Raw genomic sequence first — 57,671 nt, forward strand, 5'->3', positions numbered from 1 at the left:
CCACGGATGGCGACGCTCTTAGCCGGGCAACCACATCAAAAAGTTTTCCTAGCTCCCTACACGATTCAGTTTTCAAAGAACGACTTGGCCCTTCAGGGCCTTAGCGTTACACAGCGCGACCTGGCGGCTTCGCCGCCTTGGCGCGACTTGTGCCCTCTGGGTACTTGTGCCCATTGGGTGCAAAGAACGACTTGGATCACATGTTCGCCCTGGGCACTTGCCCTTGTGAGCCCAAATTACGAATCTGGTTGCTGCCGCTCAACAGCGGCAAATATTAATTTACCACATCCTCATCGGAATTGCAACTAATAATTTCTAACTTCTGATCGGATGCTCTTGTTTTCGCCGTTCGAGATTCGCGTTTTTCCGCGTCTCTCGCAGCGACAAGTGAAATAATATCACCTTCAGGGATGATTCTCAATCTCTGTTTGCAAACAAACCGAAACAAAAACCAAAAATTACAGCCAACAACTCTGTTTATGATAAAAATCCCCCATCTTTCCTGCAGAAAGCTTGCCGTTTTGACGGCTTCATCATGCTCTTTGGCGGATCCTCATTTCGAAAAAGACAAACGTCTCTTGATAATAAAAACGGCGCATGCACCCTCATCGTAATGAGAGTGATACGCCGTACCGAATTCCCAACAAGCTTTACAAAAATCGAACCGGAGCCGATGCGCTGGCAGCCGACTTTGCACCAACCGTGATTACCGCTCCCGCAGCAGCGGGAACAAGAGCACGTCGCGGATCGACAGCTGGTCGGTCAGCAACATGACAAGCCGGTCGACGCCGATGCCCAGCCCGCCTGTCGGCGGCATGCCATACATCAGTGCGTTGATAAAATCTTCATCCATCTCATGCGCCTCGTCGTTGCCCGCCTGCTTTTCCTCCAACTGCTTTTCAAAACGATTCCGCTGATCGATCGGATCGTTCAATTCGGTGAACGCGTTCGCGTGCTCGCGGCCGACGATAAACAGCTCAAACCGGTCGGTGAACCGCGGGTCTTCCGGATTCTGTTTGGCCAGCGGCGAAATTTCCACCGGATGTCCGTAGACAAAGGTCGGCTGAATCAGCTTGTCCTCCACAAACTGCTCGAAGAACTCGTTCAAAATATGCCCGACCCGATGGTGCTTCTCCACCTTCACCCCGTGCTGCTCCGCCAGCTGGCGCGCTTCCTCAAGCGACATATGCTGCGAAAAATCAACACCGGTCGCATCCTTCACCAGCCCGACCATCGAGGCGCGGCGCCATTTTGGCGTCAAATCGACTTCCTGCCCCTGGTACGTGATCTTTGTGGTACCGAGCACTTCCCGCGCGATATGAGCGATCAGATTTTCGGTCAGATCCATGATATCGTGAAAATCGGCATAAGCCCAATACAGTTCCATCATCGTAAATTCCGGATTATGCCGGGTCGAGATCCCTTCATTCCGATAGACCCGGCCAATCTCGTACACTTTTTCCAAACCGCCGACGATCAGCCGTTTCAGATGCAGTTCGATCGCGATCCGCATGTACAACCGCATGTCCAACGCGTTATGGTGGGTAATAAACGGACGGGCGGCAGCTCCCCCGGCGATCGTGTGCATAGTCGGCGTCTCCACTTCCAGGAACCCCAGCTCGTCCAGGTAGCGGCGCATCGATTGAATGATCCGACTGCGGGTGATAAACGTCTCACGCACTTCCGGATTGACGATCAGATCGACATAACGTTGCCGGTAGCGCATTTCAATGTCGGTCAGCCCGTGATATTTTTCCGGCAGCGGATTCAGCGCTTTTGTAAGGACCGTCAATTCCTTCACCTTGATCGTCGGCTCGCCCATTTTCGTTTTGAAAATCGGCCCTTTGACGCCGATGATATCGCCCATTTCAAGCTGCTGAAAAATCGCAAACGCCTCGTCCCCGACCACATCCTTGCGCACGTAAATCTGCACGCGCCCGCTCAGGTCCTGGATGTTGGCAAAAGCCGCCTTACCCTGGGGCCGCAACAACATAATACGGCCAGCGGCCGAGACTTCGATCGTCTCCGTCTCCAGCTGCTCTTTTGTCTTGTCTGCCGCATACGCCAAAACGTCGGCCGCGGTATGCGTCCGTTCATATCGCTTGCCAAACGGATCTACGCCGAGCTTGTACAGTTCCTCCAGCTTCTGCAAACGAACGCGTTGCGCCTCGTTCAGTTCCATCCAATCTTGTTCTGACATTTCCATTACTCCTTGCAACTTCCAAAATCAGGATTTCTTGATCTCAAGAATCTCATATTGAATAACGCCGGCCGGGACATTGACGTCGACCACCTCGCCGATCGATCTGCCAAGCAGTGCCTGGCCGACGGGCGATTGATTGGAAATCCGGTTTTCCAACGGGTCCGCTTCGGCGGAGCCGACAATCGTATATTCCACGACATCGCCAAATTCCAGATCTTTCAACTTGACTGTCGAACCTATGCCCACAATGTTCGTGTCGACGTCCGAATGGTTGATGATGCGGGCGTTGCGGAGCATTTTTTCCAACGTAATGATCCGGCCTTCGATAAATGCCTGCTCGTTCTTCGCGTCTTCATACTCGGAGTTTTCCGAGATATCGCCGAAACTGATTGCCGTTTTGATCCGTTCCGCCACTTCCTTGCGCTTGACCGCCCGCAGATAGTCCAGCTCTTCTTCCAGCTTTTTCAACCCGCCTTGCGTCAGCAAAACCTCTTTTTCCGCCACTGCCCCCGCCGCTCCTTACACCGTAGTTTCTGGCCAGACCCGTAAGATAGGCAGAAAGCACTGCCATCCTCAGGGGCAGTGCTTCTGATGTTTATTTTCGATGCTTCATTATACTGGTAGAATGTGCCGACTGTCAACGCTGTCACGATTTTCTTGTCACGATTTTCAAAAAGCGGATTACAGCCATTCGACGTACGGTTCCATCCCGAGCCGCTCGATCAGATTGCGGTAGTCGCTGTCGGAGAGCGACCCTCCCCGGTCGCCGGCGAGGGCCACCAACAGTGCCTCCATCACATTGGTGCCGAAACTGCGGCCCTCCAGGTGAGGAGTTGTGGTAATCAGCAGCCGCACGCCCCTTTCTTTCAACAGCCATTTGTCGGCAGCGGTCACCGTGTTGGTCAGCACCGTTTTACCCGCAAGCAGCGGCGGCAGATGGCGCCGGATAAAATGAAAATCGCCTGCGATTACATCGGCTTCCGCATAATAACCGGCAAATTTGCTGGTGACCGCCTCCTGTTTTTCGCCAGTCGGGTACAGATAGCGAATCGGCAGCTTGGTGACCAACGGGGCAACCACCTTCGCCAGCCGTTCCAGCGCGGCCAACGAACGGATCGGGATCGGAATGCCAAGGCCAAACATCAAGTCGCCAAACACGACATCACAGCCGTGTTCCACGAGCGCTTCCGCCATGCCGAACCGGTCGACGGCGCTCACCAGCAGCACCTTTTTGCCGCGCAGTTGAATTTGCGGGTGTTCCGCCAATTTTTCCACCACATACCGTTCGAGCGTGTTCTTCAATCCGCTCCCGTCCAAAATCGGGGTGCGCTCGGCCGCCCGCGCGATCAACTCCGCTTCCCGGAACGTATAGCGGTTCCGGTTCACGTAAATGTAGCGGTCGATGCCGCCCATGCCGAACGCATCCACCAGACCATCCAATTCGCGGATCAATTGGATGAGCCGCTTGCGGTCTCCGTCCGTGCCAATCCGTTCGATCTCCACTTCTTGCTCGAGAAACACCGTTCGCACCCGATGGTTTCGCTTTGAAGAGCCAAGACTCACACTGACGACGCGCTTCATGCCGCTTCGACTCCCGCATAGGGTAGAATTTTCTTCCAGTATGCGCAACTTTTCGCATCCTAATACAAAAAAGGCCAGATCCGCCTGAGCAGATGGGCCTTTTCCGAAAACGGCCCGGCGTAAGCGCGCATTACGCCGGCACCAGATCTTTTTGTTCCAGATAGTTCAAGTAATCGAGCAGCACTTTGCGCATGCCGTCGTGCGTTTCCTGTTCAACGATGATCGTGCGGACTTCGGCAGAGTCGTACAGTCCCTTGATGTACCATGCCGCATGCTTGCGCATCTCTTTGACGCCGATTGCTTCTCCTTTGTGCTCAACCAACAGCTCCAAATGGCGCAGGCACACCTCAATCCGTTCACGCGCCGACGGCGGCGGCAACTCTTCCCCCGTCTCCAGATAATGCACAACCTGCTTGAAAATCCACGGGTTTCCATGCGCTCCCCGCCCGATCATCACGGCGTCGCATCCGGTCTGCTCGAGCATCTGTTTCGCCAGCTGCGGAGTCGTCACGTCCCCGTTGCCAATCACCGGAATGGAAACCGCTTCTTTCACCCGGCGAATGATGTCCCAGTCGGCTTTCCCTGTATACAACTGTCTCGCCGTCCGGCCATGCACCGCGACCGCTTTGGCACCGGCCTGTTCGGCCGCTTTCGCGACTTCCACCGCGTTGATGTTCTGGTCGTCCCAGCCTTTGCGGAATTTGACCGTCACCGGCCGGTCGACCGTGTTGACGACCGCTTCGATAATCCGGCCCGCCACCTCCGGATCGCGGGCGAGCGCGGCACCCGCACCGTTTTTGTAAATCTTGGTCGCCGGACAGCCCATGTTGATGTCGATAATGTCGGGCGTGTGTTCCTGCTGCATCACCAGCTCTGCCGCCCGCACCATCGACTCCTTGTCGCAGCCGACGAGCTGCAGCGAAACCGGATGTTCCTCCGGCAGGATGTCCAGCTTCAAGCGTGTTTTTTCATTGCCGTGGACGATCGCTTTGTCCGACACCATCTCGGCACAGACCAACCCGGCGCCCATTTCCTTCACCAGTTTTCGAAAAGGCGGGTTGCAGACGCCCGCCATCGGTGCCAGCACCACGTTGTTTTCCATTTGCACGTCGCCAATTTTGAACGTCATACTCCCCACCTCCAATCCCATATAAAAACACAGGCCTTCGCCTGTGTAAAAGTGTATTCATCATAACACAACCTGGTCTCAAACACAACCAGAAAATCTTACGATTTCCGACCCCGCAGTTCATGTTCCGTGACGCCGAGAATTTGCGAGACCTTCTCCAGCACGTCTTTCGACGGTTCACGCGTTCCCCGTTCGATGCCGCCGACAATGGCAACCGAGATGCCAAGCAAATCGGCCAGCTGCTGCTGGGTCAAATTTTTCAGTTTTCGGTAGGCCCGCAACCGTTTGCCAAGGGCCTCTCCCATCGACGAACACCTCCCTTGCCCGGAACTTGTTCCGCCATCTCCCGCACGGTCAAGCCGGACACGGGATGCACCCAATCGGGTGCAAGATCGCACAGCGGCAACAGAACAAACGCCCGTTCTTCCAGCCGCGGGTGGGGAACGGCTAGGTCGCAGCCATCCAGTACTAGATTATCATAAAATAGCAGGTCGAGATCAAGCGTTCGCGGCCCCCATTTGACATCCCGCCGGCGGCCGCACTGCCGTTCGACAGCAAGCATCAGGCGGAGCAGTTCGTGCGGCGGCAATTCGGTCTGCACCCGCACCACCATATTCAGAAAATCCGGCTGATCGACATATCCGACAGCTTTCGTTTCATACACAGGAGATTGCGCGAGCATCCGAATCCCCTTTTGCTGCAACGAGCAAATCGCATCCGCCAGATAACGTTCGCGATCTCCAAGATTCGACCCCAGCCCCAAAAACGCTTCATGCATACCCGTATCGGGGTTCCTCTGCCCCACCATCGTTCCTCCTGTCCTGCGCTAGTTCCGCGCGCGCTCGATCTCAACCGAAGCGCCCGCCAGAATCCCTTCAATCGGCGGCATCACTTTCGTCACCTTGACGCGCACGCTTTCAATCCGCGAAAACTTCCGCAACAGCCGGGCAGCGATCGTTTCCGCCACCGCTTCGATCAGTTGGTACCGTTCCGCCTGGACGGTTTGTTTCACCACATCGTAAATCGCAACATAACTCAACGTATCGTCCAGATTGTCCGTTTCCCCGGCCCGGCGAAGATCCGTCGCCACCTCCAGATCGACGACAAACTTCTGCCCCAGTTTCGCTTCTTCTTCCAGCACGCCGTGGTAAGCGTAAAACTCCATCGCGTGCAAGCAAATTTTGTCCATGATGCGCCTCCCAAAACAGAGCGTTTTGTCGCATATTCATCCGGTCCCGCCTGTATCACGGCTTGGTGCAATCGTTCGTCCACGTACCAAAGCGTCCGTCATGCGAGCCACCCGCACCATCTGTTTCACGTCATGCACGCGCACGATGTCGATTCCCTGTGCAATGCCCAAAGCGACGGTCGCCGCCGTTCCCTCCACCCGCTCGTCAACCGGCAGGCCGAGCGTGTTGCCGATCACAGATTTTCTCGATGTGCCGAGCAAAACCGGATACCCCAACCGGCAAAAATCGGCCAGGTGCCGGAGCACCAGCAAATTGTCCTCGTACGTCTTGCCGAACCCGATCCCAGGGTCCAAAATGATCCTCTCCTGTTTCACCCCGGCTGCCAGCGCCAGTTTCACGCATTCGCGCGTCTCCCGAATCACCCCGTTCATCACGTCGGATGGGAACGGTTCGTGCCGGTTGTGCATCAGAATCACCGGCACATCCAGTTTCGCGCACACCTTGGCCATTTCCGGGTCTTTTTTCAATCCCCACACATCATTGACAATATGCGCACCCGCTTCCACCGCCGCCTTCGCCACCGCCGCCTTGTACGTGTCGATGGAAATCGGAACTTGCACTTCCCGCGCCAAGCGCTCGATCACCGGGATCACCCGGCGCAGCTCTTCCTTCGCGTCAACCGGCGTATGTCCGGGACGGGTCGACTCCCCGCCGACGTCCAAAATATCCGCCCCATCGTCCACCAATTGTTTCGCATGCCGGACTGCCGCTTCCACATCGTAAAAACGGCCGCCGTCCGAGAACGAGTCGGGCGTGACGTTGACGATCCCCATTACCAGAGTCCGTTTGCCGACCGGCAACTCGTACCGGCCGCAGCGAATCGTCCTCCGCCCCTGTCCCTCCGCACGCGCGATCGTTTCCTCCAGCTCCGCCGCCAGACGCTTCAGTCCGAACGGCTGGAGTTTCAGCTTCGGAAGCAAAATTTCAAACTGCCGGACGGTCGCCATCAGTACCATCGACGAGCGCTCGATCGTCAGCGCCGCCACGTCGCGGTGCACAGCCGCGTCGCCGCCGACCGCCAGCAACTCCTGCTTCAGAATATGGGCCGCTTTCAGCCCGATATTGTCAATGCGGATCGTCAGCATGCGGCCTTTTTTCGCCATGATCCGATTGCCCGTTTCGGTTGAGCCGACCCGCCTCAGTTCTTCCAGCAGATGATGCTCCGACTGCACTTGGATCACGTAAGGATTAAACTCCATCCTGCAACTCCCCTTTTTCGCCGTCTCTGCGCCGCGCGTATGCCTCCATCAGCCGGCGGGTGAGCGGCCCGGGACACAGCGGGAACACATGCCCGTCGACCGATCGGACCGGTACAATCTCAGTCAACGAGTTGGTCGTAAACGCCTCGGTAAAATCGGCCAGGCGCTCCACGCCAAACCTCGCTTCCGCCACGGCAATCCCCAATTCGTGTGCGAGCCGGATCACATACGCGCGCGTCACACCCGGCAGGATACCGGTATCGAGCGAGGGCGTCCACAGCCGCTCCCGTTCCGCGAAAAACAGATTGGACACGGTCCCCTCCGCGATATGCCCTTCCCCGTCCAGCATCATGCCTTCCGCATACCCGCGATCGGCCGCTTCCCAGGCACCGGCCAGCGAGTTCAAAAAGTTCAGGGACTTCACGCGCACGCCTGTCTCTGGCGTATTGCGGCGGGTTTGCAAAATACACAGATCGCGCCCTTGCGCGTACGCTTCCGCCGGCGGTAGCGCCAACGGTTTTGCGAAAATCAGCACGCTCGGCGCCCCGAACGCCCCCCGCATTCCGATCGGCCCCGGTCCGCGCGAGACTGTCAAGCGCACGTATGCGTCAGCAAGCCGATTTTCCCTTAGCAGCGAGGCAATCGCCCGCGCCGCCGCATCATCCGAGAGATCAAGCGGAATCCGCAGCAGTGACGCGGACGCACGCAAGCGCTGCAAATGTTCCCGCAGCAAAAACACCTGCCCGGAATAGGCGCGCATCGTCTCAAACACGCCATGCCCATACAGAAAGCCGTGATCAAAAACGGACAATCGCGCATCCTCCGCCAGCAAAATCCGCCCGTTCAACCAAACTTTCAGCCCAGCATCCGTCATGCCCTGACTCCCCCAGCGGTACCTGCACTCCGGACAAAATTGCGCAGCAGCGCCTTGCCGTATTCGGTCAAAATCGCCTCCGGGTGAAACTGAACACCCTCCACCGCATACTGGCGGTGCCGGATCCCCATGATTTCGCCCGTCTCCGTCCAGGCGGATACTTCCAGACAGGCAGGCAAGCTGTCCCGCTCCACCACCAGCGAATGATAGCGGGTCGCCCGAAACGGGCTGGGAATCCCGGCAAAAATCGTCCTTCCGTCATGCTCCACCAGCGAAGTCTTGCCGTGCATCGGGTTGGCCGCGCGCACCACCCGTCCGCCGAACGCCTGGGCGATCGACTGGTGGCCGAGGCAGACGCCTAGAATCGGGATTTTTCCGGCAAAATGACGAATCGCCTCGAGCGAAACTCCCGCTTCGTTCGGTGTGCACGGTCCGGGAGAAATGACGATCCGCTCGGGCGAAAGCTGCTCAATCTCGCTGACGGTCACGCAGTCGTTGCGCTTGACGACCAGCTCCTCGCCGATTTCTCCCAAATACTGTACCAGGTTGTAAGTAAATGAATCGTAGTTGTCGATCACCAGAATCATCTTGCAACTCCCGAATCCCTATGCGCCGTCTCAAACGCTTGCCAGAGCGCCTCCGCCTTGCGCAGCGACTCTTTGTACTCGCGCTCCGGAATCGAATCGATCACCACGCCCGCACCCGCCTGCACATAGGCTCTGCCGTTCTGCACCACCATCGTCCGAATCGCAATGTTCAACTCCATGTCGCCGTTGAACGACCACCAGCCGAACGAGCCGGTATATACCCCGCGCCGAACAGGTTCCAATTCTTCGATGATCTCCATCGTCCGGATTTTCGGAGCGCCCGTAATCGTTCCTCCCGGAAACGTGGCGGCCACAAGATCGACCGCGTCAAATCCTTCACGCAGCCTGCCGCTGATATGGGAGACGATATGCATCACATGCGAATATTCCTCGATCGTCATCAGCTCGTCCACGCTGACGGTGCCGTATTCACAAACCCGCCCCAAATCGTTGCGCTCAAGATCCACCAGCATGATGTGTTCCGCCCGTTCCTTCTCATTTTCGATCAACTCTTGCAGCATCCGCAGATCGTGCTCGCGGTCGCCGCTGCGCTTGCGCGTACCCGCGATCGGACGGGTCTCCGCCTGATCGCCGCGCAGGCGAACCAGCAGCTCAGGCGAACAACTGACCAGTGACAGCTCGGGAAACTCAATCAATCCCATATAAGGCGAAGGGTTGATGCGACGCAGCTGATCATACACCGCCCGCGGAGATACCCGGATCGGTCGCGATTCGCGCAGAGACAGATTCACCTGGAACACATCCCCTGCCCGGATATACTCCTTAATCCGCTCCACAGCCGCTTCAAATTCCGGCTGGGACAGCGACCGTTCCGAATCCTCGGGAGAATGGGTCACCCGTTGCTGGGAAGCATTGGTTCCTTCCGATGAAGTATTGGCCACCGAACCCTGTTCGATGCGCGTCCCTTCCGGCAAGGGTGCCCGCCCCGTATGCCCGTCCGCATCCCGCTGTTCCGAATGGAGCGGTTCATCAGCGATCCACCGCCAGATCTCGTGCAACCGGCGTTCCGCCTGTTCATACTCATCGATCGACGACATCGATGTAGCCAGATACAGTTCCTCCGTCTGATGGTCGATGACGATCAACCAGCCAGGTTCCACCACATACAGATCGGGCGTCAAAAGATCATCGACTGCGATCTCCGGCAAGCGCTCAATCGCTCGGGCCAAATCGTACGCCAAAAACCCGACCAACCCGCACAAAAAAGGCGGCAGCTCGCTTGCTCCCTGTTCGGGCGATGTCAACTCCCGGTTTCGTGGGGCCCGCCGTTCTTGCAACAACTTACGCAAAAGCTGCAACGGATGCCCGCTTGTCCCGTCACTGGCCAGCCCATTTTTCACTTGCAAAATCGTCCGCGGATCGCCGCCGATCAAACTGTACCGTCCCGCCTTGCCGCTTTCCAACAGAAAGCGGTGGTTGCCCGCAGGTGTTCGCAGGTAGAGATCCCACGGCGACGCGGCAGCTTTTCCCGCTTCCATCCAGACAGGAACGACCCTATATGTAGCGAGCAGGCGCTCTGCCGCCGCCCGCTCCGGTTTTATGCTGTTCCGCACACTCGCTACCTCATTTCAAGCCCGTTTCAATATAGGTACACTCTCTTATCATAATGAAAATAGCCCGTGAAAGCCACGGGCTATTTTTGCTGGTGCGATGTTCGATTAGATTATTCGAATTGGAACAGCGCGGTGGACAGATAGCGCTCGCCTGTCGACGGAGCAACCGTCACCACTTTCTTCCCTTTCCCCAGTTGCTTAGCCACCTGCAGTGCCGCGAAGATGTTCGCGCCGGACGAGATGCCGACCAGGATGCCTTCCTCTTTCGCCACTTTACGCGAGTATTCGAACGCCACTTCGTTATCGACCGTTATCACTTCGTCGATCAATTCGCGATTCAGAATGTCAGGCACAAAGCCCGCCCCGATCCCCTGAATCTTGTGCGGACCCGGTTGCCCGCCGGACAACACCGGCGAAGCGGACGGCTCCACCGCCACGATTTTTACGTGCGGCCCGATTTCTTTTTTCAACACTTCACCTACACCGGTGATCGTACCGCCTGTGCCGACACCAGCGACAAACGCGTCGACCTGTCCGTCCATGTCTTCCAAGATCTCGCGGGCGGTCGTTTCGCGGTGAATTTTCGGGTTGGCAGGGTTTTTAAACTGCTGCGGCACAAAATATTCCGGATGCTCCGCTTTGATTTCCTCCGCTTTTGCAATCGCGCCTTTCATGCCCTGCGCGCCCGGCGTCAACACCAGCTCCGCTCCGTATGCGCGCAGCAGATTGCGGCGCTCGATCGACATCGTGTCCGGCATCACGAGCACCGCCCGATATCCTTTGGCAGCCGCCATCATCGCCAAACCGATCCCCGTGTTGCCGGAGGTCGGTTCGAGGATCGTATCACCCGGCTTGAGAATTCCTTCTTTTTCCGCCTCTTCGACCATCGACAGGGCGATCCGGTCTTTGACGGAGCCACCGGGGTTAAACGATTCGAGTTTCAGATAGATTTCCGCATCCTCCGGTCCTGCGACCTTGTGCAATTTGACAATCGGTGTGCGGCCGATCAATTCCGCAATCGAGTTGGCTACTTTCACTGAATGGGCCCCCTTTAATTCCCGAGTAAACTAGTTGGTTTAATCCTTATTTTACTACTTTTGTTCGATCCGGTCAATCAGCGTTTCCAATTCCTCGCCGGAGAAAGCATATTTTTCCTTGCAGAAGGAACAGACCAATTCCGCTCCCTGATCCTCTTCCAGCAGTCTGCGCAGCTCGTTCACCCCCAGCGAAACGAGTACCCCTATCAAACGTTCCCGGTTGCAGGTACAGCGAAACAAAACCGGGATGGTTTCGTGAAATTTCACATTCCCCGGGATCAATCGGGTCAAAATTTGTTCCGGCGTCGTTCCTTCCGACAGCAGGGAGGTCACGCTCGGCAGGCCGGACAGTTGTTGCTCGATGTATGCAATGTCCTCTTCCGCCACTCCCGGTAGCAGCTGGACGATAAATCCGCCTGCCGTCTTGACCGTATAATCCCGGTCGACCAGCACACCGACACCGACGACCGAAGGCGTTTGCTCACTTTGTGCAAAATAGTAGGCAAAATCTTCCCCCAACTCGCCGGAGACGATCTGCACAGAACCTCGATAGGGTTCTTTCAGTCCCAAGTCTTTGATCACATACAAAAATCCGTCCGTGCCGACCGCTCCCGCCACATCCAATTTGCCCGCGGCGTTGAGCGGCAGGTCGACTTGCGGATTGGTCGCGTAGGCGCGAACTTCCCCTTTCGCGTTGGCATCCACCAAAATCTGGCCGATCGGTCCGTTGCCTTTGACCTGAATCGTCAACCGGTCATCCCCTTTTAACATCACGCCCATCATGGCGCCAGCGGTAGCCGCCCGGCCAATCGCCGCCGTTGCCACCGGAGTCGCCTGCTGCCTGCGGCGAATCTCTTCCACCAGTCGTGTCGTGATCGCGCCAAACGCCCGCAGCTTCCCCTCGAGCGCCGTAGCGCGCACAATATAATCGCTCATGCTGGCCCTCCTACGATCAACTGTCCTTTTCCCATCTATGTTAGCATGTTCTGCCGGCCGGAAGAAGTATGCAGGTGGTGCAGTGTGGGAATAGAGCCAGGAACAACGCGGGTTTCTGAGCGCGCAACGAGAAAAAAGGGCCCATCAGGGCCCACAGGAAGGAAGGTTGCCAGACAGTAACCAGACAGTACGATTCTCATCTTCATTATACTTGAGAAAGATTCTCATTGTCAATTGGATTTTGGATGGAAAATTTTTTCAAACTAGAACGAATGCATGATTGCCACCGACTCCGGACGCCACCCCTATCTCGAACAAACTTTCCCTTTTTGTTATACTAAAATCGGGAGGGATTGGGCGATGGACAACCGTCGAATCCTGCATGTCGACATGGATGCATTTTTTGCGGCGATTGAACAGCGGGACAATCCGTCCTTACGGGGGAAACCGGTGATTGTCGGCGGATCGGTCGAATCGCGCGGCGTCGTCTCGACCGCTTCGTACGAAGCGCGGCGCTACGGCGTGCATTCGGCGATGCCGATGACGGAGGCGAAGCGGCGGTGTCCGCACGCTGTGTTTTTGCCTGTGAACGGAACCAAATATCGGCAGGTATCCCGCCAGATTTTTCGGATCTTCCGGAGGTATACGCCATTAGTGGAGGGGCTGTCGCTCGATGAAGCGTTTCTCGACTTGACCGGCTGCGAAACCCTGTTCGGGCCGGCCATTCAGATCGCCCAAAAAATCAAGTCGGAGATCCGAAACGAAGTCGAACTGACTGCATCCGTCGGCCTGTCTTATTGCAAGTTTCTCGCAAAAATGGCGTCCGACATGAACAAGCCGGACGGCCTGACGGTGATCGGCCCGCACGACCTTGCCACAAAAATCCACCCGTTGCCGATCTCCAAACTGTGGGGAGTCGGCCAAAAATCGGCCCTGCAACTGGAACGGCTGGGAATCCGGACGATCGGCGACGCCGCCCGCATGGACCTGCCGGCGATCCGCCACTACATGGGCAGCTTGGCCGACCACATTTACATGCTGGCGCAAGGAGTCGATCCCCGTCCTGTCGAGCCCGATCAGGACCGAAAATCGATCGGACAGGAAGTCACCTTTCCGGAAGATGTGGGGGACATCAACTTTCTGCATACAACGTTGCTGGCGCAGGCGGAGACGATCGGACGGGAACTGCGCCAGCGCGGTCTGGAAGCAAAAACGGTGACGTTGAAATTGCGCTACCCTTCTTTTCAGACGATCACCCGCAGCCAGACGCTGCCCGAGCCTACCCAACTGGACGACACCATCTACCGGATCGCCCGTGCACTGTTGTTCAAGTGCAGGCTGGAACCGCTGGACAAAGTGCGGCTGATCGGAATATCCGCCAGCGGACTGGTGCCGAAGCGAGGCTACCAACAGGTCACCCTGTTTGACGAAACGCCGGAAAAATCGCAGAAACTGATGCAAGCGGTCGATCGAATCCGGGACAAATTCGGCGAGCGTGCCGTCACAAGAGCGAGGCTGGTGAAGAAAGATCTGCCGCAAAAGTAAAATGGTGTGCATTGGCACATCCCTCGCCCTAGTACCGATTTTTTTCCCAAATCATGCGCAACCCTTTCAATGTCAAAAACGGATCGACTTCTTCGATCGTGTACGAGTCGGCCGCGATCAGTTTGGCGAAGCCGCCTGTGGCGATCACTTTGAACGGCAGCCCGAATTCCTGTTTGATTCGGTTGACGATGCCATCCACTTGGCCGATAAATCCGTAATAGACGCCCGACTGAATGTTGCTGACCGTGTTCCGGCCCACGACAACCGGCGGCCGAACCAATTCGATGCGCGGCAGTTTGGCCGCCCGCTGGAACAGCGCTTCCGTCGAGATGCCGATCCCCGGTGCAATCGGGCCTCCCAAATACTGGCCTTTCTCATTGAGGACACAGAACGTCGTGGCCGTACCAAAATCAACGACAATCAGCGGCGGACCGTAAAGCTCGAGCGCGGCCACCGCGTTGACAATCCGGTCTGCGCCGACTTCCCGCGGATTTTCCATCTGGATGTTGAGGCCGGTTTTGATCCCGGGCCCTACCACCAGCGGCTTGATGCCAAAATATTTGTCACACATTCGCTCCAGCGCGAACATCAAAGGCGGCACCACGGATGAAATGACGATCGCCCGAATGTCGGCAAACCGGATGCCTTTGTCGTGAAACAGATTTTTGACGATGATGCCGAGTTCGTCTTCCGTCCGTTCCCGCAACGTGGCGATCCGCCAGTGATGGGCGAGCGTGTCTCCGTCATACACACCCAGCACGATGTTTGTGTTTCCCACATCAACGACAAAAATCAAGGCGATTCCTCCCGCTCCCCTTGCCGGCCTTATGACGGTTCGTCGGTCAACAGCTCAAGCGTGATATCCAGATGCCTCGCTGCTGATGTCAAGGCGCTGACAGTGATATAATCGACACCCGTCTTTGCGATGTCGACGATCGTTTCCTCCGTTACGTCGCCTGACACTTCGGTGATCGCCCGGCCGCCAATGCGGTCGACCGCCTCGCGGATCTCCTCCGGATTCATGCCGCCCAACAGGATGATGTCCGCTTTCACTTCCAGTGCGTCCTCGATCTGTTCCAGGCAGTCGACTTCGACCGCGACTTTCGTCGTGTGCGGAATGTGATGGCGGGCAGCCATGATCGCTTGCCGGGTGCCGCCGGCGATCCGAATATGATTCTGTTTGATGACCACCGCGTCAAACAGGCCGAACCGGTGGTTGCGGCCGCCGCCGACGGTGACCGCATATTTTTCCAGCAGCCGCAGACCTGGTGTGGTTTTGCGGGTATCCACGATTTTCGCATTGTAGTAGCGAATCAGTTCGACAAACCGGGTGGTGCGGGTCGCAATTCCGGACAAACGCTGCAGGAAGTTCAAAGCCACCCGTTCGGCCGTCAGGATGGAACGAGCGGACCCCGCGATTTCGAGGATGGCTTGCCCGGCGGCCACCGCGTCGCCGTCTTTCGCGCGGGGAGTTAGCCGCAAACCGGAATCCATCGTCTTGAACACCAGTTCCGCAATCGGAAGTCCTGCCAGGATGCCCGGTTCTTTCATCACCAGGCTGGCTTTAGCCTGCTGTTCCGGCGGTACAATGCTGTTCGTCGTGATGTCGCCAAACCCGATATCTTCTTCCAATGCCCGGGAAATATAAGGTTTGATCACTCGCAGATCCAAATTCATAAACGGCACCTCTTGCCTTCGGGAAATCCCCGTTGGGTTCCAGAAAAGCACCCGGTTCCCCGGGTGCTTTCCGATCGATTTTCTGAAAAATCGCTATCCCTAACTGTTTTCCTGGATCTCATCAGCCGCCTGATCATTCGTCGGTGCATCCTTCTGGTCGTCCAGCGGTTGCCCTTTCATCAGCGCCTCGATCTGCGCTTTGTCAAGTGTTTCTTTTTCCAAGAGGGTTTGTGCCAGCAGTTCCAGTTTGTCACGGTGCTCCGTCAGAACCTGTTCCGTTCGCTTGTAACAGAGATCGATCATCTCCCGCATTTCCTTGTCGATCTCATATGCGATCGCGTCGCTGTAGTTTTGCTCGGTCGCGATGTCGCGCCCGAGGAACACCTGGCCCTGGCGATGGCCGAACTGCAGCGGGCCCAATTTTTCGCTCATGCCGAATTCGGTGATCATCCGGCGGATAATGCCGGTCGCCCGCTCCAAGTCGTTGTGGGCTCCCGTCGAAATCTCGCCCAGCACCAACTGTTCCGCCACCCGGCCGCCGAGCAGCCCGCACACTTTGTCAAGCATTTCGCCTTTGGTCGCAAACCAGCGGTCTTCCTTCGGCAGCATGACCGTATATCCACCCGCCATACCGCGCGGGATAATCGTCACTTTGTGCACTTCGTCGGCGCCTTCCAGGAAGTAGCCGACCACCGCATGGCCCGCTTCGTGGTAAGCCACCAGCCGGCGCTCCTTTTCCGAAATGACGCGCGATTTTTTTTCCGGTCCGGCGATCACCCGGTCGATCGCTTCATCGATTTCCGGCATCCCGATTTCTTTCTTGTTCCGTCTGGCCGCCAGCAGGGCCGCTTCGTTCAGCAGGTTCTCCAGGTCCGCGCCGGTGAACCCTGGCGTCATTTTGGCGATGCGGTCCAGATCGATTTCGTCCGCCAACGGCTTGTTCCTGGCGTGCACTTTCAGGATCTCTTCCCGTCCCTTGACATCCGGCCGGTCGACGGTGATCTGCCGGTCAAACCGTCCCGGACGCAGCAGTGCCGGGTCGAGAATATCCGGACGGTTGGTGGCGGCGATGATGATAATGCCTTCGTTCGCACCGAATCCGTCCATCTCAACCAGCAACTGGTTCAACGTTTGTTCCCGCTCGTCGTGGCCACCGCCCAGACCCGCTCCGCGGTGACGGCCGACAGCATCGATTTCGTCGATGAAGATGATGCAAGGCGCGTTTTTCTTCGCCTGCTCAAACAGGTCGCGAACGCGTGACGCACCGACCCCGACAAACATCTCCACAAAATCAGAACCGGAGATGGAGAAAAACGGGACCCCCGCTTCCCCGGCGACCGCCCGCGCCAGCAGCGTCTTCCCGGTGCCGGGAGGCCCTACCAGCAGCACCCCTTTCGGGATGCGCGCCCCCAATGCGGCAAATTTGCGGGGGTCTTTCAGGAATTCGACCACTTCGACCAGTTCGTTCTTCTCTTCATCGGCGCCGGCCACATCGTTGAACGTGACTTTCTTTTTGTCTTCGGTGTACAGTTTCGCCCGGCTCTTGCCGAAATTCATCACCTTCGAGCCGCCGCCCTGCGCCTGGTTGAGGAAGAAGAAAAACAGGACAAACATGATGATAAACGGCAAGATCCCGGTAAAGATCGTGATCCATACCGAATCGCGAGGAGGCTCGTTGATCTTGACATCCGCCTTGGTGGTCAACAGTTCCTGCGACACCACTTCGCTGATGATCGCGCGGGAAGTGATTTTCTCGCCGTTCGCCAGCGTTACGTTCATCCGCAGCGTCAGGCCGTCCGGCGTCACCTCAACGGATCGCACGTTCCCCGTGCGCAATTGCTCCATCACATAGTTGAACGGTTTTTCGGCCGTTTCTTGCGTACCGTTCGTGATAAAGCTGACAATCCCCACAATGATCAGGAAGATCATTAGATAAAATCCGAGATTCCGGAAAACTTTGTTCATCTTTACCTCCTCCCGGTCACAACCCGGAAAACATAGCAGCGACCTTTCTACTTTGTCAACTGTATACTTGCGGCTTCAAAACCCCGACGTACGGCAGATTCCGATATTTTTCCGCATAATCGAGACCGTACCCGACGATAAATTCATCCGGCACTTCGAATCCTGTATAGTCCGGTGTAATTTCGATCTTGCGGCCGCCGGGTTTGTCAAACAGAGCGACGATCTTGACGGATGCCGCGTTGCGACGAAGCAGGGAGTCCCGCAGATACGACAGAGTCAGTCCTGTATCGACTATGTCCTCTACAATCAGCACATGCCGGCCCTCAACGCCCGTTTCCAAGTCTTTCAGGATTCGCACGACACCTGACGACTTGGTCGATGCGCCGTAGCTGGAGATCGCCATAAAGTCCATTTCCACGGGAACGTCGATGCGTTTCACCAAATCGGCCATGAACATCACAGCGCCTTTCAGAACACAAACGACCAGCGGATTTTTGTCCTCGTAATCCCGGGCGATCCGCTCTCCCAGTTCGCGAATCCGGGTCTGAATCTGTTCCTCGGTGAACAGGATTTCCTTGATATCACCGTGCATTCTGGTTTGTACCTCCTGAACTGTTCAAGTCACCTCTGAACCGTACCGATCGACGCGAATGCGAAGCGTTCGTCTGGTTTCGGGGCGCACCAGCGCCAGCTGCGCGCGGCGAATTCCCGTCACCCACACGATTTCATCCGCCAGCAGCCAGATCGGCCAGCAATCCCGCTGCTGCTTTGGGATTCGCGCTTCCATCAGAACGTCTTTGATCTTTTTTCTGCCCGGCATGCCGTGTGGCCGCATGGAATCGCCGTGGCGGCGGGTACGGATAAGAAATTTTTGTCCGCGCACCGCCTCATAATCAAACACCGCCTGCCACCGGTTGGCTGGCCCAACCGATCCTTCCAGCAATTCGATCGTTCCGTACAAATCGAGTTCCGGGATCGCAAACGGCTGCTGCCAAGCCGGCGAATCGGCCGGCCATTCGGGGACTGCCAATTCTGCTTCCGCACGATCTGTCGGACAGATCCATCCGACCTGCTTTCCGATATGTAAAAAACCGTACTCCCTCCATGCCCGAATGCCGCCTGGCAAATCGATGCCGGCAGAAGGGGACGAGCGAGCGGCCAAGCGCAAAATCTGCTCGATATGTTTCGCTTCCCACTCTCTGGTATGTCCGCACAGATAATATAATATTAGTGTAATTGCGCGGCGTTGTAAAGCAAGCCCAGCGTTCAAAAGCTCCGCGATTCGGACGGTTACGCGGCCATCCGATTTTTCCGCCGTTACGCGGTCCAGCAAGGCTGACGCCTGTTGCTGCAGGAAGCGGTCCTCGTCGGCGGCAATTCTCCCCAATTGCAGCAAAGCCTGTTTGATATTCCCATTATATTCCGATTGGAGTAAAGGTAGTAGCTGTAGTCGTATCTTATTTCGCAAATAATCGGTTGATGCATTCGACGCGTCCATTCGGAAGGGAATATGAGCCATTTCGCAATACGCCTCGATTTCCTTTCTGCCTATGTGCAAAAACGGCCGAACGACCTCCACCCCATCCAGTTGCCGGCGCAGCGGAATTCCAGCCAGTCCGGAAACGGACGTTCCCCGCAAGATTCGCATCAGCACCGTTTCCGCCTGATCATCCGCATGGTGAGCCAATGCCAGTTTGCCGGCCCCGATTTTTCGCGCGGTTTCCTGAAAAAATCGGTAACGCAGTTCCCGCGCCGCCACCTGTGTCGAAACTCCTTGCTGCCTGGCAAACTGTTTCACGTTCGGTTGTCCGAGGTGGAACGCAACATCCAGCCTGCGGCACAACTCTTCGACGAACCGGGCGTCGGCGATCGATTCCTCTCCCCGCAGCCCGTGTTCGACGTGCGCCACGTGCAACTCCCAGCCGGTCGCTTTGGCCAGTTCATGCAGCACGAAGAGCAGGGCAACCGAGTCGGCCCCGCCGGAGACCCCCACCAGGATCCGCTCCCCGTCTGCAAAAAGCCGGTATTGCTCAATCGTCCGTTTGACCTTTTGCAACACGCCGCTTCCTCCTGTCCATGCGTACCAGTGCTCCTGCCAGCACCAGTCCCGCCGCCACGCCGCCCGCCATCAGTAATGTCTGGGTGGCATTGGCAATTCCCGATAAATAATCTTGCTGCACGAAAGCGCGCATCGTATTCAGCGCGCTCGTCCCCGGCACCAACATCAAAATGCCGGAGATGGTGAACACAGTGCCCGGCAATTTTTGTACGCGTGCCAAGATCTCGCTGGCGATCGACACAAAAAAAGCGCCCAAAAATACGCCCGCCACCGGATTCATCTCCCACCGTTCCGCCGACGTCCGGATCAAAAGCGCCCCCGTCCCGACGAATCCGGCCGGAATCAACGCCCGCTTGGGCACATTATAGATGACGGCAAACGCGATCGTCGCCAGGAATCCCATCAACAGCCGAATCACCGGAATACCCCTCCCATCTGCAGCGCGAACACCAGGGCAACGGCGATCGCGATCGCAAAAGCGGTCAAAAACGCCTCCGCCGAACGGGCAACGCCAGACAACAGATCGTTTGCCATCAGGTCGCGCACCGAGTTCGTGACGGCCAAACCGGGCAGCAACGGCACCAGCGTACCCAAGCTGATCGGGTAGAAGCGTTCGCCGAAGCCGAATTTGACCAACAGTCCGGCCAGCAGCGTACCGCAGAAAGCGGCGAAAAAGACAGCCAAAAAACGAGGCATTCGGCGGTCGAACACCTCCATCAGGTAGTTGGCCAACCAGGCGCAAATCGCTCCCGGCAGAAAATCGGCCCAGCCCCCGGCATACAGGATGGTGAAACCGCCTCCCGACAAAGCGGCACACAGCTGCCTCAGCCACATCGGGTATTCCGGCTGCGCCGTTTCGATTTCCAGCAGTTGCTCCCAGACCTGTTGCAGCGTGATTTGACCTCGTTCCAGCCGGCGCGACAGCTCGTTGATCCTGGCGACTTTCGTCAAATCTACCTGCAGCCCTTCCCCGATCCGGTACATCCGCGTTTCATTCCCCGCATCGGTCGTAACGCTGATAAAAATCCCGGTCGGAGTGACAAAACTGTAAACCGATTTGACGCCGCTGGCCACGCCGATCCGTTCGATCGTCTCTTCCACCCGCGCCGTTTCCGCCCCATTTTTCAGCATCAACGCGCCCGCTTTCAGGCATATTCGAACTGTTTGCAGAATCTGGTCTTGTGTTGTCATATTGCTATTTTATCATAAACAGACGCAAAATCATGGACATCCAAAGCACCACCGAGCCGATCGCCGCCCAATGCGACCAATCCCATTCGCGCTCCAGCTCCCGGTCGATTTTTTTGTAAAATCGGCTTGCCCGTTTCCGCCAAGCCCCGCCTGTTTCCGCTGCTTTCACCCGGACTGCGGCCCGGCGCATCTCATCGGCGCTGTGAAAGCCGCCGCGCCACGCTTTTTCTACTACCGGCAGCCAACAGCGGGCGAACGGGTGGCCGGACAGCAAGCGGCGGACCGTTCCCCAATCCTTTTGTCCCGTTGCCGAAGCCAGTTTGTTTTTGCCGTTCGGCTGCAGCAAATCCACGATCAGCATGGCCGCCGCAAACAGGTCATACTGGCGGTCCGCCCGCCGGGAACCGACGTTCCAACTGGCACGGTCATACCATTCGGTGTATTGCCGGATCGCCTCCCCGAAGCGGCTGACCCCGCCAAAATCGACCAGCCGCACCTCCCCGGTGATCGGATTGACCAACACGTTCTCCGCTTTCAGATCGCCGAACGCATACCCCATATCGTGCAGTTGTTGCAGGAAAGCAAGCAATTGCAGCAGAATGCCGCACACGGCGCTCGGTCCTTTTTCCCGGACGTAGACGCTGGCTGGGATGCCCGGGATATATTCCATCGCATAAAAGAAAACCGGTTGGCCACTGTCTGTCACGCAATCGTCCAGATCGGAAACAAAAGGTCCGAGGCGAAGGCCTTGGACCGAACGGGACGCAGTATATTGCAATTGGGTCTGCAGTTGTTTCAGCAACCTGTATTCAAGCGCGATGCCGGTTGCGTCGGTTGACAGCTTCAACGCGTACTTCCGCCCATTTTCCTGCACCAAATAGACCTGTCCGTTGGCGCCGGAACCGAGCGGCCGCACCATTTTGTAAGAACGGCCGTTCCAGCGCCCTTTTATCTTAAACAACGTAGCTGCGGGCGCTGCCATCGGCGATCTCCTTTCCCGCAAGCAACAACTCGATTGCTTGTTCCAATGCGGGCCCCGTCGGTGTACCGCCGGCGGCCGACAGCCCGCTGCTCAAAGCCGCCAGTCCAGGGTTTTCGCAAAATTGCGACACCACTTTCGCCACAGCACCCGCCGCCGGGTAGGTCATCACCGCGATCTGATGTTTTCCCTTGCGGGCATCCAGGCCGATTTCCAAATCGCGAATCGCTTCCCGTACCTGCGGCAGTTTGCCCTGCATGCTCGCCGACACATCGACCAGCAACACCAAGCGAAGTTCCGCTTCCTCGCCTGCCTGATCGATCAGATGGGCGACGTCCATCCGTTTTTCGGGCGGCAAGTCGGTCATTTCCGTACCGACGATCGACCGCAGCTCCTGGTTCACCACCTGTTGAATCGTGAGTTGCATCGTATAACGGGTCATCATATGCATCGTCCGGGCCAGTTGCTTCACTTCCACGATCCGGCTGATGCCGCCTCCTGCGTTGGCGATTTCCTGCACTTCCCGCTGTCCGTCGGCGCCCAGCGACCCGCCGTCGACGATTCCGATCACATTCACCGCAATCCCGTGCCGCCGGGCCGTTTCAGCCGCGTGCACCGGGTTGCAGCCGATATTGGAACAACCGTCGGTGATCAGCAAAATTTGCTTGACTGTCACTTGTTCCCACATCAGTTCCACTCTCCTCGCAACAACTTCTTTTTCTAGTATGTCCGAGGAGATAGACTCTCAAACTCTCCCACCAAAGTGAAGGTAGCCTTCGCAGCAAATTCCGAATACTTTGGTGTGCGCCCCTACACCCCATGCTCATCCACACCCGCCTGAACCGGAACCGGTTTGACGGGCGCGGTTGGCTTGCGCTTGATCCGTTTCATGCCGGGCAGCTTGATTGTCGCCCATTCGGGGTGGTATTTTTCGATTTTCGCCACCAACGCGGTCATATCGTCGACGATCTTGCCGTGGTTGACGCGGACCGCCAGTTCCACCAGCAGATCGGCGATCACTTGCGGGTCGGTCGAATCGAACCGTTCAATCTGCTTCTTGAACCAGTCATCCTTGTCAAACACATGTTTCGGAGCGTCGTAAATCCCATCCGACATCAAAATCAACAGATCCCCCTCCTGCAAATCGGCCACCACCGTCTGGATGTCGATGTCCTGTAAAATGCCGATCGGCACGTTCTCGCCGCGGATCGAAATGACTTCCCGGCCCCGTTTGATAAACGAGGGGACAGAGCCGATTTTCAGGAATTCGGTTTGGGCGGTGAACTGATCGATCAGCGCCAGATCGAGCGTGGTAAAAATCTCGTCCCGCGATCGCAGCAGCAGTACCGAGTTGACCGTTTTGATGGCCAACTGTTCGTCAAAACCGGCTTTCAGCAGCTGCTGCAGCAGCCGGATGGCGGCGCTCGATTCCTGCATCGCCCGTTCTCCGTTGCCCATGCCGTCGGATACGGCGACGGCAAATTTTCCGTTGCCGACATCCAGCGTCGTATACGAATCGCCACTCAGGATTTTGCCGTCCTTGGCCGCCGACGTCACCGCCGTTTCCACATGATAGACTTTGGCGGATCGGAACACTGCGGTCAGGCAGCCCTCTCCGTTCGTCCGCTTTTCCGCGACGGTGATATTCTCGCCGACGATTTCAGATAACAGCGGCGCGATTAGTTTCTCGCATTCGTTCATGTCGCTTGCCAGCGTCTGCGTCACCTCGATTTCCACCTTGCCTTCGTCGAGGCTGATGATGTCGACCGAGCGGATCGACAGCCCCAACTGTTCCAAAGACGCGACAATATGTTCCTCATGGTCGGCCGACGCGTGGTTTTCCTTTTGCAATTCCTCTGTCAATCCCCGCATGATGCCGGATACGCCGTGCAATTGGGCAGCCACCAGATCGCGGCTCTCCTGCAGCCTCGCCTGCCACATCATATCCCGTTTGATCGAATCGGTCGCTTGGTACAACACCGGCAGTACCTGTTCCGTCCGGACACACCGTTTCCGCAGTTCCGCCGGCATCGTTTCCTTTGTCACCACGACGGTCGAATCGATCATTTCGACCGTTTCCCGCAGCGCGTGGTAGGTGGGGTAAAAATCCATGTCCCAGCACTGTTCCCGTTTGTAACAGGAGGCGCAAACCCGATTGGCGACCACATCCAATGCGGTGTACAACGCCTCTTCCTGATCCTGGTGTCCGATCGCCGTAAGCTGCGAAAAGGAGCGGGCCAACTCCTGAAATACGTTCGAAACTTCGCGAATCCGACCGGCCATCAGTTCCCGCACCCGGCGTGCGTAATCCTGCTGCGAAAGATAGTGTTGGTGGGTACCCGGAACATAGCGCGACACCTGGTCGATGAACGCTTTGGGGGTCAGCAACAGCATCAGGAACGCGGCCAACGTCTCGCCCACCGCAGTCAACACCTGCGGCAGATCCTGCACATAAACGGACAAAATCGCCGTGCCGAGCACGAATCCGATCCCCATCCCGATCCTGCCCGCATCTTTCAGGATGCCGCCGAGCAAACCGGAAAAAGCGAGCATGCCGATCTGCGCCACGGCGGCCAAATTGGCCATCGCCAAAATGATGCCGGTCACCACCCCCACGCTTGCTCCGACACCGGCCCCGCCGATAAACGCGAACAGCATGATCAGGTAGCGGCTGAATATATTTTCGAATGCAAGAGGTCCTGCATGAATCCCGGAAAGACCGGTCAGCACAGACGCCATCAGGATGATCAGGCAAAATATCTCTTCATGCCGCAGTTCCTTGACGCCCCGTTGAAACGTAAAGATCGGCAGCGATTGAATGAAAATCAGAGTCAACACCATCGCCAGAAATCCTTCGATCAACCCCATCATCAGCGCATAGCGGGAAAGATCCCCTAGCGCCATGGCAGAACCGAGCTTCGCCCCGGCATCGACAAGAAACACAACAAACGGAACTGCGTTCAGACTCAACGCTTTCTTTCTCGTCAGGATGCTGTACACCCCTCTGTAAAGCACCAACGCGCCCGCCAACAGCAGCACATTCGCGATGCTGTGGACGGTGGCGGTGCCCGCCAGCAACGCGATCATCACTTTGCCGGCCGCCCCTTTTTTTAACCGCAGCATCACCGCGTACAGCGCCAATGCAAACGGCGAAATCTCGCCCAGAATCTCCGCCCGCCCGAGAAAAAACGCCATGATCACTAGGAAGAAGCCCGGGGTGGCCAACAGGTTCCTCTCCCGCATTTTTTTCAAGCTTGTCCACCATCCGCGAACGCCTGCCCGCCCCTGCACCACCGCTCCGTTGTCCCCCTGCCCGGTCGCCGCCGTCTCAACTGCCGCCTGCCAAATCCTTTTCCACATCGTCGGTTCCTCCCGTTCCAAAATTCAGTAGCCACATTATAGCAGGGGATGTCCACAAAGTTTGTCGGAATGCGCTGCAATCCGTCTCATTTTTCCGACAGAAATCCCGTTTTCGCCAAAGCTGAATGGTCTCTGGAGCGGTTGCGGCACGCAACAGGGAACGCCGAAAGCGGTAGCGTCTGTTCGAAATCTGAGCGGTATCCCGCTGTCATCCCGGAATACGCCGCTTACCGCCAGCTTTTCGCCGATTGCTGAATCGGGGCCGTCTGTGTCGAAACCTTTTTTGCCAGTCGACAGAAAAACTGAAAATCGGTATCGTAGTAAATAATAGACCGGTAAGTTAGGGATAGTGGAAACACGAGGAGCGAGCAGGATGCGGCCGATCAAATATTCAATCTATATGAACATTGCGGAAGAGTTGGCCCGCGCGTCCACCTGCCGGGTGCACGTCGGTTGTGTGGTGGTGGGCCGGGATGGGGTGATCCACGGACTGGGCTACAACGGTTCGCTGCCGGGACACCCGCATTGCGAAGATGTCGGATGCGAGTTTGACGAATATGGACATTGCCGCGCCACATTGCACGCCGAGCGGAACGCTCTCCGCCGGGCTGCGGAAAAAGCGCGGGGAGGCATCGCCTTTGTCACCCATTTTCCCTGCCCGGATTGCGCGAAAGAACTGGTCGATTACGGGATTTCGGCCGTGATTTTCAAAAACGACTACCGCCGCAGTCCGATTTCCGTCCGCATTCTGGAGCGGGCCGGCTTGCTTGTGGTGCCATTCGCGGGCAAACAGGCGGAAGACTGGATCGCGCTTGAAGAAAAAATCGGTTGGCGGCAGCCGATATCAGGAGGAACGGTGCGATGACATCATCTATGAAAACGATCACGCTTCCCCGTTTGAACAGGCTGACTCCCACCCTCGAATCGACCGCGCTCAAACTGTTGGAAGAAGCAGGGGAGCTGGCGCAGGCGATCGGCAAGCTGCGCAACCTATCGGGAGAAAGCAACGAAGTGAACGACCAAGTGATGGAGCGGATCGCCAGCGAGCTGGCCGATACGGCGCAAACCTGCATCACCATGATGTATGTGCTGGAGGAAAAATACGGAGTCAATATCGACAAAGTGTTGGAAGCACACATCGCAAAATTGAAACAAAAAGGCTACTGCGACTGACCGACGTTTGGCCAGGCGGCCAATTCGGGCACATTTCCCCCGGGTAATGCGTATACTAGAGCACCAGCCTAGTGATCAGGAGGGGAATGACATGCCGAGTTGGCTGCGAAACCAACTGCAGCGAGCCTTCCGCGAACGGGACAAACATTCGGTTGTGATGTTAAACCGCGTGTTTTACAAATACAGGAGAAACCTGCACGGCAACGCGTCCCACAAAGCGACGTAAAGAGCAGCCGTGAGTTTGCCCATAGTGGAAAGCAGAACCTCTTTTGACAGGGTGCCGCTTCAGGTCTATAATGGAATCGACTCTGGTTGTTGTGGAAATCCTGTAATTGAGGTGAACGTCAGATGCCATTACATCCCTTTTTGACCGCCGTTGTCATGATCATTTTCGGTCTGCTGGCGGTGCCGCCGATGCTTTCGCTGGCTCGCGAACGCCGTTTCTTTTTGGCCGGACTCATGTTTGTGACGTTTGTCGTGTTCGTTGCAGCAGGCATCGTTGCCTCCAAGGTTCCTCCCGGGGCGGCGTAAAAAGAAACCCCGCATGGCGCGTGCAGGATCGTGCCGGTTGCGGGGTTTTCCGTTTTCATTCCGCTTTGTCTCTCCGCCTGTAATTGGCGATCATCCACCACAGCGGAACCACCAGCAGCGCAATCACTGTGATGGCAATTCCGATGTAGGACCAAATCAGTGGATCCATCCTCGCCGCCCTCCCGATCAGAATATCCGCTCTCCTTTACGCACACTCGTTCAGCCGGGTTCTGCTTCTAGTTTGGCTTGCAGGCGGCAATTCATGCATAAAAATCAGAAAAGCATTCCGCAAGCGGAATGCCGGATTTACCATGTGTTTGCTTTATCCCCTGCGGCCGCCGCGCCCGCCGCGTTTGCTTTCGCTGCGCTTGAGCGCCATCAGCCGGTCTTCACTTTCTTTCAAAAATTTGGACAGCTTGTCTTCGAACGATTTCTGCGCAGGGCGCGATCCGCGCTCGCGCGGTCCGCGATCCCGTTCATAGCGACGCGGAGCGCCTGCCTGGTCGGCCGGTTTATCGATCGCTTGCCGGATGGAGAGTCCGATCTTGCCGTCCTTATCCACGTTCAAAACTTTGACTACGACGGTATCATTCACCTTAAGGTGTTCGTTGATGTCTCTTACATACGAATCAGCGATCTCCGAAATGTGCACCAATCCGGTGACACCTCCGGGTAGCAGCACAAACGCCCCAAAATGAGTAATACCCGTAACTTTGCCTTCCAGTTTGCTACCCAATTCGATCGACATGAAAAAGAAGTTCCCCCTTAGATTTGAAAAACCATTTACCATTTCAAATTATATGCGACGGCCGGAAAAAGTGTCAAGCGCGCTATTCCCCGGGGCGGTAGACGATTTCCCCCTGCTTGATCATATTATAGTATTTACGGGCAAGCCGAGCGATATAAGAATCATCCTGCAAATTCTTGTATTCGGTGTTCAGCTGCTGCTCCTGCTGACGCAAATCGGACAATTGCCGTTCCAGCCGCTGCCGCTCCTGCTCCAGCCGAAGATGGTTCGGCCAGATCACGAACGCAAACGTGTACAATGCCCACAGCGAAAAACACGCCAAAAACAGCAGCCGCAGATTCAGCTTCCGTTTTTTGCGCTCGGCCGGCGCCGCCTGCCGAGCGACCGGTCCCAAAGCGGGATTGACGTATACGATTTTCGCGGCGGTCGGTTTCGCATGACGATCTTTTTTCACCGGCATCACCTGATCAAGGTTTGGGCGGTTTGTCACCATCCCTGTTCAATAACCAATTCGCCAACCTCGCCCAAATTCCTTTTTCTCCCGCCAAAAAGGCGCGAATCAGCCACGCAATCGGTTGCAGCAGCCGCCCGGCGCGTTTCACATAAGGCTGCAGATACGGCACAAACGGCCGGATCAGCCGTTTCGCCAGTTTCCAGGCAATCCCCCCCAACCACAGCAACATTTTCCCGAGCGGCTGAAACGGCCACAAAATCAACCTTTCCAGCATTTGCAGCAAGCGGTCCAGCGTCCGCAGCAAACTCTGCAGCAGCCGCCAGGCCCATGCCAGCGGGCCGATCACAACCACCAGGAAGCCGCGGTAGATCGTCAGGCAGAAATAACGAATCGCCAAGATGATGCCGACAGTGCTGCCGACGACCAGCCGCTGCAGAAAAATCCGGTAGAGCACATACCCGATCATCATCACGACGAATACATACATCCGCAATTCCCCGTCGTTGGCCCACATCAGGCTCGAAAACACCAAAAAGATCGCCACAATCCAAAACGCGAAATCAAAAATGGGCCCTGCCCAGCGCAAAAACCTCCAATGCCGCAGAACCACCCGGTACATGTCGTGGACGGCCCCTAGAACCGCACCGTTGATGCTCATGACCAGCAGGGTCATGTATTGCGCTTCGAGTGTCACAGCGTCTAAGCCCCTTTCTTTGCGACCGCAGGACCGTGTCTATTTGAACAGTTTGCCGAAGAACCCTTTCGCCTTCTCCGTCGCCGGCACCTTTTCGTCAAAGTAGCCGAGATCAAACACCATCCCCTCGATCGACACAATGCCGTTTTCCAGGTTGAGCGTTTTGATATGCAGGTTGTCGCCGCGGATCACCAGCAGTCCGTATCCCGTTTGCAGCACAAATTCGTGCGCGTCGAAACTTTCCACGTTCAAAACCCCGGTCACCTGCACCGCCTGCCGGTTGAAAAGCGTCACCTCGTGCCGCTCGAACTGTTTATGCATACGCGTCCTTTCTTCCATCGAGATCCCTCCGGTGGCAAAAATCAACGCTTTGGCGGACCTTCCATCCGCACGTCTTCGCTACACTCTATGCAGGCATAGGACAAGAAAGAACAAAAAATGGACGACCTATTCCTGGTCGTCCGCATCGTCTTATTTCGGATCTCCCTCGATCCGCTTTTCCGACACGACAGTATACAGATCGGCCGCCTGTTCTTTCGACGCGTGTTCCGCAACCGTGTTGACTTTTACTTCGACGATCTTCGTGCCAAACGTAATCGTCAGCACATCCCCCGCTTTGACCTCCGAAGACGCTTTAGAGGGGCGCCCGTTAATCCGGATGCGCCCCTGCTCGCAGACTTCTTTCGCCAAAGTCCGGCGCTTGATCAAGCGCGACACTTTGAGAAACTTGTCCAGTCGCATGTTGCTTACTTGGTCATTTCCTTCAGCTTCGCACCGGGCTTGAATGCCGGCACGCGGGTGGCAGGGATCGTGATGACCGCGCCGGTTTGCGGGTTGCGGCCGCTGCGGGCAGCCCGCTTGCGGGTTTCAAACGTGCCAAAGCCGATCAATTGCACTTTGTCGCCTTGCTTCAACGCTTCTCCGATCGCGTCCAGCAATGCGTTAACTGCTGCCTCCGCATCCTTCTTTTTCAAGCCGGTTTTTGTCGCAACAGTGGCAATCAGTTCGATCTTGTTCATTCGGAAATCTCCTTTCCAAGCAACGGATTTGTTGGGGTTTCAGCTGAACCTATCCTGCATATTCGCGGGGCGATCCGAAAATCCTGCAAATTCGCGCGAAATATTTCCAAATCCCAAAGCCCTACCGTTTTTCGAGTCCTTTCGCTTCGTTCCACCCGGCGTCCATCTCGTCCAGGTTGCTGTCGGCAAACGTTTTGCCCTGTTCTGCAAGCTTTTGTTCGATATAGCCGAATCTCCGGCGGAATTTCAAATTCGCCTTGGCCAGCGCTGCTTCCGGATCCACCTTCAGATAGCGGGCCAAATTGACCAGTACAAACAGCACGTCGCCGAGTTCTTCCGCCTTGTCTTCGGAAACGCGCAGTTCCTCCACCTCTTCCTTCAGCTTCTCGAAAACCCCTCCGATATTCGGCCATTCAAAGCCGACAGCAGCCGCTTTTTTCTGCAGCTTGTATGACACCATCATGGCCGGCTGACCGCCCGGCACTGCATCGAGAATCGAATTCTGCTGCGGCAAGCCTTTGTCCTGTTTTTCCCGCAGCTTGATCGCTTCCCAGTTCGTCAGTGCCGCATCCGCGTCTGCCGCATGCTTGTCGCCGAACACGTGCGGGTGCCGGCGGATCAGTTTCTCGTTGATCGCCTGAATCGTGTCGTAGACGGTAAACGTGCCTTCTTCCGCCGCGATTTGCGCGTGCAGCGCCACCTGCAGCAGCAGATCTCCCAATTCTTCGCACAATGCGTCCGGATCGTCCCGGTCGATCGCTTCCGCCACTTCGTACGCTTCCTCGATCACATGTTCGCGGATCGATTGATGAGTTTGCTCCCGGTCCCAGGGACAGCCGCCGGGAGAGCGCAGGATTCCCACGATTTCCAGCAGCTTGGAAAATTGGCGATGGGCAGCGGGCGGCTTGTCCGTTCCAGCTATGTAGAGAGTGGTTAAATGATCCACCCAATCGAGCCTGTCCAACTCATAAAGCGGCACCCGCTCGATTCGCTCTTCCCCGTCGACTCCGACTGCTCGCGCCACAGTGACTGGATAGTCGTCCGGGTAGATTTCCATCAGGCTGAGCTTGACATCGGCCGCCACGTCCTGATTGTACACCTGCACGAGCACCGTATGAATGGCAGGATTCAAATGCTGCACATGCAAGCCGGTACCGTCGAGAATCAGTAGCCCATCGGTCGGATCCACACCGACCCGCAGCAGCAGCTCGTCCAGAAACGAGTGGCCCGGTCCCAGTTTGATTTGCACACCGGCGGCAGGCCCTTTTTCCAGCGCGATTTGCACAGTTCGTTCCGCCACGCCGGGGTGGCCGGGAACCGCATAGACGATCTCCCCGCGCTGTTTGGCTTCCCGCAACAAGAACTCGACGATTTCCCGATACAAAGACTCAAAATCCTCCGCCCGCTCATACAACTCGTCGAGCGGTTGAAACGGAATGCCTCTGCGCTTCAGTTCCTGCACGACCGGATGGCGCTCTGTGCGCAGAAAAATGGGCTTGCCTTCCTGCAAAATCTGATATGTCCCGAGCGGCAGTCCCGCCCAGGAACCGGGACCGAGTCCGACGATATGAACCGTTGCCATGATTCCACACTCCTAACGAACAAGTCCGATTTTTGCCAAGATGGATGCCAGTTGCGGCCCGATTCGCGGCAGCGAATGGATATCTTCCCTTGTTAAACTGCCCGACGCCAACAGCGCCAATCCGTATACGAAAGCGGCGATGCAGATCGCGGTCAGTGTAAAGCAGGCGAACGCCAGACGCTCCGACAGAGCACTGTGCAAGAAGTGGGGCAGGCCCTCCCGCAGCGCAACGTACACGGCCACGCCCAGCAGAAACGAAGCGGCCAGCGGTCGCCAAAACAGCAGTGAAGTATCGAACGGAACACCACTGTGCCGGTAGACATCCCACAAATTCAGCACCGCCGCGACGAAAAACGACACCATAGTCGAAACGGCGGCTCCCTCAATCCCCCACAGCGGCACCAGCAGCAAATTGAATGTGAATTTGCAAACTCCGCCAATCAGCAGGTTGCGCACCGGCATATAAACGAACCCCATCCCCTGCAAAATGGCAGAGGTGGTCAATTGCACCGATGAAAACAAAGTGGCGAACGAGATCGCCCGAATCGCCGAAACGCCTTCCGCATCTTTAAATAACATAATATCAATCGGCCCGGCCAGCAAGAGCAGGCCAATCGAGGCAGGCAGCGCGATCAGAACCGTCATCCGCATCGCCAGTTCCATCCGGTTGCGGGCGGCACGCATGTCCCGAACGGCCAGCGCTGACGCGATGGCCGGCATCAGTGCAGCACCGATCGCCGTCGCGATCGTTGTCGGCAGCATCATTAACTTGAACGCGCGGCCGGACAGCAGGCCGAACAGTTCGGTCGCCTGGTCCTGGCTGTACCCGGCCTGCTTCAGCAGATTGACGACGGTAATCACATCCACGTTGTTCATGAGCGGGACCACCATCGCCCCCAACGACACCGGGATCGCGTAGTAAAACAATTTTTTCACGACCGTCCGGTTACGCTCGGAAGGCACTTTGTTCGGCATCCGAACATCATGCCGGAACAGCTGCCGCTTTTTCCAAATGTATCCCCACAGCAACACAAACGAGACGCATGCACCTGTCACTGCGCCAAACGCTGCCCCGGCGGCCGCCCACTCTTCGCCGTATCCCCACCGCAGCAGCAGCCAGGAGGCGATGATGATCGTCCCGACGCGGGCAAACTGCTCCACCACCTGCGAAACAGCGGTCGGCTCCATCACTTGCCACCCCTGAAAATAACCGCGAACCGCCGCCATCACCGGCACCACAAGCAGCGCCGGCGCCACCGCCCGGATCGCGTAGATCGCATCCGGATCGCCGGCAACCTGCGCGAACCACTCCGCCCCCCACCACAACAGCAGGAAACAGGCCGCGCCCGAGGCGAGCAACAAACCAGCAGCGATGCGAAACACTTTTTTCGCGCCCCGATAATCGCCGATCGCCACTCGTTCCGCCACAAACTTCGACACAGCCACCGGGAACCCGGCGGTCGAGAGGATCAGCAAGGTGGAGTAGATCGGGTAGGCCATCTGGTACAACCCGAGTCCGCGATCGCCGATCATATTTTGCAAAAAGATGGTGTACACCGACCCCATAATCTTCGATAAAATGCCCGCTACAGCCAAAATCAGGGCACCCCGCAGAAACACGTTCCGCTCCGACATGGTTTCCACCCTCTCCCACTCTGCCATTATAGCAAAACCACGTGCCCCGAGGGACGTGCCAGCTTGCCTACCCTACTGTATGCCGCATGTCCAGCGAAAAATGACCAATTGGTCTTCCATCGTATAGCAAAATTCCCGCCGCAGTTTCGCTTAAATGTTTTTAAGGCGAGCCTTCCATGTTACAAATCCTAAAAATTGAGATGAAACAACTTCTAAAAATTGAAGGATTTCCATATACAAATAGCGAATGGATAGAGACGGGGAGGAGGGATAACGTGGAACAGTTTGAAAGAATCATCAAAATCGTTTGTTTGATCATTTTCACTTGGAGCTTTGTGTATTTCACTCTGAGGTTCGTTGAATTCTCCCGGAACCTCACCACTGTTTTGGTCGGCAAATAACTTTTTGGGAGGGTTGGTTTTGATCGACAAACCACACGTTTACTATGCACTTTCCATCGAAGATCAGAGCAGCAAGATCTACGATCAGGGTGCCTGGTGGGTGCAAGCCACGGTTGGCGATCTTGCTGACACAACCAATTTTGGCCGGGGATAGCCGAATTTTCCTATGGCACAATGGCTTCCATTGACTTAAATCGGACGGCTGGGTTCCGATATTACTATACAATCGATGGTCGTAGTTACTACGACGACTATACCGTCACACAAAACCGCCCAATCCGGTATGACTATTGATGACGAATGCTGTTTTCAGCCCACTTAGTACCCCTCATTACACAATAGCTGAAAGCCTGATGTTATAATAAAAATGGGATGGGAATAGCAAATTCCCCACCCCATTTACAGTTTAGTACGGATCGATTATTGCTCCATCTGTTTGGCCAGGAAACCGGCTGCCGTTTCCGCCAGCTTGCTTTCCAGTTCCCCCATTTTGACGTTCTCATCGCGGGAGAGGAGAACGACCGTTCCGATCGGGTCTCCTTGCGCGATAATCGGTGCCACCACGCGGGAGGTGAACCGTTCGCTGCGCTCTTTCAGGATCGACATGTCGGCCGGGGCGGATACAAGCGAAGTTTTGCGCTCTTCCATCACTCTTTCGATATCGGCGCCGATCTGCTTATCCATAAACTCCTTCTTGGAAGCACCCGCCACCGCGATCACCACGTCCCGGTCAGTGATGAGGGTGATGTGGCCGAGGCTCTCATAGAGGGAATCAGCATATTCTTTGGCAAAATCCCCCAGTTCACCGATCGGCGAATATTTCTTCAGAATCACTTCCCCGTCACGGTCTACAAAAATTTCCAGCGGATCTCCTTCGCGAATGCGAAGCGTGCGGCGGATTTCCTTCGGGATCACGACGCGACCCAAATCATCGATTCTGCGGACGATACCCGTAGCTTTCATGGATGATGTTCGACCTCTCTTTCATGGTGTAAAGTTCTGTATGCGGGATGAGGATGATCGCTTGCTTATTGGACTCTGTTGCCATTATTTTGTCCGAATGACCGATTTATTACATTGGAATATAATGGTCTCCTGCCTCGCCGTAAGCTGCATGTTCAGGGGAAAGTGGAATTAGTATCTACCCGATTCAATGGAATATGCAACAAAAAATAACAATCCCGGCAGAACGCGATGGCAGCGTCCCGCCGGGATTGCAAGCATCCGTTTCCATTATCTCGAGTCGGCCGGCAATGTGATTTTGATGTTGGCGTTTTTCTTCAACTCGTCCATGTAGCTGTTCCATTCGGTTTCCAGCGCTTTTTCATTCTTTTTGAAATACATCTGTTTCAGGTCTTCTTTAACCGTGTCAAACGGTTCCGGATCGCCACGTTTTTCCACTTTCAGAATATGGAATCCGTATTCGGTCTGCACCGGATCAGACAGTTTGCCGACTTCGATGCTCGCCGCTGCTTCCCGGAACGGATCGACATATTGGCTGAGCAGCCCTTCCATTTTGCCGCCGTTTTCTTTCGCAGTCGGGTCAATCGACACTTCCTTCGCCACCTTTGCGAAGTCTTCGCCGTTTAACACGCGCTGCTTCGCTTTCACCGCGTCTTCTTTGGTTTTCGTCAGGATATGATAGACGGTTGCGCTGCGAAAAGCCGATTTGTTTTCCTCATAGAATTTTTTCAGCTTGTCGTCAGGCATCAGTTTCGTTAGCTGGAACTGTTGCGCATACAGGGAATTCTCCACCAGCGCCTTGATATCCTGGTCCTGGATGCCGAGTTTCTTCATCTGGTCGTTCAGCTTTTTTTGGTCGCCGCCGTACGCAAATTGCGTCAGCATGTCCTTATACTGCTGCAGCATGGCATTCACCTGGTTCGGGTCCACCTTGACGTCCGCTTCCTTCGCCTTCGCCACCATCACCTTTTGGTACAGCACATACTCTTCGAGAAAATCCTGCTTGCTCTGCCCTTTCGCCTGATCCAATTCAGCCATCAGCTCATGCCGGATGTTGTACTGCTTTTGAAATTCGCCCTGATACACCTCACCGCCGTTGTAGGTGGCGACCACCGGACCCGACGTGTCGGCCGTGTTGCCGGAACATCCGGTCAACGCGGCACATAAGGTGAACGCTGCCGCAATTGTTTTCCATCGGTTGGTTTTAGACATTCTGCAATTCCTCCTGATTTTTTAGGACTCCTTTGTAGGCGACCAGAAATTTTTCCACCATTTCCAGCATCTCGGGTCCTTTCAGCCCTTTGGCGCGCAAAGTGATGGTAATGTGCGTCCCCGCCATCAGCTTCAAACGATCCGGAAACTGCTGGGTGAGCGCAAACAGTTTTTCGCCGTGAATCCGCGCGTTTTGCCGTTCCGACAATTTCATCACGATATCATGGCCTTCCTGCACGAGCGACGTAAAATCATACTGGATCGCATACGCCTTGATCCGCGTGACGGTCAGCAGATTGCGCACCGGCTGCGGAATATCGCCGAACCGGTCCTCAATCTCCTCCTCCAGGTCCTGGATGTCAGAGAGAGTACGGGCCGCCACAAATTTTTTGTAAATCTCGATCTTTTGCATCGTGTCCGCGATATACTCGCTCGGAATGTACGCGTCCGCAGCCAGCTCGACCTGCGGTTCCGGCGGCGTTTCCTTCTTCTCGCCCTTCAACTCCTGAATCGCTTCCGCCAACATGTTGGAATACAGATCGAATCCGACCGACGCAATAAAGCCGTGCTGTTCCGCCCCGAGCAGGTTGCCTGCTCCGCGGATCGCCAAGTCCCGCATCGCGATCTTGAAACCGGAACCAAGTTCCGTAAACTCCTTGATCGCCTGCAGCCGCTTCTCCGCCACTTCGGTCAGGACCTTGTCCCGCTGGTAGGTAAAATAGGCATAAGCGATCCGGTTGGAACGGCCGACCCGCCCGCGGAGCTGATACAACTGGGAGAGTCCCAGATGATCCGCATCGTAGACGATCAGCGTGTTGACGTTCGGGATGTCGATGCCCGTCTCAATGATCGTCGTCGATACAAGCACATCGGCCCGCCCTTCGAGAAAATCGAGCATCACCCGTTCCAGCTCTTCCTCTCCCATCTGGCCGTGTCCGACGAGCACTTTCGCGTCAGGCACCAGCGCCCGGATACGTTCCGCCATGCTGTCGATATCTTTCACTTTGTTATAGAGAAAATAAACTTGTCCGCCGCGTCCCATCTCCCGCTCAATCGCTTCCCGCACCAGGATGTCGCTGTACTCCACCACGTACGTCTGAACGGGAAAGCGGTTTTCCGGCGGCGTCTCGATCACCGACAAATCGCGGATGCCCAGCATCGACATGTGCAGCGTTCTGGGAATGGGGGTTGCTGTAAGCGTAAGGCAATCAATATGATTTTTCAACTGTTTAATTTTTTCCTTGTGGGTGACTCCGAACCGCTGCTCCTCGTCGATAATCAAAAGACCGAGATCCTTGAACTTGATGCTCTTGTTCAACAGGCGGTGGGTGCCGATCACGATGTCGACCGTTCCGTCCGCCAGCCCCTTCGTCACCTCTTTCATCTGCGCTTGCGTGCGAAAGCGGGAAACCACTTCCACCCGCACCGGAAAGCCGGCACATCGTTCCTTGAACGTTTCATAATGCTGCTGCGCCAAAATGGTGGTGGGCACCAGCACGGCCACCTGCTTTCCGTCCATCACCGCTTTGAACGCGGCGCGAATCGCCACTTCCGTTTTGCCGTAGCCGACATCTCCGCACAGCAGCCGGTCCATCGGCCGCGGCTTTTCCATATCTTTCTTGATTTCCTCGATCGCTTTCAGCTGATCGGGCGTTTCGTCATACGGGAACATCGCTTCAAATTCCCGCTGCCAATGGGTGTCCGGGCTAAACGCATGGCCGGGCGTCGCTTGCCGGGCGGCATACAATTTGATCAAGTCTTGGGCAATGTCCTTCACCGAATTCTGGACTTTCGACTTGACCCGCGCCCATTCGTTGCCGCCAAGCGAATACAGCTTCGGTTCCTTCTCTTCCGCCCCGACATATTTTTGGATCAGGTCGATCTGCTCGACCGGGACGTACAGTTTGTCCTTTCCCTTGTATTTGATGTGCAGGTAGTCTTTGTGATTCCCGTCAATGACCAGTGTTTCGATCCCCAGGTACTGTCCGATCCCGTGGTTGACGTGCACCACATAGTCGCCCACTTTCAGGTCCTGGTAGCTTTTCAACTTCTGGGCATCGGACAGCGCTTTCATTTTTTTCGCTTTGCGCTTGGCGGCAAATACCTCGTTCTCGGTGATCACGGCCAGCTTGAACGACACCAGCTCAAAACCGTTCGCCAGATTGGCCTGCAAAATCACCGGCCGCTTCCCTATCCCCGCAAGGCTGCTCACCCGGTCGGCCTGCATCCCGTAGTCCTCGAGTACCCGTTGCAGACGCTCCGCCCGTTCCGCGTTCGCGGCCAGAAACACAACCCGCACGTTTGACCGGTGCCAGCGCTCCAGCTCCGCTTTTAAAACGGGCATCTGCCCGTGGAAGTTCTGCCCCGCCTTGGCGGATATGTTCACCAGTTGGTGCAGCGGAACACCCGGAATGCTCCGCGGGAACAGCGACAAGAAGAGGCGTCGCCAGCGTTTGCCGACAAAGAGCTTGCTGCGGTCGACAGCCGGGATGATGCCTGGCAGGATTTCGCCGTGTTCGAGCGCGGCCGTCTCCCATTCCGCCTGTTCCTTCTCGAGCATCTGAATCGACTCCCGGAGGCGGGTCGGTTCATCCAATACAAGAATCGTGTTTGACGGCATGTAATCGAGCAAATTGGCCGATTGCGGATCGACGAGATGCGCATAGCGAATCAGTCCGGAAAACGGAATGCCCTCCCGCATTTGCTCGATTTCCCGGCTGATGTGCTGATCCAATTTTTCCGCGAGCGAGGCGTCGCGGATCTTTTTCTTGTGCGCTTCCAGCCGCTGCTGCAGTTCATCGGCCAACGCCTGCAGCTGTTCCGGCCGCACGAGAATTTCGCGAATTGGCCAGAGTGACACACTGTCCAATTTTTCGGTGGAGCGTTGCGTGGTCGGATCAAACAGACGGATCGAATCCACTTCAATATCAAAAAATTCGATCCGCACGCCCATGTCCATCGTCAGCGGAAAAATGTCGAGGATGCCTCCGCGAACCGAGAACTCGCCTTTCGATTCAACCATCTCCACCCGCTCATAGCCCAAATACAGCAGTCGTTCAATCAGTTCTTCCAGGCGGATCTCATCGCCGACCTTTACATGTATAGCAGCACCAACAAAAGTTTCTTTAGCCGGCAAAGACTGATGGACAGCCGCAATCGGAGCGATCACGACGGACGCTTTGCCTCTTGCAAGCGACTCCAATACGCCCAGCCTTGCGGCCGCCTGTTCAGGAGAGTAGGCCAGAATATCAAGATAGGACAATTCGCGGTCGGGAAACAGATGAACTTCCTCGCTGCCAAGCAGTTCCGACAAATCTTCATAGACTTGTTGGGCCTGCTGCAGATTGTGCGTGACAATCAGCAAAGGCTGCAACAAACAGGCGCGCAACGCGGCAATATACAAATGTCGCGCGGAACCGCTGATTCCCGCCGCCCACTGTTCTGACAAGGTTCCTTCAAACCCTTTCAGGATCGACTGAAAATCCGGATCGGACCGAATTAAATCAACCAACGGATGCAAGTTACTATCCCCTCCATACAACAAGAAAACTTGGCATTTGCCAAGCCTCACTCAGAAAAATGCCTGGTATCTCCCGCTTGTCACTGATAGATGCTAGTTTCCAATTTTTGACAAGTACAAAAAAGCCTGAAGGTCGAAGACCTAGGCTTCCTGCTCTTGACTTTGCCTTCTCATTGCAGCGGATTTTCCAGCAGCACCAGTTCCGGATGCGCTTCGATCGCTTCCTGGCAATAATCGCAAATCGTTTTCACGTATGCAACATCCTCATCCGAATTATACGTTATTATATCGGCCTGCTCTTCCGCCGTCAAGGAAGTGAACCCGAGCCTCGTTTCGTCCACCCGGCCGTGATCGACTCTGCCCAAATACGATCGGCAATGTCTGCACACATAGATGAATTGCACAAAAATTCCTCCTCCATCTTCTTCTGCATTAGTATGGACGAGGAAGCGATTCACCATACCCCGTTGTTCCACTGCGGTGGGAAGCTGCGATACCCGGTGCCGAATGTCGGACGTAAACGATTCATCATGAATTGTGACGGTTCATCGCCGTTTGAAAGCTGTCTTCGATGTAGGTTTGCAAAGCGGACGCCGCGTTCCGGATCGCCTGTTCAACCAGCGGGCGCTGTTCTTTGCAAAAAGCGGACAGTACATGATCGACGACGGTGACTCCCGGATCGGGACGGTCGATGCCGACCCGGATCCGCAGAAAATCCTGCGTTCCCACACAGGATATGATCGACTTGATCCCATTGTGCCCGCCCGCGCCTCCCTTGACGCGCAGCCGGATTTTGCCCAAGGGAAGATCCATGTCATCGTACACCACCACCCATTCGCTTGCATCCGGCTTGTACCAATCCAACACCTGCCGCACCGCTTGCCCGCTCAGGTTCATATAGGTCATCGGCTTGACCAGCACAATTTTCTCACCCTGATACGTGCCTTCCCCGTACAGAGCCTGACACTTGCTTTTGCGCACGTCGATGCCGAGCGCGTTCGCCAGCTCGTCTATCACCATAAACCCCACATTGTGCCGGGTACCTTCATATTCTTTTCCAGGATTGCCCAAACCGATTACGATTCGCACGCTCCATCCCCCTAGCTGGTCGGTCTCCTTTTCTAGAGTAGCGTTCCCGCCAGAAGGATGCAACGTTGGCGCGAAAAAAAACCTCCCTTACGGAAGGTTTGTTCAGATCGCTGCTCACATCGCCGCCTGGGCGCTGAGTACTTCGAAAATCTCTTGCAGTTGTTGATTTTTCGCCAGCTTGCGACGGACGCGGGTCAATGCGTTATCGACCGCTTTCCGACTGGGAAGTTCCAAAATATTCTGGATTTCCAGGTGACTGCATTCTTCAAAGTAGAACAGCACCAGGCAATTGTACTCCAGCGGCGTCAGGTTTTCGTTTTTCAGGATTGTACGAATGTTTTGCAAGGAGTCTTTGCGCAGCAGGATCTGATATGTAGACTTGCCGGGGTTTTCGATAACTCCCTCAAGATATGATGTATCGCAGGCAACGCCGTCTTCGTTTACCGTAGGACCATCCAACCGCATCGCCGTCCGGTTTGGCACATTGGCTTGTCCATACAATCGGCGAAGCCGCGATTTGATGTGATTCTCCACTGTCAGTTTACAATAAGAGAAGAATGACATCTTGCCGGGTTCAAACGACTTCACTGCATTCCAGACCTCAATCCTTGCCCACTGAAAAATCTCGTCCCGATCCGCCATCCAGCACGCATAGCGATAAGCGATTCGGCGGCACATCGGTTCCACGCGCTTCAACGTTTCCTGAAACGCATCCTCACAGGTTTTGGCTTTTAGCGCAAGAGCATTCAAATCCAGAGATGCGAAAGCGTTTGGATCCAGAGACATTCTCATTCCTCCTTCCGCAAATACTGACGAAATCTGTCGAAACGAATCCTATCTCTAAAATACATCGCAAGCACCGTTAGGAAACAGGTACGAAACGCCCGGTTTCCTTAAATTCCATAAAACTTTTGGATTATTTTTGCATAGGCAGAAAGTCCCGGCATTTCCACCAAAATAAAAATACCCGCCAAAAAGGCGGGTCAAAAGCTTCTGATGTTGCATGAACGAGCCCGAACAAAACCTGATATCAAGGGGTTCCGCTGTGTCAGTCGTGGGCGCCAGGTGCTTCGTGCGCACCCACACCCTCGCCTTCCGTATCGTGCACCAAATCCGGTTCCTTTGGTTCGATTTCCGTGTCAGGCGGCGCATTTTTCGCTGCGATGACGGAAACAATGACTTCCTCGGGGTCGGACTTGATCTCGCATTTTGCCGGAACCTGCAGATCTTTCACGCGCAAATTGTTCCCGATGTCCATGTGCGAAATGTCTTCCACCAAATACTCCGGCACATCGACCGGCAGCGCCCGCACCAACACTTCCCGCATTTGTTGCTGAATCACCCCTCCCCGCTTCTCCACTGCCTCCAGACCATTTAGATATACGGGTACTTCGACGTCAACCGGCTCATCAAGAGAAACTGCGTGAAAATCGATGTGCAGCACCTGCCGATTCAAGGGATCGCGGTCGATATGGTGAATGATCGCGTGGTGCCGGCCGATTCCCTCAATGTCCAATTCGACCAGCCCACGGCCGTTCTGGGCGGCGATTGTTTTGAACGAGTCGGCGTCGATCGAAATCGGGGTGGATTCGACATTCCGGCCATACAGCACGGCCGGCACCCCTCCCTCACGGCGAATCCGGTTTCGCTCCCCCTTCGTCAGTTTGGTGCGAATTCTGCCTCGAATCGCAACTTGTTCCACTCCAATCCCTCCAACGTCGTTCGTCTCAGTTTGTTCCATTCCCTATAGCGATATCCATTTTGCAGGGAGTTCAAACGCGTTTCGGAGAATTCTGTGAGGATTCGGGGAGGGGGAGAGAACAAGATAACTCCGCAGCCGGATCGAATCGCCCGGCACCGCGACAGACTTCTGGATGCCCGGTGCCAAGCGAACATCCAACCGCGGAGTGGATTTGCACCTATTCAAACAGCAGGGAAACCGATTCTTCGTTGTGGATTCGCAGGATCGCGTCAGCGATCAACTTCGCCACGGAACGGACGACGATTTTGGCTGAACGCTTTTCGTCGGCCAGCGGAATCGAGTTGGTCACCACGACTTCCTTGATGACAGAATCGTTCAAGCGCCGGATGGCAGGACCCGAAAAAACAGGGTGTGTGCAGCACGCATACACTTCGCGCGCACCGAGTTCAATCAGCGCTTTCGCCCCGTGCGTAATCGTTCCCGCCGTATCGATGATGTCATCGATCATAATCGCGGTCTTTCCTTCAATGTTCCCGATCACGTTCATCACTTCGGCCACGTTCGGTTCCGGGCGGCGTTTGTCTATGATCGCGATCGGAGCACCGAGCCGTTCCGCCATGCTGCGAGCCCGGGTAACGCCCCCCATGTCGGGGGACACGACGACCACGTCCTGCAGATTTTTGCTCTTGAAATAGTCAGCCAAAATCGGCTCTGCATAAAGGTGATCGACCGGGATGTCAAAGAATCCCTGAATCTGCCCCGCATGCAGGTCCATCGTCACCACGCGGGTGGCGCCGGCAGTCTGGACCAGATTCGCCACCAGCTTGGCCGTGATCGGATCGCGCGCCCGCGCTTTCCGGTCTTGGCGGGCATACCCGTAATACGGGATGACCACGTTGATCCCGGCTGCCGACGCCCGCTTCAGCGCATCGACCATTATCAGTAGCTCCATCAGATGCTCATTGGCGGGAGCGGAGGTCGGTTGGATGACGAACACGTCACAGCCGCGCACGCTTTCTTCCAGTTTGATTCGAACCTCGCCGTCGGAAAAACGGGTCACATGCGAAACGCCCAGTTCGATTCCCAGATGCTGCACGATTTCTTTTGCCAACTCCGGGTTGGCGTTGCACGTGAACACTTTCAGCTTTTTATCCCGATACACCAATAACCCCTCACTTTTTTGGGCCCCGCTCGCGCAACTTGGCCTCTAATTTCGACTTGTACCCCTCTTTGACCACCTGTTTTTCCCGTGCGATCGCCAAAGCTCCATCCGGCACATCGTCGGTGATGGTGGAGCCTGCCGCTACGTACGCATCGTTGCCAACCATCACCGGCGCCACCAGGTTGGTGTTGCAGCCGATAAAACTGTTGTTGCCGACAACCGTGCGGTGTTTGGTAACGCCATCGTAATTGACGGTGATCGTTCCGCACCCGATATTCGTTCCGGCTCCCACATCCGCGTCCCCGATGTAGGACAGGTGGGGAATTTTACTGCTTTCGCCGATTCTGGAATTTTTCACTTCGACAAAATCGCCGATTTTCACTTTGTCAGCCACCGACGAACCGGGACGGACATAGGCGAACGGCCCGATCTGGACGTGCGTACCAAACGTCGAATCGAGCAGCACCGATTGCATGACAACGCTCTCATCCCCAACCGTGCTGTTGTGAATTTGCGTATACGGACCGATCACACACCCCCTGCCGATTGTGGTGTTGCCCGTCAAAATCGTACCGGGATGAAGGATCGTATCGGCTCCGATTACAACGTCCGTATCGATGTAGACAGTTGCCGGATCCACCAGTGTGACACCGTTTTTCATATGCTGCAGCCGGATTTTTTCGCGCAGGATGTTTTCCACCATCGCCAGCTGCGCCCGGTCATTCACATTCAGAATTTCGTCCGCATCCTCAACGCAGCAGGCGGCGACCCGTTTTCCTTGACGCCGCAGGATGTCCAGACAATCCGTCAGGTAGTATTCCCCTTGCGCATTCTCGTTGGTCAGCGATTTCAACGCTTCGACCAGCGAGCGGGTATCAAAACAGAAAGTTCCCGAGTTGATTTCACGAACCGCTTTTTCGTTCGGAGACGCGTCTTTTTCCTCGACGATCCGCAAGACCGAACCGTCTTCGCCCCGAATGATGCGGCCATATCCGAACGGGTTGTCCACAACGCCGGTGAGCACCGTCGCGGCCGCTTGCTGGTCCCGATGGAGTGCGATCAGTTGCGTCAGGCTCCCGGCAGTGATTAACGGCGTGTCTCCGTTGCAAACCAGCGTGATTCCGTCCTCTCCCTCCAGCAAAGGAACCGCCTGCATCACCGCATGTCCGGTTCCCAATTGCTCCGCTTGCCACACAAATTCCACTTCGCCTTGCAGCGCCGCTTGCAGCTGGTCCCCGAAACTCCCGATCACCACAATCCGGCGGGAGATGCCGGCCGCTTGTTGGGCATCCAACAGGTGGCGAATCATCGGTTTCCCGCATATCGGATGGAGAACCTTGTGCATTTGGGATTTCATGCGGGTGCCAAGGCCTGCAGCCAGGACAATGGCCGTAATTGACATTGTAAACGATTCCTCCGTCCTTCTCCGTCTAGAATCCACCCCTCATTGTACCCGAACAAAAATGATCCCGCAAGAAAACTCCTGCGGGATCCGGAATGGCCGATTTTTCCTGTTATGCCCCTTCCTGCACTTCCTCCGCCCGGTGATACACGTCCAGGATCGCCATTTGGATTTTCTGCCGGGCTTCCGATGAAATCGGATGGGCGATGTCCCGGAACTCTCCGTCCGGCGTGCGCTTGCTTGGCATCGCCACAAACAGTCCGTTGTTTCCGTCAATCACACGAATGTCATGAATCACAAACTCATGATCAATCGTGATCGAAGCGATCGCTTTCATGCGTCCTTCCGTGTTCACTTTGCGCAGTCGTACATCGGTGATTTGCACCCTCTGGCAACCCCTTTCTCGATGTTATGCCCCTTGCCTCATATATTCGATAACCGATTGATTTTTCCTGTCGAAAAAATAAAAATAGACGAATAAATTTTTCCCGACATAAATCGATTTTAAGTGACAAAAAGCACAACCGCGGACGGTTGTGCTTGCAGGTCGCCGATTCTATTTTTTACGCGCGGACGGCGATCAGTTCGATTTCCACGCCCACATCCTTCGGCAAGCGGGCAACTTGCACGGTCGAGCGAGCCGGGCGGTTGTCGCCGAAATACTCGGCGTACACCTCATTCACTTTCGCAAAATCGTTCATATCCGCGATAAAGACGGTCGCTTTCACGACATCCCGGAACGTACAGCCCGCCTCGCGCAGCACCGCCTCCAGATTTTTGAACACTTGGCGGGTTTGCGCCTCGATATCGCCGGTCACCAGTTCCCCTTCCGGGGTCAGCGGGATTTGACCGGAGGTAAACAGCAGGTTGCCGACTTGCACCGCCTGCGAATAGGGACCGATCGCCGCCGGCGCCTGAGTGGTGGAAATGATTTTCTTATCCATCCGAATTCTCCTTTCGTGCGAGCTGAAAATTGCCCGGTACGACGTGAATTTCCCGGGTCAATTCGTCGACTTGCGACAACACGGTGAGCGCCACGTAATCGTCGAGCAGTTTCGGCACCGGCTCGGAAGTGGACATAAACACGCCGACTCCGACCACCTCCGCCTTGAACTCTTTCATCATGTCGGTCATGGCCTTCGCTGTTCCGCCCGCTTTCATAAAATCATCGATGATCAACACCTTGGAATGCTCCGGCAGCGAACGTCGGGACAACGACATCGTTTGGATGCGCCGGGAACCTGACACATAATTGATCGAGACGGCCGACCCCTCCGTCACCCGATGATCCCGCCTGACAACCACGGTTGGCACGTGCAGATAGCGAGCGGTCGACACCGCCAGCGGAATTCCTTTTGTTTCCACCGTCAGCACGTACTCGGCGCCAGCCCCGGAGAATACATGGGCAAAAATCCGGCCTGCCCTGTCCAGCACATCCGGCCTGCCCAAAATATCGGAGATATACAGGTAGCCGCCGGGCAAAATCCGGTCCGGATCAGCCAAAAGCCTGCACATCTCCGCCACAAAATCGGTCATCTGCCGCGACGGGATGCCCGGTATGTAGCGGACGCCGCCAGCCGCCCCTGCTTGCGTTTCGAGCGAGCCGGTGCCTTCCTTCAGCAACACGTCCCGAATGATCGCCAGATCCTCCGATAACGACGATTTGGCGGAGCCCAATTTTTCCGCCATCTCGGTCAGGGACAGCAAGCGATACGGTTGTTCCAGCAAGGTTTGTGTCAATCGCACGATACGTTCGCTTCTACGCAAGCCGCTTACCCCCAGAAAACACGAACATTTAACACAAATAATACCACAATTTTCGTAACAGCAACAGGTGCCGCAGCCGCTTACCCTGACAGCATTTTCTGCGCCCACCGCAGATCGTCGGGGCGGTCGATATCGTTGGCGATTTCCGGATAGGGGGAGATAACGGCCCGCGCATCGATCTGGAACAGTTCCGCCACGCGGCTTTCCAGCCGTTCGATCGTCAGCATCCCGGTCAATTTTGAAAATAACAGGCTGAACACAAACCGCAGCCCCAATTCGGCTGACAGCGCCAGCGGACTCTTGCGGAGTTCCAGCAATCTTTCCACCCGCTCCAAAAGAGGCAACAGTTTGGCCGGCTTCACAAGAAACAGGTTGCCGCCCGTAAACGTTCCGTCCTTGAGTTTTACAAACGTCCGGCGTACACCGGGAAAACGCTGTTCATGCACCCGCTTGTCCACGATCGGGTAATACAAGTCTGCATCCGACCGGCATCGATCAAGAAAATCTTCCACCGCCTGCGATGTCAGAAACGGGACGTCGCAGGTGACAATCAACAGGTATTCACTCGGATCGGGGCTTTGCTTCAAAGCGGTCGCAACACCGTCAATCAACCGCCCCTGCTCTTGCACGATGATGATGTTGTCGATTCCCGAGGCGCCCGCGAGAGCCTCCACCACGTAGTCGATCATCTGTTTTCCGTGAATTCGGGCAAACGCTTTTCCTTCCGGAGTGAAGCCCGTCTGTTCACCGCCGGCGAGAACACAAGCTAACATGGTATCACTCCCCATACCCCATTTTGCCCAAATTCTTCTATAAGAATCTCGTCAGGTACACCTCCTTGGAAAACCCCCGCAGCGCGTTATACACCCGTTGCGCGCGGCTCTCCCGATCCGTGATGCCGAACACGGTGGGACCGGACCCGGACATGAGGGCCCCCATCGCTCCGAACTTGACCATTTGCTGTTTCAGCCTTGCCACTTCCGGATGCAATCGGAACGTCACCTGTTCCAACACGTTGCCGAGGTGGCTCACAATACGCTCTACGTCCCCCGTCCGTAAAGCCTGCGCCATGCCGTTGGCGTCCGGATGGATGACGATTTCGTCAACCTTCAGGTTGCGGTACACGTCGGCAGTTGAGACAGCAATCGGCGGCTTGACCAGCACCACCCACAGCGGGCCGGCAGCCGGCAGCCGTTCGATCATTTCGCCTCGCCCCCGCGCGATTGCCGTTCCTCCATACACGCAAAAAGGCACATCCGAGCCGATCTCCGCCCCCAATTGTGCCAGCTCGTCCGGCGTAAGCCCCAGCTCCCACAGCCGATTGAGGCCGCGCAGCGTCGCGGCGGCATCGCTGGAACCGCCGGCAAGTCCGGCGGCCACCGGGATCTGCTTGTCGATCGCAATATGCACCCCTTTGCGGATGCCAAAGCGCTCGCGCAACAAAACGGCCGCCTTATAGACCAGGTTGCGGCAGTCCAACGGGATGTAGGACACCCCGCATGACAGCGTGATGTGGTCATCCTCCCGCGCTTCGAACACCAGATGATCTGCCAGGTCGACCGTTTGCATCACCATTTCCACTTCGTGATATCCATCCGGCCGTTTATACAGCACGTCAAGCGTCAAATTGATCTTCGCCTTCGCTTTTTCCCGAATCACAACTCCACCGCCTGCTCCACATTCTTACACCATCATAAACAAAGAACCATCCTCCCACAAGCAAGGATGGTTCTTGCCCAGTCAAAGCTTGGCAATGCTCAACTGCTGCACCAATCCGCCAATCGTCGAGACGGGCACCGCCCCGGCTCGCTTCAGCAGTTCCAGTACAGGTTCCAGCTTTTCGTAAAAAACGACCACGATCTCCCCGTTTTCCATCTGCTGCAGCGCCTTGCTCAACGCTTCCCGTTCATCCAATATGATCTCGCAGTCCAGATCCGGTACTTCCTGCTTCGCCGCGCGCTCCATCAGACCGGAGATTTCGCCCCGCAAGCGGCCCCGCAAATCCTGGTCTTCCTTGATGATCAGCCGACTGAATCCTCTTGCTGCGACTCGGGCCGATTGTTCCACGATCCGATTGTCGCGGTCGCCCGGTACACCGATGATGCCGGTTACCTTGCGTCCGTGCCAGCGGGCGGCCATCCGGCAGATCGCCTCGAACGAATCGGGATTGTGGCCGTAGTCGACCAGCACGTAGCCGCCTCCCACCCGGAACAGATTCGTCCGTCCCGGATTGTGCCAATCACTGCGAAAACTTTTGATCGCCGCCGCGATCCTTTCCCGCGACATCCCGCACCCTCTGCAGGCAGCGATCGCGGCCATCGCGTTCGCCACGTGAAACTCTGCTGTTCCGCTCATGGTGACAGGGATATCGGCGGCTCTGACAATTTCGCGTTCGCTGTGTCCGACCGCTTCCACAATCCAGCCCTGTTTGGCATAATAGGCCGTGCCGCCCACCGCAAGATGCCGTTTGATCAGCGGATGGTTCGCGTACAGCGAAAAATAGACGACCTGCTTTTTCACTTTGCGGACGCGAGGGATCTCCATCAAGCGGGCCAGATGTTCGTCATCTGCGTTCAGCACCAGGATGCCCCCTTCGCACACGCGTTCCGCCAGCAACGACTTGATATGCACCAGGTCTTCGATCTGTTCGATTCCGTCCTGCCCGATATGATCCGGTTGGATATTGGTAATCACCGAGACGTCCGACCAATCGTAAGCGAGCCCCGCCCGGACGATGCCGCCGCGGGCCGTCTCCAACACCGCGATCTCGACAGTAGGATCGGACAAGACCGTTCTTGCCGAGCGCGGGCCTGTCATATCCCCTTTCGCGATACATTCCCCGGCGATAAAGATGCCGTCTGTGGTCGTCATCCCAACCTTCTTGCCGGTAGCGGCCAAAATGTGCCCGATCATGCGGGTGGTGGTCGTTTTTCCGTTCGTGCCCGTCACCGACACGATCGGAATCCTCGCGGGCGAACCGGCCGGGTACAGCATCTCGACGATCGCCTCCCCGACATCGCGCGCTTCCCCCTCGCTCGGGAACAGGTGCATGCGGATGCCGGGCGCCGCGTTTACTTCGATCACGCCGCCTTCCCCGGTTTTCAGCGGCTCGCCGATATTGGGCAGGACCAGGTCGATTCCGCAAATATCGAGTCCGATCACCCTCGCTGTCCGCTTGCACAACCTCGCCACTTCCGGATGCACGTTGCCGGTCACATCCTTCGCCGTACCGCCGGTGGAAAGATTCGCGCTCTCCCGCAAAAAAACCACCTCCCCCTCCGCCGGAACATCCTGCAAACGGCGGCCGGATTTGCGGACATAGGCCACCAGGATCGGATCGATCTCAATCCGGGTCAGGGGCTTTTCATGGCCGTCCCCGCGAAGCGGGTCCCGGTTGGCCAGTTCGATCAGTTCCCCGATCGTATGGGCCCCATCCCCCACCACATGCGCCGGAATCCGTTCGCTTGCAGCCACCACCTGGCCGTTGATCACAAGCACCCGATAATGTCTGCCGCGAAAAAACTCTTCCACCAGCACGTCGGTCGCATACTCGCGGGCTATCTCGTACGCCTGTTTCACTTCCGCCGGGGTGGTGAGATTGAGGGATACCCCTCTGCCTTGGCATCCATTTAGCGGTTTCACCACCACTGGCGCCCCGACTTCCTGCAAAAAGGCGACCGCTTCCTCCTGAGTCCGAACGATCTTTCCGCGCGGTACCGGAATGGATGCCTCTTCCAGGAGGAGTTTCGTCAACCCTTTGTCACTTGCAATATCGACGGCGATCGCACGGGTTTGGTCACCGATCGTCGCCTGGATCAGCTTGCGGTGCTTCCCGTAGCCCAGTTGCACCAAACTGCCCTGGTTAAGCCGTATCCAGGGAATCCCCCGCCGCTCCGCCGCCTCCACGATCGCCCGCGTGCTGGGGCCCAGCTCTGTTTCCGCCGCGATGCGTTTCGCCTGTTCGATCCGTTCTTCCAACGGGAACGGTCTTCCTTTGATCAAGGCGTCCACCAGTTCCACCGCCGCTTGCAGCAGAAAGCGGGTGCTTTGTTCCGCCTTGTACTCCACTACCACATCGTAAATCCCCGGTCCGCCCGCATACAACGTTTTGCCGTAGTAGGCAGGGATCCCGGCCAGCTCTGTCAATTCAAGCGCCACATGCTCAACAATGTGCCCGAAGTAGGTACCGCCGTACAACCGTTCGACAAATCCGCCGGGACGGCCCTTGGCGCAATGATGATCACGAACTCCAGGCAAGAATTTCAACAATCGCTCGATAAAACCGGGAACCTGGTAACTTTCGACTTCCGTCAACTCTTCCAGGTACAGCTTCATCAAGAGAACAGGTTTATGATTATAGATATTCGGACCCGGCAAAGTCCGAATCTCACCGATTTTCATTCTGTCAGCTCCTCGTTCTGTCTGCCTTGTCAGAGTTTTGATCGATCACCGGCACCCGATCCCGCAAGTTGAACCGGTATCCGCCCGGCAGCACGTGCAGGGTAACGCCGCACAACGCTAGGTCGTCATTTTTTCGCAATCCGGGCAAATTCGAGTATGTAAGGGCGCCCGCATCGATCACGGTGACCGCCCCGGCCCCAATCACCACAAATTCGTCATCCTGCAGGACAAACGCGGTATTCTCATCGATCCCGATTCCCAAATGATGGGGATATTGTGCGACGGCCGACAACAATCGTCCGAGCCGCCCCCGTTGGGCGAAATGCTGGTCAATCACCACACCCGAGATAAATTCCATGCCGGGCGCCATATCCACGATGCCGATCCGCGGGTTGGTCTCAGGCACGCCTTCGATGATCATCGTGTTGGACATCATCGAAGCGCCCGCGCTGGTTCCTGCCAATACCATGCCTTCTTGGTGCCGTTTGTGCAGCAGCGTATCGATTTTCGTACCGCCCAAAAGACTGGTGATGCGAACCTGATCGCCGCCAGTGAAAAAAACGCCGGTCGCCTGTTCGATCGCTTTCACTGCACTGGGGGCGTTCGCATTTTCCCGGTTGGAAACGTCAAATGTTCGCACATCCTCCACACCAATCCGGTCAAACGCTTCCAGGTATTGAGCCCCGACTTCCAACGGGAACTCCGTCGCAACGGTCATCACGACAATGCGGGCGTGAGCGCCTCCAGCCAAACGGACAAACTCCCGCAGGATCCGGCACTCCCCCTGCTTGTCTTCCGCCCCGCCGATGACCACCAATGGACCGGGGGTTTGACTCACCGTTTTGCGCCTCCTTCAAACAGAATCATAAAATTCAGCTTCACCCAAGGAAATTCCGGATATTCATGCAGATGGAAAACCAGGGCGCATGCCCTGGTCCGGGTACGCCTTTCAGGAGTCGGTTAGCGATTTTGTTTGGCCATCGCCTCTTCCGCAATCTCAATCGCGCGCTTGACCATGTTCCCCGCGTCCACGGCCCGGATATACTTCCAGCCTTCCTGTTGAACAGTGTCATAAAAGCCGAGTTCCTTGGCCAATTCCACTTTCAACTCGTCCGACATGATCCCGCGGCGTCGAGCCATCGTCATCGCCTCCTTGGCTGTGGCGTACACCAGTAGTATGAAACAATGGCAAAAGAAAAATGCTTCCGCTGCCGGAAGCATTTCCCCATACTCCTATCGATATTATCCCTGTACGTAAGTAACCCGGATGTGTTCATTATCTCTGCAGACCGTCAGTTCGACGGTTTCCGTAAGGATATCCGCATAGCTGTAAGACACGCGTTTAAAAGAGTTGCCGTTGTTCTCGAGCTTCACAACGAAAACGGACGGATACGTTTCCTCAAGCACACCCATCCGTTCGATCGTCTTGCGACGCCCTCCGTTGGCCCGAAGCAAGATTCTCTCTCCGATAAATCCGTCGAGATTCCGTTTAATCTCGCTGAGAGGGTTTTTCGTTGCCATTCGACACCACCTCTTTCCATGACAAGTATATCACCGGAAATAGGTTATGTCAAATCAAGTCAAATATTATAGCAACGCTTTCAAATCCTTGTCAATGGGGCTTTTGTCGCCTGATTCGATTTTTTTCACCCGTCCAACACCCAAAGTTCCAATTTTCCCAATTTTCCACTGTATTTCATTTTCCCTATCAGCGCGAACTTCGCGGCAGTCCCAGCCGGAATTTCCCCCTTGACTCGAGCCCTCCCAGCCCTTCCGTGCCGGTAATCGTCGATTGGACGATGTCATAAATGTTAATGGTTTGATTGATCGGGGTATAGGCGATTTTTTCGGCAACCAGCACCGGGTCCAAGGCGTGTATCAGGATCCGCTTCGGAGACGAGGCAAAATTGGCACCGGCGTCCAAAATCGCTTCATAGTGAGACTGGCAAGCCCCGGCAAAGATCACCAGTTCATCGAGACTTCGTTCATACTTGCGGGCCACTTGCACCGCCTTGATAAAATTTTCCGAATTCCGGTAATTGTAGAGGTTCATGTCATCCTGACCTTTCCGAATCAGTCCGTCATGGCCGGTGATCACCAGAATGTCAGGATGGTACGCTTCAAGAAAATGGGGCAACACCTCGGCCATCCGCGATTCACTGACGTGATGGCCGTTCGCCTGCAGCCCCAATTCCTCGTAAAACAGCATACATTTATTCAGATAAGAGCCGTCTCCATCAAGATGGAGAATCCGCCCCGGACGTTCGTAAAACTCCTTGCCCTCCTGCAATTTGATCCCGGAGCGAAGCATCTGCTTCTCCTTGTCCACCAGCCGCCGCATCCGGATCAAGCGCAGGCTGTCCGCCTCCTGGCGCGAGTGCTGCAGCATGTAGGACTGCCATTCCGCATCCGCCACCCGCTCCAGATCTTCGAACGGAGCGTCTGCCAAAAGCCGTACTTCCATGCCCTTTAACGTGGCAATCCGCGTCGCGGGATCGACATCGATGATAATAAAAAAAACGTCTTTGCCATATGATTTACGGGCAACCCGGTCACCGACCCTCCACATACGCATCCCTCCGCAACTCAACTAGGATATCGTATGTCGCGACCAACTGTCCGGTGCACAACAGGATCACCGGCACCACGGCGGTCGCCGCCATGCGACCTATTCGGTCAACCGGTCATGGAAAACGCGCAGGATCTCATCAAAAATCAGGTCGAGCTGTGCATGATCGCTGCGAAACCCGGCGAACAGCGAGTAGCCCCACGTTTTTCCCTTTTTCATCGACGGGGCGCTGCGGAACACATCGTGCGCCTGCATCCCGCAATTTTCCAGCAACTCGTGGCGCAAATACATGCGGACTTCCACTTCCTGGCCATTGCGGTAGCCGACAACGCTCGCGTCCGCTCCCAAATCAAACAGCGCCCGCGCGGCATAGGTCGGAATGTTGGTGTCCACTTCCGCCACCAGAATGTAGTAGCCACCAAACGTGGACTTTCGCGCAGTCAGCGCCGAGTCGATGATCGCGCTGCGATGCCGCCGGTCTTCCACGATATACAGGTTCTGCACATCCTGATAGCGCAAGCCGCCGATCTGCAGCAGATCGCCGAACGCCTGGAACGCCTCGGCATCTCCCCGGTGGAAATGGATCGTATCCGTCAGGATGCCAGCGCACAGGGCGAGCGCCATTTTTTTGTCGATCGGCACTTGCAGTTCCCGCAACATCCGATAGACCAGTTGGCTCGTGGAAGACACGGTGTCATACAGCGCGGCGTCCGCTTTTTCGATCAGATGATTGTTCGGATGGTGGTCAATCACAAAAAAGTGCTGCGGCTTCGTGTCGCACAACTGTGCGGCGTGCGCGGTGTCGACCACTACGATATTCGGATAGTCGCAGACGTTGGGTCCGTGGATCACCGACATCCCGAGTTCCTCGATCAACTTTTTCGTATGGCTGGCAACCGCCTGTGGAACCCCAATATCGCCGCCGATCCAGCGGGACAACGCGTAAGCAGCGCCGATCGCATCGCTGTCCGCCTGATCATGACAAAGAATCAGATTTTTGCCGCCCCGAATCTTTGTCAGTTCTTCCAAAAACGACTTCATGTCACACCATCCTGTTTCAGGACCGAAGATCGTCCGATAAGTCAAGTCAGAACGAGTCGATTGTACCATTTGTCGATGCGGCCATGCTACATTTTTCTAGTACAATATGATTTTCCAAACGAAAAGGTGATAGCTCCGGAATGACCAACTTCCTACTCACATAGTATGTCCCCCTATCGGAATTGGATGTAGCAAAGGCGTATCGCCCGCTGTCTAGAGAATTCGGTTTCGCCCGGTAAATCCCTTCCGCAATTTCATGTTTTTTGCGTGAAAATTCCCGCTCCTCTTCGCGGCGATACCTCCTGGCCGCCCCGCAGGTTTCTTCGCGCAGGTTCCCAAAGCGGCTGCCCGCCCGGCTGTCGGTTCCGTCGTCCAGGCTCCTCCGGCCGCATGCTTGCATGCAGGTGCCCGGACCGATATATTGGAAATTGTACAAGCCAATCGGAGGATATCGACATGAACGACCGTTTTCGACTCACCTTGCTGCGTTTGCTCCCCACCCACGCGATTTCCCGCCTGGCAGGCCGGTTCGCGGGCAGTCGGCTGTCCAAGTGGCTGATTCCGATCTACGCGCGCCACTTTCAGATCGATTTGCAGCAAGCGGAAAAACCGCTCGAGGCATATCAAACGCTGACCGAATTTTTCACCCGGAAATTGAAAAGCGAATGCCGGCCGATCGCGGAAGGAGAGCGGGTGCTGGTATCGCCGGTCGACGGGGTGGTGTCGCAATCGGGGCCGATTCGGAATGGCACGCTGTTACAGGCGAAAGGAGTCAGCTATTCGCTGGAACAATTGCTGGGTGATCGGCAAAAGGCCGAATCGTACGAAGGCGGAGTTTTTTTGACAATTTACTTGTCGCCGCGGGATTACCACCGCATTCATACCTGCCTGAAAGGGACCGTCACCGGCTATTCCTACATTCCTGGCACACTGTTCCCGGTCAATCCGTTCGGCGTCCGCAACATCCCGGGCCTGTTCGCCAAAAACGAACGGTTGACGACGTACATCGCCACCCCGTTCGGCGAATATGCGATCGTCAAGGTGGGAGCGACCATCGTCGGTTCGGTGCAGGTGGTGTACGACGAAAAACTCACTACCAACGTGCGGCATGGCCGCATGACGCATGCAACCGTTGCCGGGCCTACTTTGGAAAAAGGGGCGGAACTCGGCCTTTTCCGGTTCGGTTCGACCGTCATCTGCCTGTTCCAGCCGGGCATGGTGCAGTTGGATGATTTGCAGGAAGGGCAGTTTGTGCAAATGGGCCAGCGGATCGGAGAAATCGCACCTGTTCAAGCGGCAGACCGGTGACCCTCCGCACACCTGCAGGCCTGGGGTTCTTCGGAGCCCCTCTCAACGGGTCTGCCGCCTGTGGGACGGGCAATTCGTGACAGAGCAGTGGCCTTCACGGACCCGTCCAATTTACCCCATCTCATGTGGTGGTTTTAAAAGGTTCCCCTGCGGATCATTTCGATAAATTCTGTTTTCAACATTTGCAGCGCCCTTTTTTCTTCCATTTGTTCACCGCCTGCTGGCATACATTCAGCTCTTGGGCGACTTCTCTTTCGGTCATTCCGTCCAGGATCACCCGGCACACCACGTACCTCCCCTTAGGTTCCCGAATTTGATGGATCAGTTGCTCGACATGCAGCTTCTCAATCACCGCCTGATCAAAACTGCCGGTCGCCCACAGGGATTCGGCCGCCTGTAACAGCTCTCTGTTTTTTTGCGAACGCACCCTGTATTGAATCCGCCAAGCAATGCGCTTAAGTGAGTGGCGACACCGTTCCAAAGCCATCGCATCATCACTCGACATTTCGCATACCTCCCTCCAATTTCGCCAACCGGGTTCGGGTACGGATGTACTTTCAACAATTTGCACTTTGAACTCTTGTGAATGCTTCCGGTGACGAGACCCTTTTTTGGACATAAAAACACCCTCTATGTAGACAAGTTCTTCAGAGGATTTAATTTACCTGTCTACATAAAGGGTATCAGTTCAAAACAGAGGCCGATCGCGCTTTATCCAAACGATCTCGTATAGCGGTCCGCCACCTTCGAGGCGCCAAACGCGTTGGGTTTCACCTTCGCTGTGTAGCCGGAAGCTGTCACCCACCCGACGATCTCCTTGATCAGCGATTTGGTGGCGCCTTTTTCCCCGATATCGATATGAATCTCCAGGTGATCGCCGCAGATTTGCGGAATCTTTTTGGACAATTCCTGACACAACAGCAGGGAGTAAGACGTTTCCGTGAACATCCGTTGTTTCAAAGACCGGATTTCGCGGGAAGGTCTGCGATGAATGTAATAGCGGGCCCCCTTGCCGACACGGTGCACGATGATCGCTGTGACAAACATCGTAATGCCCCGGTCATATCGGTTTTGTGAATCGGAACCGATAATCACCTTGTACGCGTCATCAGGCCCGGTTCCCACGAACTCACAAATGTCTGCCACCACGTCGTCCAGCGTCAGCGTTCCTTTCGTCGGATTGAGGAACTGCACGCGACCACCGCCCTTTTCTATAGCATATTCGTTGCCATCGGTCAGGATGTGGGCTGTACCAAAGCTTTACACGACATTCGGTGCCTGATGCGCTTTTTTATTTATTTCGCCAACTGCCGATTGACTCCTGTCTCTTTATTTTAAGAGTTTGCAAAAAGCAAAGCCCGCATGTGAGAAAACAAAAGGCAGATGAACCTGCCCTATGACAATCGGGCAAATTCATCCGCCAGCCGTGCAAACTCCTGCAACGACAGCGTTTCGCCGCGGCGCGTCGGTTCGATTCCCACACGCTCCAACATCCGGATGATGACTTCCTTGCCTCCGGCCGGCGAAAAAGAATGCTGCAGGTTATTGAGGATCGTCTTCCGCCGTTGCGCAAATCCGGCCCGCACCAGTCTGAAAAAAAGCCGCTCGTCCTGCACCGGCACCGCCGGTTGGTCGCGCAGTTTCAGTTTGATGACGATCGATTCCACATTCGGTTGCGGCAAAAAAGCCGTTTTCGGAACCCGGCACACCACTTCCGGCTCTGTGTAATATTGCACCGCGATCGTCAGGGCGCCGTAGTCCTTGCCGCCGGGGACGGCCGCCATCCGTTCCGCCACCTCTTTTTGCACCATCACCACGATGGCGTGCAACGGAAGGCGCTCTTCCAACAATTTCATGACGATCGGGGTGGTGACATAGTACGGCAGATTCGCCACCACGCTCACCTTGCGGCCGTCAAACCGTTCGGCAAACAGCCGGTGCAGATCGGCTTCCAACACATCTGCATGATAAACGGTCACATTCGGGTACTCACGCAGCGTTTCGGACAAAATCGGAATCAGCCGGTCATCCTTCTCTACCGCTACCACAATTCCCGCCTGTTCCGCCAGTGCTTGGGTCAGCGTGCCGATGCCGGGACCGATCTCCAGTGCGCCGTCCGCTTTCGATAGGTCGGCTGCTTCGACAATTTTGC

The 57,671-nt window shown here is 56.0% G+C and carries 61 protein-coding genes (1 of these 61 running past the window's edge); 7 read left to right on the forward strand and 54 right to left on the reverse strand.

What is annotated here, in order from left to right:
* Positions 1-706: 706 nt before the first annotated feature.
* The 13 genes from lysS to hslO all read right to left on the reverse strand — a co-directional run bounded on the left by lysS (position 707) and on the right by hslO (position 12,370).
* The gene (gene lysS, locus C230_RS0109130; protein WP_018131730.1) at positions 707-2,200 is read right to left on the reverse strand and encodes a lysine--tRNA ligase; all 1,494 of its coding nucleotides are present in this window, start codon (positions 2,198-2,200) and stop codon (positions 707-709) included.
* Positions 2,201-2,227: 27 nt separating this feature from the next.
* Positions 2,228-2,707 carry a transcription elongation factor GreA gene (gene greA, locus C230_RS0109135; protein WP_018131731.1) on the reverse strand — a complete coding sequence of 160 codons (480 nt, stop codon included), beginning with the start codon at positions 2,705-2,707 and terminating at the stop codon, positions 2,228-2,230.
* 177 nt (positions 2,708-2,884) lie between these two features.
* The gene (locus C230_RS0109140; RefSeq protein ID WP_018131732.1) at positions 2,885-3,784 is read right to left on the reverse strand and encodes a hypothetical protein; all 900 of its coding nucleotides are present in this window, start codon (positions 3,782-3,784) and stop codon (positions 2,885-2,887) included.
* Between the two features lie 130 nt (positions 3,785-3,914).
* A complete protein-coding gene (gene dusB, locus C230_RS0109145) occupies positions 3,915-4,913 on the reverse strand; it encodes a tRNA dihydrouridine synthase DusB (protein ID WP_018131733.1) in 999 nt (332 codons plus the stop codon).
* A gap of 98 nt (positions 4,914-5,011) precedes the next feature.
* Complete coding sequence (locus C230_RS0109150; RefSeq protein WP_018131734.1) at positions 5,012-5,218, reverse strand: helix-turn-helix domain-containing protein; 207 nt, start codon at positions 5,216-5,218, stop codon at positions 5,012-5,014.
* Positions 5,173-5,721 (reverse strand): 2-amino-4-hydroxy-6-hydroxymethyldihydropteridine diphosphokinase, encoded by a 549-nt coding sequence (folK, locus tag C230_RS0109155; protein WP_018131735.1) that lies wholly within the window; start codon positions 5,719-5,721, stop codon positions 5,173-5,175. Before folK ends, C230_RS0109150 begins: the two co-directional genes overlap by 46 nt.
* Positions 5,722-5,739: 18 nt before the next feature.
* Entirely contained in the window at positions 5,740-6,102 is a 363-nt protein-coding gene (gene folB / locus C230_RS0109160; RefSeq protein ID WP_018131736.1) for a dihydroneopterin aldolase, read from the reverse strand.
* Positions 6,103-6,138: 36 nt separating this feature from the next.
* Positions 6,139-7,362, reverse strand: coding sequence for a dihydropteroate synthase (gene folP / locus C230_RS0109165; protein ID WP_018131737.1), 1,224 nt, complete (start codon positions 7,360-7,362; stop codon positions 6,139-6,141).
* Complete coding sequence (locus C230_RS0109170; RefSeq protein ID WP_018131738.1) at positions 7,352-8,236, reverse strand: aminotransferase class IV; 885 nt, start codon at positions 8,234-8,236, stop codon at positions 7,352-7,354. The genes folP and C230_RS0109170 overlap by 11 nt, the downstream gene beginning before the upstream one ends.
* Complete coding sequence (gene pabA, locus C230_RS0109175; protein ID WP_018131739.1) at positions 8,233-8,823, reverse strand: aminodeoxychorismate/anthranilate synthase component II; 591 nt, start codon at positions 8,821-8,823, stop codon at positions 8,233-8,235. Before pabA ends, C230_RS0109170 begins: the two co-directional genes overlap by 4 nt.
* On the reverse strand, positions 8,820-10,397 hold the full coding sequence (locus C230_RS23595) for an anthranilate synthase component I family protein (RefSeq protein ID WP_018131740.1): 1,578 nt from the start codon (positions 10,395-10,397) through the stop codon (positions 8,820-8,822). The genes pabA and C230_RS23595 overlap by 4 nt, the downstream gene beginning before the upstream one ends.
* Positions 10,398-10,507: 110 nt before the next feature.
* Positions 10,508-11,434, reverse strand: a complete 927-nt coding sequence (gene cysK / locus C230_RS0109185) for a cysteine synthase A (RefSeq protein WP_018131741.1) — start codon at positions 11,432-11,434, stop codon at positions 10,508-10,510.
* Positions 11,435-11,488: 54 nt separating this feature from the next.
* Positions 11,489-12,370 (reverse strand): Hsp33 family molecular chaperone HslO, encoded by an 882-nt coding sequence (hslO, locus tag C230_RS0109190; protein ID WP_018131742.1) that lies wholly within the window; start codon positions 12,368-12,370, stop codon positions 11,489-11,491.
* A gap of 360 nt (positions 12,371-12,730) precedes the next feature.
* On the opposite strand from hslO, the gene dinB reads away from it, so the two are divergent.
* A complete protein-coding gene (dinB, locus tag C230_RS0109195; RefSeq protein WP_018131743.1) occupies positions 12,731-13,915 on the forward strand; it encodes a DNA polymerase IV in 1,185 nt (394 codons plus the stop codon).
* A gap of 28 nt (positions 13,916-13,943) precedes the next feature.
* On the opposite strand, the gene C230_RS0109200 is transcribed toward dinB, so the two are convergent.
* The 10 genes from C230_RS0109200 to spoIIE all read right to left on the reverse strand — a co-directional run bounded on the left by C230_RS0109200 (position 13,944) and on the right by spoIIE (position 25,146).
* Positions 13,944-14,711: a type III pantothenate kinase gene (locus tag C230_RS0109200; protein WP_018131744.1), complete on the reverse strand. Its 768-nt coding sequence runs from the start codon at positions 14,709-14,711 to the stop codon at positions 13,944-13,946.
* A gap of 29 nt (positions 14,712-14,740) precedes the next feature.
* Positions 14,741-15,592 carry a carboxylating nicotinate-nucleotide diphosphorylase gene (gene nadC / locus C230_RS0109205; RefSeq protein ID WP_018131745.1) on the reverse strand — a complete coding sequence of 284 codons (852 nt, stop codon included), beginning with the start codon at positions 15,590-15,592 and terminating at the stop codon, positions 14,741-14,743.
* Positions 15,593-15,691: 99 nt separating this feature from the next.
* Positions 15,692-17,557: an ATP-dependent zinc metalloprotease FtsH gene (gene ftsH / locus C230_RS19985; RefSeq protein WP_018131746.1), complete on the reverse strand. Its 1,866-nt coding sequence runs from the start codon at positions 17,555-17,557 to the stop codon at positions 15,692-15,694.
* 55 nt (positions 17,558-17,612) lie between these two features.
* Complete coding sequence (hpt, locus tag C230_RS0109215) at positions 17,613-18,149, reverse strand: hypoxanthine phosphoribosyltransferase (protein WP_018131747.1); 537 nt, start codon at positions 18,147-18,149, stop codon at positions 17,613-17,615.
* 24 nt (positions 18,150-18,173) lie between these two features.
* Complete coding sequence (tilS, locus tag C230_RS0109220; protein ID WP_018131748.1) at positions 18,174-19,616, reverse strand: tRNA lysidine(34) synthetase TilS; 1,443 nt, start codon at positions 19,614-19,616, stop codon at positions 18,174-18,176.
* Positions 19,588-20,034, reverse strand: coding sequence for a threonine/serine exporter family protein (locus C230_RS0109225; protein ID WP_018131749.1), 447 nt, complete (start codon positions 20,032-20,034; stop codon positions 19,588-19,590). The genes tilS and C230_RS0109225 overlap by 29 nt, the downstream gene beginning before the upstream one ends.
* The gene (locus tag C230_RS0109230) at positions 20,031-20,807 is read right to left on the reverse strand and encodes a threonine/serine exporter family protein (RefSeq protein WP_026174234.1); all 777 of its coding nucleotides are present in this window, start codon (positions 20,805-20,807) and stop codon (positions 20,031-20,033) included. The genes C230_RS0109225 and C230_RS0109230 overlap by 4 nt, the downstream gene beginning before the upstream one ends.
* A gap of 4 nt (positions 20,808-20,811) precedes the next feature.
* A complete protein-coding gene (locus C230_RS19990; protein WP_018131751.1) occupies positions 20,812-21,789 on the reverse strand; it encodes a protein kinase domain-containing protein in 978 nt (325 codons plus the stop codon).
* The gene (locus C230_RS19995) at positions 21,761-22,474 is read right to left on the reverse strand and encodes a vWA domain-containing protein (RefSeq protein ID WP_018131752.1); all 714 of its coding nucleotides are present in this window, start codon (positions 22,472-22,474) and stop codon (positions 21,761-21,763) included. Before C230_RS19995 ends, C230_RS19990 begins: the two co-directional genes overlap by 29 nt.
* 122 nt (positions 22,475-22,596) lie before the next feature.
* Complete coding sequence (gene spoIIE, locus C230_RS20000; RefSeq protein ID WP_018131753.1) at positions 22,597-25,146, reverse strand: stage II sporulation protein E; 2,550 nt, start codon at positions 25,144-25,146, stop codon at positions 22,597-22,599.
* 373 nt (positions 25,147-25,519) lie between these two features.
* On the opposite strand from spoIIE, the gene C230_RS20005 reads away from it, so the two are divergent.
* The 4 genes from C230_RS20005 to C230_RS0109265 all read left to right on the forward strand — a co-directional run bounded on the left by C230_RS20005 (position 25,520) and on the right by C230_RS0109265 (position 26,850).
* Positions 25,520-26,011, forward strand: coding sequence for a deoxycytidylate deaminase (locus C230_RS20005; protein WP_018131754.1), 492 nt, complete (start codon positions 25,520-25,522; stop codon positions 26,009-26,011).
* Positions 26,008-26,319: a MazG-like family protein gene (locus C230_RS0109255; RefSeq protein ID WP_018131755.1), complete on the forward strand. Its 312-nt coding sequence runs from the start codon at positions 26,008-26,010 to the stop codon at positions 26,317-26,319. Before C230_RS20005 ends, C230_RS0109255 begins: the two co-directional genes overlap by 4 nt.
* Before the next feature lie 91 nt (positions 26,320-26,410).
* On the forward strand, positions 26,411-26,545 hold the full coding sequence (gene cmpA, locus C230_RS21980; protein ID WP_018131756.1) for a cortex morphogenetic protein CmpA: 135 nt from the start codon (positions 26,411-26,413) through the stop codon (positions 26,543-26,545).
* A gap of 122 nt (positions 26,546-26,667) precedes the next feature.
* Positions 26,668-26,850 (forward strand): hypothetical protein, encoded by a 183-nt coding sequence (locus tag C230_RS0109265; RefSeq protein ID WP_018131757.1) that lies wholly within the window; start codon positions 26,668-26,670, stop codon positions 26,848-26,850.
* A gap of 322 nt (positions 26,851-27,172) precedes the next feature.
* Here the strand turns inward: C230_RS0109265 and C230_RS0109275 are convergent, their stop codons facing one another.
* The 8 genes from C230_RS0109275 to C230_RS0109310 form a co-directional block, all read right to left on the reverse strand.
* Positions 27,173-27,598, reverse strand: a complete 426-nt coding sequence (locus tag C230_RS0109275; protein ID WP_018131759.1) for a S1 domain-containing RNA-binding protein — start codon at positions 27,596-27,598, stop codon at positions 27,173-27,175.
* 82 nt (positions 27,599-27,680) lie between these two features.
* Complete coding sequence (locus C230_RS20010) at positions 27,681-28,052, reverse strand: FtsB family cell division protein (protein ID WP_169332840.1); 372 nt, start codon at positions 28,050-28,052, stop codon at positions 27,681-27,683.
* A gap of 13 nt (positions 28,053-28,065) precedes the next feature.
* Complete coding sequence (gene yabQ, locus C230_RS21360) at positions 28,066-28,746, reverse strand: spore cortex biosynthesis protein YabQ (RefSeq protein WP_018131761.1); 681 nt, start codon at positions 28,744-28,746, stop codon at positions 28,066-28,068.
* 39 nt (positions 28,747-28,785) lie between these two features.
* A complete protein-coding gene (gene yabP / locus C230_RS0109290) occupies positions 28,786-29,085 on the reverse strand; it encodes a sporulation protein YabP (RefSeq protein WP_018131762.1) in 300 nt (99 codons plus the stop codon).
* Between the two features lie 132 nt (positions 29,086-29,217).
* Entirely contained in the window at positions 29,218-29,487 is a 270-nt protein-coding gene (locus C230_RS0109295) for an RNA-binding S4 domain-containing protein (protein WP_018131763.1), read from the reverse strand.
* A 5-nt stretch (positions 29,488-29,492) separates the two neighbouring features.
* On the reverse strand, positions 29,493-29,765 hold the full coding sequence (locus C230_RS0109300; protein WP_018131764.1) for an HU family DNA-binding protein: 273 nt from the start codon (positions 29,763-29,765) through the stop codon (positions 29,493-29,495).
* Between the two features lie 121 nt (positions 29,766-29,886).
* Complete coding sequence (gene yabN / locus C230_RS0109305) at positions 29,887-31,347, reverse strand: bifunctional methyltransferase/pyrophosphohydrolase YabN (RefSeq protein WP_018131765.1); 1,461 nt, start codon at positions 31,345-31,347, stop codon at positions 29,887-29,889.
* A 12-nt stretch (positions 31,348-31,359) separates the two neighbouring features.
* On the reverse strand, positions 31,360-32,982 hold the full coding sequence (locus C230_RS0109310) for a putative polysaccharide biosynthesis protein (protein ID WP_018131766.1): 1,623 nt from the start codon (positions 32,980-32,982) through the stop codon (positions 31,360-31,362).
* Between the two features lie 420 nt (positions 32,983-33,402).
* Here C230_RS0109310 and C230_RS23600 point away from each other — a divergent pair, with 420 nt between their 5' ends.
* Positions 33,403-33,537, forward strand: coding sequence for a hypothetical protein (locus tag C230_RS23600; protein ID WP_018131768.1), 135 nt, complete (start codon positions 33,403-33,405; stop codon positions 33,535-33,537).
* A gap of 266 nt (positions 33,538-33,803) precedes the next feature.
* On the opposite strand, the gene spoVT is transcribed toward C230_RS23600, so the two are convergent.
* The 20 genes from spoVT to C230_RS0109420 form a co-directional block, all read right to left on the reverse strand.
* Entirely contained in the window at positions 33,804-34,346 is a 543-nt protein-coding gene (spoVT, locus tag C230_RS0109325; protein WP_018131769.1) for a stage V sporulation protein T, read from the reverse strand.
* Positions 34,347-34,616: 270 nt separating this feature from the next.
* Entirely contained in the window at positions 34,617-35,558 is a 942-nt protein-coding gene (locus C230_RS0109330) for a peptidylprolyl isomerase (protein WP_018131770.1), read from the reverse strand.
* Complete coding sequence (mfd, locus tag C230_RS0109335; RefSeq protein WP_018131771.1) at positions 35,551-39,078, reverse strand: transcription-repair coupling factor; 3,528 nt, start codon at positions 39,076-39,078, stop codon at positions 35,551-35,553. Before mfd ends, C230_RS0109330 begins: the two co-directional genes overlap by 8 nt.
* 170 nt (positions 39,079-39,248) lie before the next feature.
* Positions 39,249-39,482, reverse strand: a complete 234-nt coding sequence (locus tag C230_RS0109340; protein ID WP_018131772.1) for an anti-sigma-F factor Fin — start codon at positions 39,480-39,482, stop codon at positions 39,249-39,251.
* Between the two features lie 124 nt (positions 39,483-39,606).
* Positions 39,607-40,167: an aminoacyl-tRNA hydrolase gene (pth, locus tag C230_RS0109345; RefSeq protein ID WP_018131773.1), complete on the reverse strand. Its 561-nt coding sequence runs from the start codon at positions 40,165-40,167 to the stop codon at positions 39,607-39,609.
* Positions 40,168-40,281: 114 nt separating this feature from the next.
* On the reverse strand, positions 40,282-40,953 hold the full coding sequence (locus C230_RS0109350) for a sigma-70 family RNA polymerase sigma factor (protein WP_018131774.1): 672 nt from the start codon (positions 40,951-40,953) through the stop codon (positions 40,282-40,284).
* Positions 40,954-41,215: 262 nt separating this feature from the next.
* The gene (locus C230_RS0109355; RefSeq protein WP_018131775.1) at positions 41,216-41,869 is read right to left on the reverse strand and encodes a 50S ribosomal protein L25; all 654 of its coding nucleotides are present in this window, start codon (positions 41,867-41,869) and stop codon (positions 41,216-41,218) included.
* Positions 41,870-42,086: 217 nt separating this feature from the next.
* The gene (locus tag C230_RS0109360) at positions 42,087-43,031 is read right to left on the reverse strand and encodes a ribose-phosphate diphosphokinase (RefSeq protein ID WP_018131776.1); all 945 of its coding nucleotides are present in this window, start codon (positions 43,029-43,031) and stop codon (positions 42,087-42,089) included.
* A 10-nt stretch (positions 43,032-43,041) separates the two neighbouring features.
* Positions 43,042-44,433 (reverse strand): bifunctional UDP-N-acetylglucosamine diphosphorylase/glucosamine-1-phosphate N-acetyltransferase GlmU, encoded by a 1,392-nt coding sequence (glmU, locus tag C230_RS0109365; protein ID WP_018131777.1) that lies wholly within the window; start codon positions 44,431-44,433, stop codon positions 43,042-43,044.
* A gap of 112 nt (positions 44,434-44,545) precedes the next feature.
* Positions 44,546-44,818 (reverse strand): septation regulator SpoVG, encoded by a 273-nt coding sequence (gene spoVG / locus C230_RS0109370; RefSeq protein ID WP_018131778.1) that lies wholly within the window; start codon positions 44,816-44,818, stop codon positions 44,546-44,548.
* Positions 44,819-44,996: 178 nt separating this feature from the next.
* Positions 44,997-45,377 carry a RidA family protein gene (locus C230_RS0109375; protein WP_018131779.1) on the reverse strand — a complete coding sequence of 127 codons (381 nt, stop codon included), beginning with the start codon at positions 45,375-45,377 and terminating at the stop codon, positions 44,997-44,999.
* Complete coding sequence (purR, locus tag C230_RS0109380) at positions 45,370-46,200, reverse strand: pur operon repressor (RefSeq protein ID WP_018131780.1); 831 nt, start codon at positions 46,198-46,200, stop codon at positions 45,370-45,372. Before purR ends, C230_RS0109375 begins: the two co-directional genes overlap by 8 nt.
* A gap of 80 nt (positions 46,201-46,280) precedes the next feature.
* Positions 46,281-46,973 carry an NTP transferase domain-containing protein gene (locus C230_RS0109385; RefSeq protein WP_018131781.1) on the reverse strand — a complete coding sequence of 231 codons (693 nt, stop codon included), beginning with the start codon at positions 46,971-46,973 and terminating at the stop codon, positions 46,281-46,283.
* A gap of 37 nt (positions 46,974-47,010) precedes the next feature.
* Positions 47,011-47,859, reverse strand: coding sequence for a 4-(cytidine 5'-diphospho)-2-C-methyl-D-erythritol kinase (gene ispE / locus C230_RS0109390; protein WP_018131782.1), 849 nt, complete (start codon positions 47,857-47,859; stop codon positions 47,011-47,013).
* 81 nt (positions 47,860-47,940) lie between these two features.
* Entirely contained in the window at positions 47,941-50,601 is a 2,661-nt protein-coding gene (gene cphA, locus C230_RS0109395) for a cyanophycin synthetase (RefSeq protein ID WP_018131783.1), read from the reverse strand.
* 4 nt (positions 50,602-50,605) lie between these two features.
* Positions 50,606-51,439: a cyanophycinase gene (locus C230_RS0109400; protein ID WP_018131784.1), complete on the reverse strand. Its 834-nt coding sequence runs from the start codon at positions 51,437-51,439 to the stop codon at positions 50,606-50,608.
* A gap of 122 nt (positions 51,440-51,561) precedes the next feature.
* Positions 51,562-51,741, reverse strand: coding sequence for a small, acid-soluble spore protein, alpha/beta type (locus C230_RS0109405; protein WP_026174235.1), 180 nt, complete (start codon positions 51,739-51,741; stop codon positions 51,562-51,564).
* A gap of 102 nt (positions 51,742-51,843) precedes the next feature.
* On the reverse strand, positions 51,844-52,122 hold the full coding sequence (veg, locus tag C230_RS0109410; RefSeq protein ID WP_018131786.1) for a biofilm formation stimulator Veg: 279 nt from the start codon (positions 52,120-52,122) through the stop codon (positions 51,844-51,846).
* A 187-nt stretch (positions 52,123-52,309) separates the two neighbouring features.
* On the reverse strand, positions 52,310-53,170 hold the full coding sequence (gene yabG / locus C230_RS0109415) for a sporulation peptidase YabG (protein ID WP_018131787.1): 861 nt from the start codon (positions 53,168-53,170) through the stop codon (positions 52,310-52,312).
* Between the two features lie 99 nt (positions 53,171-53,269).
* Entirely contained in the window at positions 53,270-54,211 is a 942-nt protein-coding gene (locus C230_RS0109420; protein WP_018131788.1) for a DHH family phosphoesterase, read from the reverse strand.
* Positions 54,212-54,667: 456 nt separating this feature from the next.
* On the opposite strand from C230_RS0109420, the gene asd reads away from it, so the two are divergent.
* The gene (asd, locus tag C230_RS0109425) at positions 54,668-55,519 is read left to right on the forward strand and encodes an archaetidylserine decarboxylase (protein WP_018131789.1); all 852 of its coding nucleotides are present in this window, start codon (positions 54,668-54,670) and stop codon (positions 55,517-55,519) included.
* Between the two features lie 175 nt (positions 55,520-55,694).
* On the opposite strand, the gene C230_RS0109430 is transcribed toward asd, so the two are convergent.
* The 3 genes from C230_RS0109430 to rsmA all read right to left on the reverse strand — a co-directional run.
* Positions 55,695-56,024 carry a hypothetical protein gene (locus C230_RS0109430; protein WP_018131790.1) on the reverse strand — a complete coding sequence of 110 codons (330 nt, stop codon included), beginning with the start codon at positions 56,022-56,024 and terminating at the stop codon, positions 55,695-55,697.
* A gap of 206 nt (positions 56,025-56,230) precedes the next feature.
* Positions 56,231-56,713: a ribonuclease H-like YkuK family protein gene (locus C230_RS0109435; protein WP_018131791.1), complete on the reverse strand. Its 483-nt coding sequence runs from the start codon at positions 56,711-56,713 to the stop codon at positions 56,231-56,233.
* 200 nt (positions 56,714-56,913) lie between these two features.
* Positions 56,914-57,671, reverse strand: partial view of a 16S rRNA (adenine(1518)-N(6)/adenine(1519)-N(6))-dimethyltransferase RsmA gene (gene rsmA / locus C230_RS0109440; RefSeq protein ID WP_018131792.1) — the 3' portion only. The gene runs 109 nt beyond the window's last position; only the last 758 of its 867 coding nucleotides appear in the window; its start codon lies beyond the right edge, outside the window; it ends in the stop codon at positions 56,914-56,916.

The organism is Effusibacillus pohliae DSM 22757 (genome assembly GCF_000376225.1).
Classification (GTDB): domain Bacteria; phylum Bacillota; class Bacilli; order Tumebacillales; family Effusibacillaceae; genus Effusibacillus; species Effusibacillus pohliae.

Bases quoted from the DNA above. Each gene is read 5' to 3' on its own strand.
- lysS (WP_018131730.1), bottom strand. From the start codon at position 2,200: ATGTCAGAACAAGATTGGATGGAACTGAACGAGGCGCAACGCGTTCGT.
- C230_RS0109140 (WP_018131732.1), bottom strand. From the start codon at position 3,784: ATGAAGCGCGTCGTCAGTGTGAGTCTTGGCTCTTCAAAGCGAAACCAT.
- dusB (WP_018131733.1), bottom strand. From the start codon at position 4,913: ATGACGTTCAAAATTGGCGACGTGCAAATGGAAAACAACGTGGTGCTG.
- C230_RS0109150 (WP_018131734.1), bottom strand. From the start codon at position 5,218: ATGGGAGAGGCCCTTGGCAAACGGTTGCGGGCCTACCGAAAACTGAAA.
- folK (WP_018131735.1), bottom strand. From the start codon at position 5,721: ATGGTGGGGCAGAGGAACCCCGATACGGGTATGCATGAAGCGTTTTTG.
- folB (WP_018131736.1), bottom strand. From the start codon at position 6,102: ATGGACAAAATTTGCTTGCACGCGATGGAGTTTTACGCTTACCACGGC.
- folP (WP_018131737.1), bottom strand. From the start codon at position 7,362: ATGGAGTTTAATCCTTACGTGATCCAAGTGCAGTCGGAGCATCATCTG.
- C230_RS0109170 (WP_018131738.1), bottom strand. From the start codon at position 8,236: ATGACGGATGCTGGGCTGAAAGTTTGGTTGAACGGGCGGATTTTGCTG.
- pabA (WP_018131739.1), bottom strand. From the start codon at position 8,823: ATGATTCTGGTGATCGACAACTACGATTCATTTACTTACAACCTGGTA.
- hslO (WP_018131742.1), bottom strand. From the start codon at position 12,370: ATGAGCGATTATATTGTGCGCGCTACGGCGCTCGAGGGGAAGCTGCGG.
- dinB (WP_018131743.1), top strand. From the start codon at position 12,731: ATGGACAACCGTCGAATCCTGCATGTCGACATGGATGCATTTTTTGCG.
- nadC (WP_018131745.1), bottom strand. From the start codon at position 15,592: ATGAATTTGGATCTGCGAGTGATCAAACCTTATATTTCCCGGGCATTG.
- ftsH (WP_018131746.1), bottom strand. From the start codon at position 17,557: ATGAACAAAGTTTTCCGGAATCTCGGATTTTATCTAATGATCTTCCTG.
- hpt (WP_018131747.1), bottom strand. From the start codon at position 18,149: ATGCACGGTGATATCAAGGAAATCCTGTTCACCGAGGAACAGATTCAG.
- C230_RS0109230 (WP_026174234.1), bottom strand. From the start codon at position 20,807: ATGACAACACAAGACCAGATTCTGCAAACAGTTCGAATATGCCTGAAA.
- C230_RS19990 (WP_018131751.1), bottom strand. From the start codon at position 21,789: ATGGCAGCGCCCGCAGCTACGTTGTTTAAGATAAAAGGGCGCTGGAAC.
- C230_RS19995 (WP_018131752.1), bottom strand. From the start codon at position 22,474: ATGTGGGAACAAGTGACAGTCAAGCAAATTTTGCTGATCACCGACGGT.
- spoIIE (WP_018131753.1), bottom strand. From the start codon at position 25,146: ATGTGGAAAAGGATTTGGCAGGCGGCAGTTGAGACGGCGGCGACCGGG.
- C230_RS20005 (WP_018131754.1), top strand. From the start codon at position 25,520: ATGCGGCCGATCAAATATTCAATCTATATGAACATTGCGGAAGAGTTG.
- C230_RS0109255 (WP_018131755.1), top strand. From the start codon at position 26,008: ATGACATCATCTATGAAAACGATCACGCTTCCCCGTTTGAACAGGCTG.
- cmpA (WP_018131756.1), top strand. From the start codon at position 26,411: ATGCCGAGTTGGCTGCGAAACCAACTGCAGCGAGCCTTCCGCGAACGG.
- C230_RS0109265 (WP_018131757.1), top strand. From the start codon at position 26,668: ATGCCATTACATCCCTTTTTGACCGCCGTTGTCATGATCATTTTCGGT.
- C230_RS0109275 (WP_018131759.1), bottom strand. From the start codon at position 27,598: ATGTCGATCGAATTGGGTAGCAAACTGGAAGGCAAAGTTACGGGTATT.
- yabP (WP_018131762.1), bottom strand. From the start codon at position 29,085: ATGGAAGAAAGGACGCGTATGCATAAACAGTTCGAGCGGCACGAGGTG.
- C230_RS0109295 (WP_018131763.1), bottom strand. From the start codon at position 29,487: ATGCGACTGGACAAGTTTCTCAAAGTGTCGCGCTTGATCAAGCGCCGG.
- C230_RS0109300 (WP_018131764.1), bottom strand. From the start codon at position 29,765: ATGAACAAGATCGAACTGATTGCCACTGTTGCGACAAAAACCGGCTTG.
- yabN (WP_018131765.1), bottom strand. From the start codon at position 31,347: ATGGCAACGGTTCATATCGTCGGACTCGGTCCCGGTTCCTGGGCGGGA.
- C230_RS0109310 (WP_018131766.1), bottom strand. From the start codon at position 32,982: ATGTCGGAGCGGAACGTGTTTCTGCGGGGTGCCCTGATTTTGGCTGTA.
- spoVT (WP_018131769.1), bottom strand. From the start codon at position 34,346: ATGAAAGCTACGGGTATCGTCCGCAGAATCGATGATTTGGGTCGCGTC.
- C230_RS0109330 (WP_018131770.1), bottom strand. From the start codon at position 35,558: ATGTCTAAAACCAACCGATGGAAAACAATTGCGGCAGCGTTCACCTTA.
- C230_RS0109350 (WP_018131774.1), bottom strand. From the start codon at position 40,953: ATGTCTCTGGATCCAAACGCTTTCGCATCTCTGGATTTGAATGCTCTT.
- glmU (WP_018131777.1), bottom strand. From the start codon at position 44,433: ATGTCAATTACGGCCATTGTCCTGGCTGCAGGCCTTGGCACCCGCATG.
- C230_RS0109375 (WP_018131779.1), bottom strand. From the start codon at position 45,377: ATGGATAAGAAAATCATTTCCACCACTCAGGCGCCGGCGGCGATCGGT.
- C230_RS0109385 (WP_018131781.1), bottom strand. From the start codon at position 46,973: ATGTTAGCTTGTGTTCTCGCCGGCGGTGAACAGACGGGCTTCACTCCG.
- cphA (WP_018131783.1), bottom strand. From the start codon at position 50,601: ATGAAAATCGGTGAGATTCGGACTTTGCCGGGTCCGAATATCTATAAT.
- C230_RS0109405 (WP_026174235.1), bottom strand. From the start codon at position 51,741: ATGGCTCGACGCCGCGGGATCATGTCGGACGAGTTGAAAGTGGAATTG.
- veg (WP_018131786.1), bottom strand. From the start codon at position 52,122: ATGGCAACGAAAAACCCTCTCAGCGAGATTAAACGGAATCTCGACGGA.
- yabG (WP_018131787.1), bottom strand. From the start codon at position 53,170: ATGTGGAGGGTCGGTGACCGGGTTGCCCGTAAATCATATGGCAAAGAC.
- C230_RS0109420 (WP_018131788.1), bottom strand. From the start codon at position 54,211: ATGAAGTCGTTTTTGGAAGAACTGACAAAGATTCGGGGCGGCAAAAAT.
- asd (WP_018131789.1), top strand. From the start codon at position 54,668: ATGAACGACCGTTTTCGACTCACCTTGCTGCGTTTGCTCCCCACCCAC.
- C230_RS0109430 (WP_018131790.1), bottom strand. From the start codon at position 56,024: ATGTCGAGTGATGATGCGATGGCTTTGGAACGGTGTCGCCACTCACTT.